This is a genomic window from Thiobacillus sp. (genome assembly GCF_030696885.1).
In the GTDB taxonomy this organism is placed as follows: Bacteria; Pseudomonadota; Gammaproteobacteria; order Burkholderiales; family Thiobacillaceae; genus Thiobacillus.
Genome location: NZ_JAUYRI010000020.1, coordinates 54,927 through 111,496, shown reverse-complemented (window position 1 = coordinate 111,496; position 56,570 = coordinate 54,927). Strand labels below are relative to the sequence as shown.

The window sequence follows — 56,570 nt, the reverse complement described above, 5'->3', positions numbered from 1 at the left end:
CAGGTGCAGCCGGCGAATCTGGGCGTAGCCCGCGAAATGCTTGAGCTGATGCGCGACGTGCTTGGTCAGCGCCTTCACCACCTTGGGGTCGCGCAGCGTGGCCGGCTGCGCCGGGTCGAGGTGACGATGGGCGGCAAAACTCTTCCAGTGTTCCTCGTTGAGGACGATCAGTGCGGCCAGATAGGGCTTGCCTTCACCGACGATCATCGCCTGCTCGAACAGGGGGTCGAGCTGGATGGCGGCTTCCATTTCGGACGGCGGCACCTTCTCGCCGTTGTTCAGCACGATGATGTCCTTGATGCGACCGACGATCGAATAATGGCCGTCGGCGGCCACGCTGACTTTGTCGCCGCTGTGCAGCCAGCCCTCGGCATCGATCATGGCGCGGGTGGCGTCCTCGTTCTTCCAGTAGCCACGCATCACGCACCGGCTGCGGGTGAGCAGTTCGTCGTTGTCGCCGATCTTCACCTCAACCCCGGGCAGCGGCTGACCGATGCTCGATGGCACGTTGGAGTCGGGACGGTTTGATGTCACCACCGGGCTGCTCTCGGTCAGCCCGTAGCCCTGGTAGATCGGCACACCGAGGCCGATGAAGACATGCGCGATTTCGGGCGACAGCGCGGCGCCGCCGGAAATCGCCAGGCGCAGCCGGCCGCCCAGTTTCTCCGTGACGTTGCCCGCCACCAGTTTGTCGAGCAGCGGCCACAGCAGCAGTTCCGGATGCCAGCGTGCCCGCCCCTGCTCCACCTCGAAACGCCGCCATCCCACTTTGACCGCCAGCTTGAACAACAGGCGTGCGAGCACGCCTTTCTTCTCCAGATTGTCCTGGATGCGCCGGTACACCCGCTCGTAGATGCGCGGCACCGAAATCAGCACGGTCGGGCGAATGTCCTGCAGGTCCTGCGCCAGCTGGGCGATCGAGCGCGCATAGGCAACTTCGGCGCCGGTCAGCATCGGCAGGTAATAGCCGCCGGTGCGTTCCAGCGTATGCGACAGCGGCAGGAAGGACAGAAACACCTCGTGCGCGCCGAAATCCGCGCATTGCGACGCGTAATACGCATTCCACAACATGTTCTCGTGCGTCAGCATCACCCCCTTGGGGCGTCCGGTGGTGCCCGAAGTGTAGACGATGCTGGCCAGCAGGTCGGTGGTGAGGTGGCGTTCGGGAATCGGAGTATCGGTCGCGGCCGCCAGCCAGTCGGCTGCGACGGCTAAGCGCGTGCTCCAATCGGACAATCTGTTTTCCGGCGCCACCAGGCTGACGATACGCTGCAGGCTGTGCGCCGTGCCGGCGATTTCGGCCAGCTTCTTGTGCTGGAACTTGCCTTCGATCAGCAGCAGTTTGGTGTCCGAGTGGTCGAGGATGTAAGCCGCGCTGTCGGGGCGGTCGTCCAGATACAACGGCACCGTGACCAGCCCCAGTCCGAGCGCGGCCTGGTCGAAAATCACCCACTCGACACAGTTTTTCAGCATCACCGCGACGCGATCGCCAGGCAGCAGGTCCTCCTTGACCAGCGCGGCCTGCCAGCGGGTCACTTCGCTTGCCACCTGCGCCCAGGTGAAACTCACCCAGCTGCTGCTTTTTTCGTCGAACTGGCGATAGGCCACCTGGTCGGGCGTTGCGGCGACGCGCGCGCGAAACAGGCCGCACAGCGTGCCAAGCGTATCGGGATGGAGTGGCGTAGCCGTCATATCAGGTCAATCCAGCAGCCAACATAGACGCCGAAGTTTCATCTGCAATCCGGATCGGGTCAAGCGGCGGATTTGACCAGCACCGCGGCGAAGAAACCATCGGTGCCATGCACGGCGGGCGACAGCTTGAGCAGGGCGCCGGTATCGAGCGGAATCTTGTGCTGCGCCAGCAGTTCGTTTACCGGCAGCAGCGTAAAGCCGCCTTCGGCCAGCAGCGCGTCGACAATGGCTTCGTTCTCTTCCGGCAGCAGGCTGCAGGTGGCGTAGACCAGGCGCCCGCCGGGCTTCAGCAGTCTGGCCGCCGCGCGCAGGATCGCGGTCTGCTTCTGCGTCAGCTCGGCCACGCTCTCGGGCGACTGGCGGAATTTCAGGTCGGGGTTGCGGCGCAGCGTGCCCAGGCCCGAGCATGGCGCGTCGACCAGCACGCGGTCGAGCTTGCCGGCGAGCCGTTTGACGCGGGTGTCGTTTTCCGACGCGATCAGCTGCGGCATCACGTTCGACAGCCCGGAGCGCGCCAGCCGGGGCTTCAGGTTGGCGAGCCGCTTTTCCGCCACGTCGAACGCGTACAGCCGGCCGGTCGACGCCATCATCGCGCCGATCGCGAGCGTCTTGCCGCCGGCGCCGGCGCAGAAATCGCACACCATCTCGCCGCGCCGCGCGCCCAGCAGCAGCGCGAGCAGCTGGCTGCCCTCGTCCTGTACTTCCAGGCTGCCATCGAGAAACAATGGATGGCGGTTGATCGCGGGGTGTTCCTTGAAGCGAATGCCCCACGGCGAATACGGCGTCGCCTCGACCGCCAGGCCCTCCGCCTGCAACTGCGCCAACACGGCGTCGCGGCCGGCCTTGTGCGCGTTCACCCGCACGTCGAGCGGTGCCTGCTGCTGCAGCGCGCGGCCGAGCGCCAGGATGTCGGCATCGCTCATCGACTGCTGCAGCTTTTCGATCACCCAGTCGGGCAGCTCGGCCGCCACCGGCAGCGGCAGGTCATCGGTTTTGGCGTTGCGGATGTGGTCGATCAGCTCCGGCCGGGCGAACTGCTCCAGCGTCGCGCCGCTCATGCCGCGCGACTTGATCAGCCACGCAATGATCAGGGTGCGCGGATTGGCCGCCGGCACCACCACCGACAGATAGCGGTAGCGCCGCAGCACGCCGAACACGGCCTCGGCCACGAAGGCACGGTCGCGCGCGCCGAGCTTCTTGTGTTCGCGAAAAAAGGCCGACAGCACGGCATCGGCCGGGCGTTTGAAATCCAGCACCAGGTCGAGCGCCTGGGTGGCGAGTTGCAGCAGGGCGGGGGTCAAGTCCATAAGGGGTCGCGACGGAGACGGCGAAATCCGCCCATTATCCCCCAGTCGGCCGCGCTTACTGACGCGCGGCGTGCAGCATCTCGGCGAACTTGAGTCCGGTGAGGCTGTGCACCGTCCGTGCCAGGAAGACCAGCACCGCCATCATCATCAGCATCGACGGCAAGGCGATCATCGGATAGCTCAGCAGCGTCAGCCGCCCGAGCTCCTCGTTGAACGCCGCACTGCCGGCAGGACTGGTGACGATCCAGGTCGCCAGCGCGTAATTCATCGCAGACGAAAAGAAAAACGTGCTCGCCAGCAGCGTGTTGGCCAGCAGCAGGCGCTGCTCGAACACGTCGGCGGTGCCGCGTTCGTCCAGCTGCTGCTGCACCCGCGTGACGTCGACCACCGCCGGGTTGTAGAGCAGCGTGCGCACCAGCGGGTAGCGGGTCCGCGCCGAGATCAGCACGGCCAGCCCGATCACGCCCGGCACGGCCGCCTCCTTGATCGCCAGCCACTGCGGGTCAAGCGCCAAAATTCCGATGCCACCGGTGAGCAGAACGCTGACCAGTCCCAGCACCGCAAGCCAGCCCGGCTTGCCGCGGCGCACCATTTCGAACGCACCCCAGCCCAGCGGGAACGCCAGCGCCAGCAGCAGCGCGTTCATCGCGCCAAGCGCGTCCTCGCTGCTGAATTTCATCAGCACCAGTGCGGGGACGAGGATCGTGAACGCGAGTTCGAGCAGCGAGTGGGCAGGACGTTGTGCCATCGTGACGCCCTTACGCCGACTGCAGCACGCTGCGCAGCGCGGCAATACGCTCTTCCAGCGGCGGGTGCGTCATGAACAGGCGCTTGAGCCCGTGGGCGCCGCCGCCGGCGATGCCGAACGCGGCCATTTTTTCCGGCAGCGGGGCCGGATGCAGGCTGTTCAGGCGCTCCAGCGCGGCGATCATCGCCGTGCCGCCGGCCAGGCTGGCGCCGCCGCGGTCGGCGCGGAATTCGCGCTGGCGCGAGAACCACATGACGATGATCGACGCCAGGATGCCGAGCACCATCTGGGCGACGATGGTGGTAATCCAGAATGCCGGGCCATGGCCGCGTTCGTTCTTGAACACGACGCGGTCGACGGTGTGGCCGATGACGCGCGACAGGAAGATCACGAAGGTGTTCACCACGCCCTGGATCAGCGTCAGCGTGACCATGTCGCCGTTGGCGATGTGGGCGATTTCGTGGCCCACCACCGCCTCGGCCTCGGGCCGCGTCATCTTCTGCAACAGGCCGGAGGACACCGCAACCAGCGAACTGTTGCGGGTCATGCCGGTGGCGAAGGCGTTGACTTCGGGGGTGTCGAAAATGCCGACTTCGGGCATGCCGATGCCGGCGTCAGCCGCGTATTTCTTCACCGTGTCGACCAGCCAGAGCTCGGTCGAATTCGACGGCGACTCGATCACCCGCACCCCCATCGATTTTTTCGCCATCCATTTGGAAATGGCGAGCGAAATGAATGAACCGCCAAAGCCCATCACCGCAGCCATGACCAGCAGCGAAGTCAGATTCAGCCCGGTCTCGGTGAGATAGGGCTCAAGGCCCAGCACGCGCATGGCGATCGACAGCACCAGCAAAATGGCAATGTTGGTGGCAAGGAAGAGGGCAATACGTTTCATCAAGTACTCCAGTGGAAAATCCGGACAGCGAACGTGTTTAAGATGGTGTTGGCTTGCGCAAGTTCAAGGTGGGCGCGGACATTATCCCAAATCCGGGGGCTTTTCATGCTGCGGCGTCGACAGCCGGCAACAACGGGTGCACGGCCTCGGCCGGCGTCATCACCCGGAACAGCGGCGCGCAGCGGCGGCGCAGCCTGGGCACCGCGCGATCCTTGCTGATCAGCCCATGCGCGGACGGCAGCGACCAGTTGATGAACTTCTGGCTGTCGGGGTCGCTGGAGCTTTGGCATACGATCCCACACGGCTTGAGCCCGCAGTGGATCGAAGTCCCCTTGTGGGCAGGCCGGTGCACCCTTCAACTGTCTGGGCCGTATCCGACAGGGCACGATACGCGCGAACAACATCGCCTGCCGTGCCACATCCGGACCAAATTCCGGATACGCCAGCCTAGCGGTGTGCTCGGCGATGAACTCGCGCACCCAGTGCTCCAGCCTGGCTTCATCCGATTCCCTTGCGCATCAGGAATTGCATGGCCGCACCACCCCGGGGCGGCAAGAACCACGCGGACCTGGCCGGCACGTTGCCCATGCCATGATTTTCCGCAGAAGGAATCTTTTTGCTCATATCGCCTTCCGCTGGCTGTATTGCAGCAATTTCAACATCAGCTTGCGGCCTTCATCCAGCAGCAGGATGGAGGAGGCCACCGCGAATGCCAGCCCCCAGTCCTGGGCGGACAATGCCGTGGTATCGAAAATGGCCTGGGCCGGTGTCCAGTGCACCACCAGCGCCTGCAGTCCAATCACCGTGCCCAGTGCCGCCCACAACTTGCCGTTGCTGAAAAACTGGCGGTTGAACGCGGAATGATGCTCGGCGCGTGCGTTGAACACGTTGAAAAACTGGAACAGCACGAAGGTGGTGAACGCCAGCGTCAGCGCGTAGGCTTCGCCGCGGTCCTGCGCGTAGTAAAACAGCCCCAGGGTGCCTACCGACATGGTGATGCCATACATCAGCAGGCGTTTGAAGCGCGCCAGGGACAGGATGCGTTCGTCGGCGCAGCGGGGAGGCTCATTCATGATGCCGGGGCGGCCCGGTTCCAGACCCAGGGTCATGGCGGGCGGGCCGTCCATGATGATGTTGATCCACAGGATCTGGATCGCCGTGAACGGCATCGGCATGCCCAGCAGCTGCGCGCCGAGCACGGTGAGGATGGCACCGACGTTGGTAGAGAGCTGGAAGCGCACGAATTTGACGATGTTGTCGTAGATGGTGCGGCCTTCCCTGACCGCGCCGACGATGGTGGCAAAATTGTCGTCAGTAAGCACCATGGTGGCGGCCTCGCGGGTCACTTCGGTGCCGGTGATGCCCATGGCCACGCCGATGTCGGCGTTTTTCAGCGCCGGGGCGTCGTTGACGCCGTCGCCGGTCATCGCGACGACGTGGCCGCGCGCCTTCAGCGCCTGAACAATCTTGACCTTGTGTTCCGGGGCGACGCGGGCGAACACCACGGTTTCCTCGATATGCCGGGAAAGTTCGGCGACGTCGATGCGGTCGAGTTCCGCACCGCTCAGCACAGCCCCTTCCAGTCCCAGTTCGCGGGCGATGGCGGCGGCGGTGATGGCGTGGTCGCCGGTAATCATCTTGACCTGGATGCCGGCCTTCCTGCACAGGCGAATGGCGTCGCGCGCCTCGGGACGGGGGGGGTCGATGATGCCAACCAGTCCGGTCAGCACCAGGCTGTTTGCCCAGGCCATCAGGTCGCCGGCGGGGTCGAATTCCCGCGCCGGGATGGCACGGCTGGCAACCGCCAGCACGCGCATGGCCTGGCCGGCAAACGCGGCGTTTTCGGCCTCGAACGCGGCGCGGGCCGGGTCGTCCAGCGGCGACTCGCCCGCCGCGCCGAGAAAACGGTCGGCGCGCGCCAGCAGCACGTCGGGCGCGCCCTTGACGAACATGCGCACCCGCTCGCCATCGTGGTGAAAGGTGGCCATGAACTTGTGCGCCGAATCGAAGGGAATTTCGGCGATGCGCGGGCTGTGCTCCGCCGCCGTTTCCTGATCCACGCCGCCCTTGGCGGCCAGCGCCAGCAGCGCGCCCTCGGTGGGGTCGCCGATGAGTTGGCCGTCGCGGAGGCGGGAATCGGAACACAGGGCCGCCGGGGTGAGCAGGGGCAGGAAATCTGGCAACGGATCGCCATTGTCGGCGCGAATGCTGCCCTCTCCGGAATAACCCTCGCCGCTCACGGCAAAGCGCCGCCCGTGGTAGAAAAGCTGGCGCGCGGTCATCTGGTTGAGCGTCAGGGTGCCGGTCTTGTCGGAGCAGATCACCGTGGTCGAGCCCAGGGTTTCCACCGCCGACAGCTTTTTGACGATGGCGCGATTCCTCGCCATGCGGTGCATGCCGATGGCCAGGGTCACCGTCACCACTGCCGGCAGCCCCTCGGGGATGGCGGCCACGGCCAGGGCGATGGACGTCATGATGGTCTGCACCAGCGGATCGCCGCGCAGGATGCCGAGCACGAAAATCAGGCTCACCACCACGCCGGCGATGAGGGCGAGACGCTTGCCCAGCGCATCGAGTTGAACCTGCAGCGGCGTGGCGCTTTCCTGCGCCGCGTCCAGCAGGCCGCTGATGCGGCCCATCTCGGTGCCCATGCCGGTGGCGGTCACCATCAGCTCGAGGCGGCCACGGGTGATGACGGTGTTCATGAACGCCATGTTCAAGCGTTCGGCCAGCGCATGCTCGCCGGGCGGCAGCGCCCCGGCGTGCTTGCCTACGGCGTGGGATTCGCCGGTCAGCGCCGCTTCGGCCACTTCAGCGTTGTGCGACACCAGTACGCGGCCGTCGGCGGGAATTCGATCGCCCGCCTCGAGCAGCACGAGGTCGCCCGGCACCAGTTGCTCGGCGGGAATTTCCAGCACCCTCCCGCCGCGCCGCACCCGGGCGTGCTGCGCCAGCATTTTCTTCAGCGCAGCCAGCGTCGCCTCAGCGCGGTGCTCCTGGTAGAAGCCCAGCGCGGCGTTGAACACCACCACGATCAGGATCACCACCGCGTCCTTGAGGTCGCCGATCGCCGCCGCCAGCACGACGGCGCCGAGCAGCACCATCACCAGCACATTCTTGAACTGGTCGAAAAACTTGAGCCACGCCGGGCGCGGCTTTTTCTCGGCGAGCCTGTTGGGGCCGTGATAGGCCAGCCGCTGAGCCGCCTCGTCAAGAGTCAGCCCCCGTGCCGGGTCGGTCTCGAGGTCGGCGCAGACCTCGCCGGCACTTTGCTCATGCCAGTGCTTGGTCGCGGTGGGTTGTGTCGTTGTCATGTCTCGGTTTTCCTTAAATGGGCAGGACCGGCCTCGCCGTCGGCATGGCCGCGATCAGCGCGCCGATCATCAGCGCATAGTGACCGTGCTTCGGATTGAGTCCAGCCAGAATAGCCGAGGCGATGCCGTCGGGAATCGCGACCAGCGCTGTGGTCAGTCCGGCCGACTGGTCGGCCTTGAGTGGTTTTGGGTGACAGACGCCGCAGGCGGTTCAGCATCGTTCGCTCAGGCATGGTCAGGGGTTGCAATAATCGCAGCGGCCCGGATCGGCATGTTCCACACCGGCACGCGCGCGGGTCTCACGGTGCGCGCACTTGAGACAGCCGTGAATGTCGGCGCGAATCTCCCGCGTGGGCGCGCCGCAGTCGGCACAGGGCAAGCCGCTTAATCGCTCCATCACCTGGAAGCCCGGCGTGCCGCACGCGGGGCAAAGCGAATTCAGTTTGGCCGCGAGGTCCACGGCGGCCAGACGGATGACGTCCATGCGGGTGGGATGGGCATGGGCGCGGAGGTCGTTTTCCAGAAATACCCGGCCGTTTTCCGCCTGCCCGCGCGCCTGGTTGAAAGCCGCTTCGAGCGCCGTCCAGCCGGCGAGGCCTTTTTCAATGCGGGGGTCGTCCTGGCCTTGCGGGCGCACCACCAGGTGATGCTCGGGGAATCCGGCCTGGCAGGCGAATTGCACGGCCTGCGCCCAGTCGTCCGTGAGCAGGTGGGCGAACCGCGTCGCTTGCTGCGCCATGCCCGTCACTTCGATGCCACGCTCGTCGTCGATGAATACCAGCAGCTCGACGTTCCAGGGGAACAGTCCCGCCATCGGATCCGGCCCGAACGCGCCCTCGCTCGCCAGGCCCAGCGGCAGGCCCGATAATTCCATGCCGATGCGCGCCTTCCTGCGCGCCGCTTCGAGCTGCGTGCCGGCGCGCGGGATATCGCGGGCGAAGGTGCCCAGAGTATCGGTATCGAAGCCGCCCACCCACTCGACCCGGCAGCCGAGCGCGGCATCCAGCACCGGCGCGATCACCCGTTCCTTGCCATGCTGCGTGAGCAGAGTGACGCGCCGACCGGAATACGGCCCGGCAACGGGCTTCGCCGGCGCCGGGCCAGTCATGACATGCCCGCCCAGTGGTAGACGATCGCGCCGACCACGACCAACGCGACGGTCGCCCAGCCCAGGCGGTCGATGGTGCGATGCAACGCCGCTTCCATGCGTGCGCCGCCCCAGGCCATCAGCCCGGCAACCAAGAAGAAACGCGCGCCGCGCCCGATCAGCGAGGCCAGGGTGAAGGGCAGCAGCGCCATGGAGAGGGCGCCGGCGGCAATGGTGAACACCTTGTAGGGGATCGGCGAAAAACCGGCGATGAACACCGCCCAGAAGCCCCAGCGCTCGAACCAGCTCACCGCGGCCAGATAGCTGTCCCAATATTTGGAAGCGCGCAGCCAGGGCTCGAATGAATCGAAGGCGAAATAGCCGATGGCATAACCGAACAGGCCACCGGCCACCGAGGCCAGCGTGGTAATTAAAGCGAAGCGCCAGGCCTTGGACGGATTGGCGAGGCTCATCGGCGCGAGCATCACGTCGGGCGGAATCGGAAAGAACGACGATTCAGCGAAGCTCACCCCGCCCAGATACCACGGCGCATGGCAGTGCCGCGACCAGCGCATGGTCCGGGCGTAGAGGGCCGAAAATATCCGCAAGACGTTTAAACCCCGCGCACCATGGCCATGACGCGGCCCATGTCGAGGTTGCCCGCCTGCTGCTGGATCTGCGGCAGGTATTGCGTTTGCATCTGCTTGGCGGGGCCGAGCAGGTTCTGGAACGTTTCTTTAAGCACCACCGTATTCATCACCCGGCCGCCGGCGTAATAGCGCTTGGCGAGCTGCCCCAGCGCGTAGGTGGTGGCAAAGGAGAAGGCCATGCCGGTGGCAGCACTGCCCACCTTGCCGAAGGTCTTGCCGGCGGCCTTGCCGAGCAGGCCGCCCAGCAACTTGCGGCCAAACTGTTCGAGATATTGCGAGGTGAGCCCCACCCCGGCGGCGGCGATGAATTCCTTGATGTGGCCCTGGTCGAGCTGAACCCCGTGAGCCTTGCCGATGCCGTACACCATCTTGATCTGCAGCGGAATGATGGCCATGGACGCCCACGACTGCGGCAGCAGTTCCAAGGCGCCGTTCATCAGCGCGTAGTTGAGGATGGACTTGTCCAGCTCTGCCTCGGTCACGTTCGGCTGCGCCGCCACCACTGCACCCGCAAGGGGCACGCCGGATTCGTAAGGCGGCCTAGCCGCCAACGACTTCGCTGGGCCGGGTGCAGCGGCAACAGCGGTGCCTGCCACGACGGCGGGCGCCGCGGCCTCGGACAGTTCGACGATGACGTCGGCCTCGCGCTCGAAGGCGGCGGCCTGTCCGGCATCGAGCTTCAACAGGGCTTTCAGGTCGTTCAGGAAGCGTTGCTCTGACTCGCTCTGGCGACCGTCGGCGTCGCACACGCACACCGCCATTTCATACGCCAACTGGCGCTCGCCGGGGTCCTGCAACGCGGCGGTAGCGGCATCCAGGCTAACGCGCTTGAGCAGCACGTCCTGGTAGAGGCGCGCGAGATCGGCCCCACCCGCTTCGCCGCCGAGGGACTCGGCGATGCGGCGGATTTCCTCGCGCTCACGGTCGTGCTTGGCGCCGTCGGCGAAGGCGGCGTAGAGGGCAATGGCGAGGATGGATTTCTGCTGTTCGGGGTTCATTGCGGGTTCTCCCATTTGATCTGGAATTCGATTTCCTCCGACGCGCCTTCGCGTTCGTGCTCGATATTGCATATCGCCCGCGCCGGCACCGAAATTCTTTCGCCTGCGATCTGAATTTCAAAGCGTTCGCCCTGTTCGAGCGCATCGGCAAGGCGCCGCAACTTCGCAATGAATTCCGGCAGGGGGTAGTTTTTTTCTACATCGCGTTCGGGTTTGCTGTTCATGCGGGTCCTTTCAGTGCTTCGGCGAGTTCGTGGATCGAGCGTGCCAGGTAGTTACAAGACGGCCATCATGATCATGAGGGAACAATCAGGGGGCCGCGAGTTCGATCAGCCGGCTAGGCTTGGTGGTGCCCTGCATCCACGAAAATCAGCGTGTGGCGACCCTCCACCACACCGGTCGATCACCATTCTGCCTGCCGGCGCATGTCGTAGATCGGCACGTCTTGCGCCAGCAAGGCCTTCAACTGCTCGTTGTCCGCGTTACTGTAGGCGGCTCGGCGCATCCGCCGAGGGCGCCCGCGAGCAGCACGACACCGAGCAAACGCGGAAGCATCACGCCGCTTTCTTGCGCGTGGCGATCAGGCTGGCAATCACGCTCGATCCGATCAAGATGGCCACGATGGCGAGCGAGGCCTGCACCGGTATGTGGTACCAGGGCATGATGAGCATCTTGGTGCCAATGAAGGTGAGCACCATGGCCAGGCCGTATTTCAGCAGATGGAAGCGATCCGCCACGTCGGCCAGCAGGAAATACAGTGCGCGCAGGCCCATGATGGCGAAGATGTTGGAAGTGAAAACGATGAAGGGATCGGTGGTGATGGCGAAGATGGCCGGAATGGAATCCACCGCGAACACCAGGTCGGTGACCTCGATCAGAATCAGCACTAGGAACAGCGGCGTGAAATAGCGCACACCGTTCTTCATCACGGTGAATTTCTCGCCGTGATAGTCCTCGGTGATGCGCAGATGTTTACGCGCGAATTTCAGCACCGGGTTTTTCTCCAGGTCCGGCGTCTTTTCTGCCATCACCAGCATGCGTATGCCGGTGACGACGAGGAAAGCGCCGAAGATGTACAGCACCCAGGAATACTCCCGCACCACCCAGGCCCCTGCCAGGATCATGATGGCGCGCATGACGATAGCGCCCAGCACGCCGTAGAGGAGCACCCGGCGCTGATATTCGGCGGGGACATGGAAGGCGGTGAAAATCAGCAGAAAAACGAAGACGTTATCCACCGACAGCGACTTCTCGATCAGATAGCCAGTGAGGAATTCCAGCGCCTTGCGGTCGGCGACCTCAGGCCCGACGGTGCCCGTCAGGTGCCACCAAAGACCCACGTTGAAAAGCAGCGCCAGACTCAACCATCCCAGCGACCAGCCGGCGGCTTCTTTGACGCTTACCTTGTGCGCCTTGTTGCCGCCGAACACGAACAGGTCCAGCACCAGCATGACCAGCACGAAGGCGATGAAGGCACCCCACATCCAGGGTTCGCCGATGGAGATTGCATTACTCGTGTTCATATCGAATTTCGGTTGTCATTCATTGCAGGGGCGTTTCGATGCGCGCGCTGACGGCGCCCCTGGGCAGTTGCGCAATCTTCAAGGTAATGCGCTCGCCGCCTTTCGTATATTCGTGCGTCTCGGTGGAAGGCGTGGCGGATTGCACGCTCTGAGCGTAGCCCTGCGTGGCGAACCCCTTGGCATAGTGGTCAAGCACCGCGGCATAGTCGGCCTCGCCTTCGTATTCGATCGTGACCTGCTTGCCTTCGCGGTGCCAGTAGGTACGCGCGAGTCCGGGGTAGCGCGCCACCGGGCCCAGATCGGTGCCGGAGACGTCGCGTCGCGGCGGCGAGGGCTTGAGGGCCGGCACGAACTCGCCCAGTTTCTCGCGCGCGCCGGGCACGACCTGCTCCGCCTGCTCCATGGCCCCGCGCACTGCCTCGGGCGCGGCACCCATCCAACCCTGCGCCTGCCCGAAGAACCAGCCGGTCAGCGCCAGAGCGGCCCAGATCAACAGGCCGAACAGCACCAGCAGCCCCACGCCAACGGCGATCCAGGTGCCACGGCGCACCTGGAAGAGCCCGGGTGCGAACTGAGTGGCGAAGGCGAAAAGACCGGGTTTGTTCATGGCGACGCCTCAGCGGTCAGTAGATTTCGTGAGCCGATCCACCACCGCCAGCCGCGCGCTCATTCCTGCACCGCCTTGAGTGCCGCGATCCGCTCTTCCAGCGGCGGGTGCGTCATAAACAGGCGCTTGAGGCCCGACGCGCCGCCACCGGCGATGCCGAAGGCCGCCATTTTTTCCGGCAGCGGGGCCGGATGCAGGCTGTTCAGACGCTCCAGCGCCGCGATCATGTTCTGCCCGCCGGCCAGGCTGGCACCGCCGCGGTCGGCGCGGAATTCACGCTGACGTGAGAACCACATGACGATGATCGACGCCAGAATGCCCAGCACCAGTTCGGCGATGATCATGGTCACCCAAAATGCCGGGCCGTGGCCATTCTCGTTCTTGAACACCACACGGTCGACCGTGTGGCCGATCACGCGCGACAGGAACATGACGAAGGTGTTCACCACCCCCTGGATCAGCGCCAGCGTCACCATGTCGCCGTTGGCGATGTGCGCGATTTCATGGCCGATCACCGCTTCGGCTTCTTCCTTTGTCATCGCATTCAGCAGGCCCGACGACACTGCAACCAGCGCGTTGTTCTTGTTCATGCCAGTGGCAAAGGCGTTGACCTCGGGCGAATCGAATATGCCGACTTCAGGCATGCCGATACCGGCATCCGCCGCGTATTTCTTCACGGTTTCGACCAGCCAGAATTCCTTGGAACTGGACGGCGTATCGATCACCCGCACGCCCATCGATTTCTTCGCCATCCACTTCGAGATCGCGAGTGAAATCAGCGAACCGCCAAAGCCCATTACCGCGGCGAAGATCAGCAGCGAGGTGAGGTTCAATCCCTGCGCGGTGAGGTAGGGCTCGACGCCCAGGATGCGCATGGTGACGGACAACACCAGCACGATGGCCATGTTGGTGGCGAGGAACAGAACAATACGTTTCATGGTGTTCTACTTAAAAGTTCAAATCGTGGGCCAACTTATGGCCTTTTCATGCCCACACAAGAGAATACAGATCGAGTACACACAATAAAATTCGATTTTTATACTGCTATTGTTCGGTTTTACCGAACTGACTCCGCATCATGCTCAACTTCAAGCACCTGCATTACTTCCGCACCGTGGCCAAAACCGGTGCCATCAACCGGGCTGCCGAGAAACTGCACCTGACACCGCAGACGCTGTCCGGACAAATCAGCATACTGGAAGACCGCCTGGGGGTAGCGCTGTTCCGCCGCAGCGGACGCCGGCTCGAACTGACCGATGCCGGGCGCACCGCGCTGACCTACGCTGACGAAATTTTCGACGTTGGCGCCGAACTCGAGGAAGCCTTGCAAAACAACCCGGCCGCCCGCGTCCACCCGTTTCGGGTCGGCATCGCTGACGTGGTGCCCAAGGCCATCGCCTATCAACTGCTGGCCCCCGCCCTCACCCTGGCTGAACCGGTCAAGCTGATATGCCGGGAGGACCGGCTGGAGCAATTGGCAGCCGAGCTCTCCATTCACCGGCTCGACATGGTGCTGGCCGATCGTCCGCTGCCGACCACCATGGACATCAAAGGCTACAGCCACCCGCTGGGCGAATGCGGGATCGCCTTTTTGGCCGCCCGCGCCCTGGCACACACTCTGACGCCCGGCTTTCCCGCCTGTCTGCACGGTGCGCCGCTGCTGATCCCGGGCGCGGACAGTGCGCTCCGCGTGCCCCTGCTGCGCTGGCTCGAGCGCAAGGGACTGCAGCCCACCATCGTCGGCGAATTCGACGACAGCGCCTTGATGAGCGCGTTTGGCCAGGCGGGCGCCGGCGTATTCCCGGTGCCGCTGACCACCGCGCCGGACGTGATGCGGCAGCACGACGTGATTGAGCTGGGGCAGACGCTGGAGATCCGCGAACGCTTTTTCGCCATTTCTGTGGAGCGGCGATTGAGCCATCCGGCGGTGGTGGCGGTCAGCGAAGCAGCGCGGCGCCGGTTTCAGCCACGGAATGCGGACTGATTCCCAGGCGTCTACTCAAGCTGCCGAATCGTCCAGCCAGCACACCGCCTCGGCCGGCGTCAGGATCCGGAATTGTGGCGCACAGCGGCGGCGCAGCTTGATCAGCGCCCGATCCTTGCTCACTAAGCCCTGCGCGCGGACTGCCGCAGCCAGTTCGATGAACTGCTGGTCATCGGGGTCGCTGCAACGCGGCAGGCCAACATCCACCCCCACGGCATCCGTCTTAATCGCCAACGCCTGATAACGCGCAAACAATTTCGCCTGTTGCGCCAAATCCAGGCCGAATTCCGGATAGGCCAGCACCCGCCGCCACTCTGCCAGCATGCTGTCCGATACCATGCAGCGCACACGCCCGTCTTCCAGCGCAAGCCGCAGGGGGCGTGCAGCCACATCGTCGAAATGCAACATGTCGAGCACCACGTTGGTGTCGATCACCCATAATGGCTTATTCAATATCGGTGTGCTCGGCGATGAATTCGCGCACCCAGCCTTCCGGGCGGGCGCTGGAAAAACGTCCGACGATCTCGCCGCCGACGAATAGCAGCACGGTGGGGAAACCGCGCAATTCATAGCGGCCGGCGAGCTTCATGTTGTCGCCCTCGTCGACCTCGACCTTGGCCATGCGGATTTTCCCGGCGTGGTGCGCGACAACGCGTTCCAGCACCGGCGTCAGCGCGCGGCAGGGCGGACACCAGTCGGCCCAGAAATCGACCAGCATCGGCACACCGCGCGAGGCTTCGATGACGTCGCGGTCGAAATGCTCAAGGTGGGTGTCGAAGACGTAGTCGGAGGCGGTATGAAGCGGCGAAGTCATACGAGAAATCCGTAGCGAAAGGCCGCCATTATCAGTCATTCACGCCGTATTTTTTGAGCTTTCGCCACAGCGACACGCGGTCGATGCCGAGCATGCGCGCCGCCTCGCTGCGGTTTCCCCCGGCCAGCTTGAGGGCCTGCAGAATGTGGGCCTTTTCCTGTGCTTCCAGCGTGGCGGGGGCCGCCGCCAATTCCGGGGCGAACACGCGCACGGTCAGCCGGCCCAGGTGCTGCGGCAGATGTTCGACGTCGAGTACCTCTCCCTGCGCCAGCGCGACGCCGCGTTCGATGAAATTGGACAGCTCGCGCACGTTGCCCGGGTAGTCGTATTCGACCAGGCGCTGCATCGCTTCCGGCGTGATTTCCTCGACCGGGCGGTCCATCGTCACCGCGAACTTGCGCAACAGAAAATAGGCGAGCAGCGGGATGTCGTCACGCCGTTCGCGAAGCGGCGGCAGGGATAAGGTAACCACGTTGAGTCGGAAATAGAGGTCGTTGCGCAGGTGGCCGGCCTCGACCGCTTCCCGCAGGTCGCGGTTGCTCGCCGCCAGCACGCGCACGTCGATCTTCACCGGCTCGACCGCGCCGACGCGCAGCACCTCGCGCTCCTGCAGCACGCGCAGCAGCTTGACCTGCACTGACGGCGGCAATTCGGCTACTTCGTCGAGGAAGAGCGTGCCGCCATTGGCCGCCTCGAACAGGCCGACTTTGCGCGCCTGGGCGCCGGTGAAGGCACCCTTTTCGTGACCGAACAATTCGCTCGCCGCCAGATCCTCGGACAGCGCGCCGCAGTTGAACGCGACGAAAGGGCCCTGCGCGCGGCGGCTGCTCCGGTGGATATAGCGTGCGAGCAGTTCCTTGCCGGTTCCCGACTCGCCATGAATGACGACGCTGCTGTCGCTGGTGGCGATCTGGCGCGCGGTTTCCAGCAACCGCTGCATCCCGAGATCCTGAGTGATGAGCGTGTGCGGATTCTGCAGCTGCTCAATTCGCAGTTTCAGATCCTGGTTCTCGCGCTTTACCCGACGCAGTTCGAGCGCGGCGCGTACCACCTCGCGCGCCTCGGCAAGGCGGAAGGGTTTGGCGAGGTAATGGTAGGCACCCGCCTTCATCGCCTCAACCGCCGAGTCGAGCGAGGCGTGGCCGGTGATCATGATGACCGGGACGCCGGGATAGCGGGTGTGCACTTCGCGCAGCACTTCCATTCCGTCGATGCCGGGCATCTTGAGGTCGGTGAGCACCAGGTCGAAGTCGGTCGTGCGCAGCGCGGCCAGGCCAGATTCGCCGTCCTTGCACGCGGTGACCGCATAGCCCTCGCGCTGCAGCACGTGCGTGAGGTTGGTCAGCGCGATCGTCTCGTCGTCGATTAGCAGGATGCGGGTTTCGTTCATGGTGTCTTGTCCTTGGGGCCGGGCAGCCAGATCGAGAAGCGGGTGCCGCCGGCCACGGCGGCGTCGAGCACGATGCAGCCCTGATGCTCGCCGACGATTTCCTCGACGAGATAAAGACCAAGGCCGGTGCCCTCGCCACTGGTACGGGTGGTGATGAAAGGGTCGAAAATGTGTTCGCGCAGCTCGAGAGGAATGCCCGGGCCGTCGTCTTCGACGCTGATCCGCACGGCCGGGGGCGACTCGACGACCATCGCCGGGTCACCCACCAGCAGGGCCCCCTCGGCAAGTTCGGCCTCCCAGGCCTGAAGCGCTGCGCTCACCGTGACGTGCCGGGCGCCAGCGTCGGCAGCGTTCTTGATGAGGTTGATGAAGACCTGATGCAGGCGCTCGCGATCGACCTCGATCTCGATCTCGGCCATCGTCCCCACGCAGACCTGCACGCCTGCCGGCAACTGGCGGTTCACCAGCGCCAGCGAGGATTGCACGAGGTCGGCCAGCGCCAGGCGCTGCCGGTGCAGTTTGGGCTGACGCACGCTGTCGAGCAGGCGACGCACGATGCGCCGGGCACGCTCGGTTTCACTGTCGATCTGCGTCAGCCACAGGCGTTTCATTTCTGCGTCGCCCGCCGCGTCTTCCTCGAGCAGCAATTGCGCCGAGGTCGAGATGTTTGACAGCGGGTTGTTGAGTTCGTGCGCCACCCCGGACACGAGCACACCGAGCGCCGCGGCCTTCTCGTTGCGCCGGGCCTGATCCTGTTGCTGGCGCATGTGCTTCAGCATCGCATTGAAGGCGGTCACGAAGGACTGAATCTCCTGGTCGCCCGCGGACTCCGGCAGGACGCGCGCGCGGCCTTCGTCGATGGCGTGGAGCCCCGCCTCGAGCTCGCGCAGCGGACGCACCACCCGCCGCACCAGGAAAAGTCCGCCGGCCAGGCCCAGCGCGACCACGCCGGCGAACGCCAGCACCAGCAGCAACGCCGCCCGCTGTGTGGCTTCGGCCAGCAGCTGGCGCTCGCCGCGCGACAGTTCGTCCGACGCCTCGCTGAGGTCGTGGCCGAGGTCGCGAATCACGCCGCGCGCCGCGGCCTGCTCCGACTGACTGAGTAAAGGATAACGCGCGAGTTCGGCACGGTAGCGCCGCACGAGGTCCTCGATGGTGCGTTGCATCGTCTCGCCGCTGATCGCCGCGAAGGTCTCCCGGTTGTCGATGAGCGTTTGGCGGGTGGCGTCGATCTGCATCAGCAACTGGTCGAGGCTCGCGTAATCGCGATAGAGAAACAGGTTCTTTTCGTCGCGGCGCATTTCCAGCGTGGCCTCGCGGAAATCGGTGATCACCTGTCCGGCCTCGATCTGGCGATTGAGGTAATGGAGGTCAACAAAGACAACGACGGCGAAGCCCAGCATGACGAGCTTGGAAAACCCGTAGGTGCGCAGGATTTTGTTGCGGAGGCTGGGCATGGCGCAAAGCCGGCTAACAGAATGTTGCATATTACAACACATGCAACAAGTACCGCTACAGTATGCAACAGTCCGGCGACCGGGCCATGATGCGAAAAATACCTATCATTTTGATTTTTATCAACTTAATTGCTGGCACGGCACGTGCAAGGGCAAGGGAGAGACCACAACCGATTAACCAGGAGCCCCAGATGAAACTGACCCAGGACATCCAACGCATGTTGAACGCCCTCGCCCACGCCAACGCCGGCGAAAATCTCACCCGGCAGCAAAAGGACCGGGCGCTCTCGGGCAGCGCGGTGCCTGTGTCCCAGCCTGCGCCGAGCACACCCGTCGCCGCTGGCCCCCAGATCGGCCTCTATCTTGGCAGCGAATTGCCTGCCGACGTCATGCAATATGTCATCCAGACCTGCGGCCGCCTGCGGCACGGTCTGCGCGTCCTGACTTTCCGGTCGGCGAACGAAGCCGAAGCGTTGCTGGCTCCCCACCGGGAAGCGCTCGCGGCGGCCGGCATCCGCATGGAACTGAGTCTGCTGGCCGGCGAGCCCCCCTCCGCGCTGGTCCATGCGCTGCGCAAACGCCCCGACGTGGCTTTCCTGATCTGCAACGAAGCGGGCTATCTGGGCCGCAGCCTGTTGACAGGCAGCATGCGGCGCGACGCCATTCCGGTACCGGTCGTGCTGGTCGCCACCGCCGATGCAGTCACCCGCACCAGCACCTCGTCTGTGGCGCCGGGCGCCGCAAGCCGCGCGGCCTGATCCTCCCCGCACACGATCGTCTCTCATGCCTGCGCGCAGGCATGAGAGGATTGCTTTTTTTGTTTTGAATGCATGCACCCATGTTGAATCGTCTTTTTCCCTTCCTGCGCTGGTTTCCGCTGCAGGGCGAGTCCGTACGCAGCGATCTCGTCGCCGGCATCACGGTTTCGCTAATCCTCATTCCGCAATCGATGGCCTACGCGACGCTGGCCGGTCTACCGGTGGTGTACGGCCTATATGCCGCCTTCCTGCCCGTCATGATCGCCTCCATGTGGGGCGCATCGCGCTTCCTCCACACCGGACCCGTCGCGCTGCTGTCGCTGATGTCGGCGGCGGCGATCGAACCGCTGGCAAGCCGCGGTACCGACGAATTCATCGCACTGTCATTGACGCTCGCGCTGATGGTGGGCGTATTGCGCCTCGCCCTCGGCGCCTTCCGCATGGGCGTGCTGATCAACCTCGCTTCGCACCCGGTAATCAACGGCTTCACCAATGCCGCCGCGCTGATCATCGGCCTGTCGCTGCTCAACACCTTTATCAACGTGCCGATGCCGCGTTCTGACATGTTCCTGCGCGACCTCTGGCATGTGGTGATGCAATTTCCGCTGGCGCATTGGCCGACCATCGTCTTCGGCGTCGGCACGCTGGTGGCGATGTCGTTGCTGAAGAAATGGCTGCCCCGGCTGCCTGGCGTACTCGCGGTCGTCGTTCTCGGCACCGTACTCAGCGCGGCAATCGGCTTCGAGAAAACGGCCGTGGTCGCACCCGAGCAGATCGTCGATGCGGAGGCGCGCACGGCCTACACCCAATACGCCCAACTGGAAGCGGCACTCGCCCGCAACAAGACCGCGCAAGGTGAGGTGCGCAAACAGATCGCCACGCTCGCCAAGACCCTTGCTCACGACTACACGCTGGAATCCGAAGAACTGCGCCTCCTCGGTGAGGAGCAGAGCCTGAAAAAACAACTCTACGGTCAGCGGGTCGCGGTGTTCCGCTATGCGCTCGAGCCCGTCACGGGCGCGGACGGCACGCTGCGGTATCGCGCGGCGGCCGAGCACGACTGGACCACGACGCCCTGGCGCTTCGCCGGAATCACGGACGGCAAGTTCCGCCTTTCGGGCGGGGGCCAGGTGGTCGGCAATATCCCCGCCGGCCTGCCCAGCTTCGCGATCCCCGCGATGGATCTGGGCGTGATGAGCGGTCTTTTGGGCACCGCCTTCATCATGGCGCTGATCGGCTTCATGGAAGCGACCTCGATCTCGCGCGCGCTCGCGGCCAAGAGCCGCGAAAAGCTCGACCCCAACCAGGAGCTCATCGGGCAGGGGCTGGCCAACATCGTCGGCAGCTTCTTCCAGTCTTATACGGTATCGGGCTCGTTCTCACGCTCAGCGGTGGCGGCGAAGTCCGGCGCGCGCACGGGACTCTACGCGATCATCAGCGCGCTCGGCGTCGTCATCGTGATGTTGTTCCTGACCAAGTATTTCTATCACCTGCCGCAACCGGTGCTGGCGGCGATCGTGATGAGCGCGGTGTTCGGCCTGATCGACTTCAAGTCGCTGCGTCATTCGTGGAACGTGCGCCCGAGTGACGGCGTGGTCGGTCTGCTCACCTTCCTCGCCACGCTCGTCATGGCGCCGCAGCTTGCAAACGGTGTGCTGGTCGGGGTGGTGCTCACCATCCTGCTATTCCTGCACGGCGTGATGCAGCCGCGCAGCGAGGTGCTGGGGCGCACCCGGGACGGCACGCTCGCCGGCGCGGCGAGCCACGACCTGCCGCCGATCAGCGAGCACTACGTGGCACTGCGCTTCGACGCCTCCCTGGTGTTCATCAATTCGGCCTTCTTCGAGCAGGCCGTGATGAAGGCGCTCAGCCAGTTTCCGCAGGCGAAGGCTGTGCTGGTGATCGGCAACGGCATCAATCAGATCGACGCCACCGGCGAGGAAAAACTGCGTGCGCTCGCGACCGATCTCAAGCGAGCGGGCGTGACGCTGATGCTATCGGGTTTGAAGAAACCGGTAAGGGAAGCGCTGGCGCGCGCCGGACTCGACGAGGCGCTGGGCCGGGAGAATATTTTCCTGAGCAAGGCCATGGCCCTGGAGACGCTGGCGAACCATTACGATCGCGTCGCCGCCTGAGCCGCGAGGTCCCTACTCGTCGTCGCCGAGCTCGGGATTCCAGCCGAGCGATTTGGCGCGCTCGGTCGCCATTTCATAGAGCTCGGTATGGCGCTGACGCAGCTCCGGCGGAAGGAAGCTCGGCAGGCTGCCGTATTTGTCCCATTCCTGTTCGACCTCACCCATCACTTTCTGCATGCGCTGCAAATCCCATCCAGCGCAGTCTTCCGTTTCCGGCAGGATGCCGAAGAGCCACGCATCGAGGACGACCCGCGACAGCGTGGTCATACCGTGGGAATCCTTATGGAAACCCGGATAGGTCATCTTGTTTTGCATGGCGTTCTCAGTCAGTCAGGATTGGGGGGCGAGATCACTCTGCCCACTTGCCGAGATAGGCATTAATTACTTCAAGCACGGCTTCGGCCTTGATGACGAGGCCGAGGTCGATCATTTCCGAGCCCATCACCAGGCCGTGGTTGTTGGCCGGCACCGGTGCCGGCACCAGGTGGTTGGCTTCCTCGCGGAAAAACACCGCGGCCACCACGCCGGCAAACAGGAATTTCTTGCTGTTGCCCTGGCTCGGCCGCATCACGTCCGTTTGGTAGACGAACACCGGACTGCCGCTCGAACCGGGATACACCGCGGCATCGATGAGGAATTCCTTGCGCCCTTCGAAATCGAGTGCCATCGGCGTCGCAGTGGTGCCGCGGCGCAGGATGGGCATCAGGTTGGTCTGGTCCCATACGCCGCTGGGGTAACCAACGAACAGCACATCCTCCAGCGCGTCGAACCCGCGCTGGGTCGCGGCGTCGGGTGCGAGACGGCTGTCGATCGCGTGGTAATAGAGTTCGACGCCCTGGTCGTGTGCCGCCTGCTCCAGCGGCCGCATCGGAATGATCGCAAGGTCGACCTCTGGATCGGGATGCGTGAACCAAGCGTGCGGGAAATCTTCGATGTTGAGCTGAAAGCGCTGGCCAAACACCGGCTGGCCGTTGCGCTTCTGCGTGAACACCAAGCCGCCGCGGCGCACGCCGTCGACCAGATGGCGGTTGGTCACGATGAAGGTGTTGGTTCCACGCGGATGCGTATGGCTCACGACGAAGGCGGTACCGGACCCCTCGCTGCCGTCCTCCAGCACGGTATCGACCCGTACGGTGTTGAACAGCAGCTTCTTGGTGATGGAGTTGATTTCCATACTCGCCTTTCCTCGACGCGCTTAGGTAGCGGCCGGCTTCACTGCACAGAAGAGATCGTCGCGGGCCGCGTCGCCGAGGCGCTCATAGATCGAGGCAATCGCCTGGTCTACGGTGGCGAAGATGTTGTTCTCGCCGACCGCCTCGATCAGACGGGTCTGCCGCATGCAGTCCAGCACCTGTTTCTTGAGTCCGGAGAACACCAGGGTGATACCGTTTTCATGCAGGCGTTCGACCAGATGGTGAACCACCTCTTCGCCGGAGGCATCCATCTGGTTGATGCCGTCGCCGACGATCAGCACATACTTGACATTGGGCCGCTCGGCCAGCGCTTCGAGCACGGTGTCCTCGAAGTAGGACACATTGGCGAAATACAGCGAACCGTCGTAGCGCATCGCCATGATGTGCTCGCTGGTCGGCAAGTCGGGGTTGACCTTGATGTCACGCAGCGTGCCATCGCTGTAGCGGCCGAGCAGCGCGACGCGCGGCTTCATGGTGCGCAGTAGGAACAGCACGATGGCGAGACCCGCACCGACCAGGATGCCGCTGTCGAGGTGCGGCGCGAAAAAGATGGTCGCGAAGAAGGTGACGATGGCCGCGGCGCCGTCGTGCTTGTGCGCCTTCCATGCGTGCTTCACCGCCTCGATGTTGACCAGCCCGCCGACCGCCATGATGATGATCGCGGCCAGCACCGCCTGCGGCAGGTGATACAGCAGCGGCGTCAGGAACAGTAGCGCGACCAGCACGATCAGTGCCGTGAACACGGCCGACAGGCCCGAGGTCGCTCCCATGTTGATATTCACCGCCGAACGCGAGAACGAGCCCGAGGTCGGGTAGGACATTGAAACGCTGCCCGCGAGGTTGCCAAGACCCTGGCCGATAAGCTCCTGGTTGGGGTCGAGCCGCTGCTTGGTCTTGGCCGCCATCGCCTTGGCGATTGAGATCGCCTCCATGAAGCCCACCAGCGCGATCACCAGCGCCGCCGAGAAGAGCGCGCCGAGCTTGCTCATGTCCAGCGTGGGCAGGCTGAACTGCGGCAGGCCTTCGGGGATGCTGCCGACCACTTCGCCGCCACCGACAAGCGTAAACCCTTTGTCATTGACGCTGCGAATGCGATATTCGGTCTCGTCCAGCTTGGCCCCCGCAGGCGCCATGCCGGCCGGATACACCGCGAGCGTCGCGCCCGTTTCATCGATCTGCTGCACCACCGGGATCATGCGCAGGCTCTTGCGCTCGCTCGCCGACACTTCTTCAGCGTTGCGCAGCGCGATCCGGGCGAGCCCGACGTCGGCCTCGAGATTGACGGCGTTTATGCTGTCCCCGGCCTTGGTCGCCACGGCGAGCGCATCGTTCTTGTCGGCGATGACCGCATTCAGATGATTAACCTCGGCGACGGCCCGTAGCGTGCGCTCGATCTGCGCGCGCAGCTCGGGATTGGCCACTTGATCGTGCGTCGCGCTCGAATTGCGTTCGAAGCCGATCGCCCACGAAATCAGCGTTGTCAGCACCACGGCCACGAGTACCCCTGGCCACTTCGGCACATATTTCTTCATCGCCCACATCAGCAGCATCGCCCCAACACCCATGACCAGAGTCGGCCAGTGGGTGTCGCCGATCTGGCGGAACACGCCGATAATGTCGTGCATGAAGGATTCGCTGCGCGGCATCGACACGCCCAGAATCTTCGACACCTGCGACAGGCCGATGATGAGCGCGGCGGCGTTGGTGAAACCGACGATAACCGGATGCGACAGGAAATTGACGACCACGCCCAGCTTGAACACGCCCAGCACGAGCTGGATGACCGCGACAAGGAAGGTCAGCATGATCGCGAGCGCGATGAATTCGTCGCTGCCGGGCGCGGCCAGCGTCGCGATCGACGATGCCGTTAGCAGTGAGACCACCGCCACCGGACCCGTGGCCAGCTGGTTGGACGAACCCCACATCGACGCCACCAGCACTGGCAGGAACGCCGCGTACAGGCCGAAATAAGCAGGAAGTCCCGCGAGTTGCGCATAGGCCATCGACTGCGGAATCAGCACTAGCGCAACGGTCAGGCCGGCGAGAAAGTTGATCTTGACGTCGTCGCCCTTGAGCGGAAACCAGCGCAAGAACGGCAGGAAACGGTAAAGCTTGGGATTCATGGGTTACAGCGCCGGCCGCACCAGCGTCGTCCTGTCAGGCGGTTGATTTAAAAAGCTTGCTATTATAGCAACAAGTCCATTTTTACTAAGCTCAAAGCCCATGTTTTCCCATCGCGCAAGCATCGCCAGCGCCCTCCACAGCTTTCGCCTAGACGGTCGCATGCTGTGCTACACCAGCTTCGTTCCCAAACTTTATAACTGGTGCCTGTCCTTGGGCTTTACGCCCGGAAAGATCATGCCGTCGCGGGCGTTCTGCTCGGACGAGAGCCAGGGTTTCCCGATCATCCTCCTCGCCAAGCAATTCGGTGCGTTTCCATTCAATCACGGCCGCGTCGGCGGCATCGTCTCAGTCGACCGCCACGGCCCGCACGCCGACCACGGCAAGGACCTGCTGCTGCTGCAGGCGAGCCACGTCGGTTATGAGCCGGACAGCGGCGAATTCGGCGTCTACCGCCGCCTGCAGTCGGAAAACGAGCACCTGAGCTGCAGCTGCGGCAAGATCGGCCGCATCATCGAGTGGTACAAGACCGAGTACGACTACGCCTGCGAGAACATCCGCCTGCTGCGCCACGAAGGTCAGCTCGCCGTGCTCGTCGACTATCAGCTGATCGCGAGCCCGCGTCCGCAAGGCCTGTTCCTCATTTTCGAGAACTTGGTGCAAGGCGCGGTCGGCGAGGAACTGCCACCGCCGCTGTCGACGCGCAGCACCGGACACATCTTCGCCGCGTCAAGCCAGCTGATCGCCCGTCTCGGCGTCGACACCTGGCCGCAGACCGACAGCGTCGCCATCAGCCAACACCTCGCGGCGGAGGATTTCTACTTCCGTCACAAGGGCGGCTATCTGGACCCGCTGCAGGACCAGCTCGAAAACAACCTGCTGGCACCCATGCCGTGGATCCTCACCTCCCGGCACCCGCTGCTCACCGCGGCGTGCGCCAACACCATGGTCGAGTTCGACCGCACCTTCCGCAGTCTGGTGCAGTCCTCGGCGATGACCGGGCGCAATCTGGTGTTCCTTGCCGGGATTAACATCGACATTTCGCCCAATCCCGGTGAAAACTTCCCGCTCACCAAGTTCGTGCCCTGGGCCGCCTACCTGCAGCATGCCGACGGCCGGCGCGAGATTCTCGAGCAAGATGAACTCATCGAACGTCTGGGCAGCGTGCCCGGCACCAATTCAGCCCAAATCGACCTCGAACATTCGATCGAAGTCATGTCGAACAAGCCCGAAGTCGAAGTGCGTCTGTAATTCCCTCGCCGCCGCGCAGCGCGATGCGGCGAGACGTCCGTCCCACCTGACAGCCTGACTCCTACCCCTTCTAGCGCCCCTTGCGGTCCGCGGCCGGCTTGCGCGCGCCGCTCGGCTCCCATTCGACGCCATGGGATTCGAGGTATTCGCGGATCAACCGCCGCACCACCTGTGAAGGCGTGACGTCCTGTTGCGCGCACAGCTGCTCGAAGGCCTGCTTCTTGGCCGGATCGAGGAGGAGGGTCAGGCGGGCGGTCTTGAGTTCCATAAGCGATTGCTAAATTACAATGGAATGATAATAATATGCTCGTCCGATGTGCATTGCATGTCAACCCGTATTTGCCCGAAAGGAAAGCCCGCATGATCGCCCTCCTCGAAGCCCACCGCGCCGGGCTGTTCGCGCGTAGCCAGTGGCTGTCGAACATCGCTGCCGGGGTCGTCGTCGGCGTGGTGGCGCTGCCGCTCGCCATGGCTTTCGCCATCGCCTCCGGCGCGCGACCCGAGCAGGGCATCTACACGGCAATTTTCGCAGGCGGCCTGGTCTCGCTGCTCGGTGGCAGTCGGGTGCAGATTGCTGGTCCCACCGGCGCCTTCATTGCCATCCTCTCGGTGATCACCGCGAAATACGGCATCGCGGGGCTGCAGGTGGCCACCCTCATGGCCGGGGTCATACTCTTGCTGATGGGCTTGGCGCGCATGGGCAGCGTGATCAAGTTCATTCCCGCGCCGGTGATCGTCGGCTTCACCGCCGGCATCGCCGTCATCATCTTCGTTGGACAGTGGGGGGATTTCCTCGGCCTGCCCAAGGTCACCGGCGACCATTTCCACGACAAATTCTGGCATCAATTACAGGTGCTGCCCCAAGCGCACTGGCCCACCGCCGCGCTGGCGGTGCTGAGTCTGCTGCTGGTGATTTATTCGCCGCGCATCTGGGGCCTGTCGAAGATCCCCGGCCCGCTGGTCGCGATGGTTGCCGCCACCCTGATTCACGTCGCGTTTGACCCGCCCGGTGTGGCGACCATCGGCACCGCCTTCGGCGGCATCCCGGCCGGCCTGCCTCCGATCACCCTGCCCGACCTGTCGCTCACGCAAATGATCCTGCTCATCGGCCCGGCGTTCACCATCGCCATGCTCGGCGCGATCGAGTCGTTGCTCTCGGCGGTCGTCGCCGACGGCATGACCGGCACCCGCCACGACTCCAACCAGGAACTCATCGGCCAAGGCATCGCCAACATTGTTGCGCCACTGTTCGCCGGCTTCGCCGCCACCGGCGCGATCGCGCGCACGGCAACCAATATCCGCAACGGCGGCACCAGCCCGCTCGCCGGGCTGGTGCACGTCGCCACGCTGGTGGCCGTGGTGCTGTTCCTGGCGCCGCTGGCGGCGCACATTCCGCTCGCCGCGCTGGCAGCGATCCTGTTCGTCGTTGCGTGGCACATGAGCGAGGTACACCACTTCGCCGACATCCTGAAAAAGGCGCCGCGCGCCGACCGCGCGATCCTCGTCATCACCTTCCTGCTGACGGTGTTCGCCGACCTCGTCGTTGCGGTGAACGTCGGTGTGATTCTGGCGATCCTGCACTTCCTGCGGCGCATGGCCGAGGTGGTGGAAACGAAGGAAATGGACACCCAGGCGTTGCAGTCCGAGCTCGCGCAGCACGGCGTCGAACGTCTGCCGGCGGGCGTCATGGTCTACGAGATCGCGGGGCCGATGTTTTTTGGCGCAGTAGAGAATTTCGAACGCGCGCTGCTGCAGACGCACACCGACCCGAAAGCGCTCATCATCCGGCTGCGGCGCGTTCCCTTCATGGATATCACCGGCATCCAGACGCTAGAAGCGGTGATCGGGAAACTGCGCAAGCGGGGCATTCAGGTGGTGCTGAGTGAAGCCAACCCGCGGGTTCTGGGCAAGCTCCGCCGTGCAGGCGTGACCGGTAAAGCGGGTACGCCGGATTACGCCGACCAGTTCATCGATGCCATCAACCTGCTCGGCACCGCCACGTCGGCACCGTCGGCCTAAGGCCGCTTATTCCCGCGTTGCGCGCTGGTTGATCTGCTCGATGGCGTGAACGGCAGCGCGTTGGGCCTCTTCGGCCTCCGCCTCGCTGCCCATCATGGTCAGACGGCCGAAGTTGCCGAAAGGCTTCACGTCGACCAGCGTGACATGGGCTGCCTTCTCCGCTTCGTTGGCGGCATAAACGGCATAACCCGCCGGCTCGACTTCGAGGATGAACATGCTCTTGCCGGGCAGGATCATCGATCCCTTGCGCAACTGGCGGTTGATCAGCGTGGTGTGATCCGGCGTCATGCCGCGGATGATCTCATTCCAGGCGATCCGGCAGGCCATCCGCGTATCCATGGTGGTGTTGAGCTGGCGCAGGATGATGTTGCTCGCTTCCATCACCTCGCTCTGGTTGCGGTAGTGGATCTCCATGGAACCGAAGGAGCGTTCGACCACCTGCTCGCCGAGGTGAACGTTGGTCTCCTTGAGTGCGATGTCGGACAGACGGTGCACCGCCATGCCCGGCGCGACTTCGATCCACACGCAGGCGTCGCCCGGGACCGGCAAGAAGCCCTGCGAAGACGTGGCGAGATACGACGCCAGCTGCGGTTGCAGCGAGTCGATGAAAACGAAGGTGCGTAGCGTGATATCCATGCAATTATCGGGTCAGCCCCATGTAGAGCATCGGGAGCTTTTCAGGCAGACGCTCGACCTGGTCGAGTACGGTGAAATTCTTTGCGCCGAAGATGCGGGACACATACTGGTCGGCGTGCGGGTCGAGTGATAGCGCATAGGTGGTGATGCCGTCGCGTTGCAGTTCCTCGACCGCGCGCTTGGTATCGAAGCGTAGGTACTGCGGATCGCGCACGTCGTTGTCGGCCGGTTCGCCATCGGTGATGACGAACAGAACCTTCTTGCTTTTCGGCTGCAATTTGAGTTGCGCCCCGGCATGGCGCAGCGCCGCGCCCATGCGGGTGGAATACGAGCCCTTCAGCCCGGCGAGGCGTGCCTTCACCAAGTCATTGTAGGGCTTGTCGAAGTCCTTGAAACGGTAGTAGTGGACGTCGTGACGACCATCCGAGCAAAAGCCGTGCAATGCGAACGGATCGCCTATGCGATCGAGCGCATCGGCCAGCAAGACCGTCGCCGAACGCGTCAGGTCCATGATGCTGTAGTCCTGACCGCGCACCTTGTCGTTGGACGACTCCGACATGTCGAGCAGCACCATCACCGCAAGATCACGCACGTTGCGCTTGTAGCGCATCATGATGCGGGTATCGGGCTGGATGCCCATGCGGATGTCGATCATGGCGCTGACTGCGGCGTTGATGTCGAGTTCATCCCCGTCTTCCTGACGGCGAATGCGCTGCATGGCCTGCGGGATCATCGACTCGATCAGATACTTCAGACGCGAGATCACCGGCTTGTTGTCGGTGATGATCTTCTCGATCACCTCCAGTTCGCCCAGCGGCGGATGACGCTCCAGCACGGTGGCCCAGCTCGGCCGCTCAAGCTGGATCTGGTAATCCCACTCGTGATAATGGTAGGGCTCCGAAATCGGAGGGCGCCCTTCGAGTTCGTTGATTGTCACGCCTTCCTGGTCGAGATAGAACGGCGTTTCCAGGACCCAGATTTCTTCTGCGTCGTCGCCTGCGTATTCGTTGTTGACCTCGTTGACCATCTCCATCAGCGAGACTTTCTTGCGCACCTGATTGCCGCCCCAGGTCGCTTCCAGCGCCTCGGCTTCGTCGTATTCCTCCGACTCCCACACCGTGCGGTTGTCGTCGCGATAGATCGCGCGCAACCCATCGGTTCGGACGTTGAACTCCGGCAATGGGAACTGGGCCAGCGCATGGGCAAGTTCGACCCCGATATTCCAGCTCACCTGATTGGAAGACAGATCGGTCTCCGCACGGAACAGCCGCACCCCTTCCTGCACCCACGGATGCGGGTCGTTCGAATCCAGGTCAAGCAGCGCACGCGCCAGACGGTTCAACAGATCGCCCACGGACTGCGGCTCGCTGGTGTCCAGCGGCGGATGCAATGCCAGCCACGACGCGCGCATGTTGGGAAAGTCCCGGCAGGCGAGTTCTTCCACGCGAGCGTCTTCGATGGCCTCGATAATCGCCATCTGCGTGGTGTTGAGCATCTGCATCGACAGCGGCGCGCCGGTGTGCACAAGGTGCGCCGCACAATGGTTGGCCGCGGCTCGGTAAATTTCCAGGCCTGACACCCGGGCTTCGTCGGGCGTGTCGTCGCCAAACGGCTTGTAGTCATCGAAAGCGTCGGCGATATAAATGACGAAGCGCTCGATGTAGGGCTTCAGGCCTTCACGGACTTCGTAATCGCCTGAGGTCGGGCGCAGAAAGAAATCCCTTCCCCACATGGCGCGCATATAGATGTTCAGGCGACGCTGAACGTCAACGAATAGCGTGCCTTTGCGCTGCTGCTGAAGCACGCCCATCGAATCAGGCGTGGCGAGAGAGAAGTAGCCGACCTGTCCGTCAAAATCTGCCTTGTATGCCTGCGCACCCCACTGTACCCAGCGGCGCAGACCGCCTAGCGTCAATTGCGACAGCAGTCGTTCCAGGTTTTCCAGCATCGGGCGGAGCCCGCGCGGTGCTTGCGCCAGCACGATTTCGAGCACGTTGAGATAGGCGCGAAACAGGTGCTCGTCCCCGAGGCGCTGGGCGGCAAGCGGCGCGGTGGCCACGATCAGCGTCAGTACCTGGCCAGAGGTTTTCGACGCCATGGCCATCAGGAAATTGACGATATCGGGCAGCACATCCTCGCCAATGGCGCGACTGACTTCCGGCATTTCCTGGATGTAGGTGACGACAATTTCCTCGCCGCGACCCAGATTGTGTAGTGCGACCGCCCCTTTCAGGTAGTTATCCAGCCCGCGGGACGAGAACATCCGCGCCGCCTCGTTCCAGGAGGCGCGCAAAACGTCCTGCGCGTCCGTCGGCAGGTCATCGAGAACCTGTTGGTACTCTTCTAGATGGATGGCCATGAAAGTCGGTTCGGCAACGCGACGCTGGGCGAGCCAGCGTCGCGTAACGGATTAGAAGTACGTAGTGACGGCGGAATCGAGGGCGTCGCGCATGTCGGGGTCGTCCGTAATCGGGCGCACCAGTGCGACGCGACAGGCTGCCAGTGGAGCGACGCCCTTGGTGATCAGCGAGCCTGCATAAATCAGCATCCGCGTCGACAAACCTTCATCGAGGCCATGGCCCTTGAGGTTGCGCGCGCGTTCACCGATGTGGACCAGGTTTTTGGCCACGTCGATCGACACCCCCGACTCGTGGGCCACGATCTCGGCCTCGACTTCATGCTCGGGATAATTGAAATCCAGACCACCGAAACGCTGCTTGGTCGACTGCTTCAGGTCCTTCATCAGCGACTGATAGCCGGGGTTGTACGAGATCACAATCTGGAAGTCGGGATGCGCTTCGACGAGCTCACCCTTCTTTTCCAGCGGCAACTGGCGGCGCGCGTCGGTCAGGGGGTGGATCACCACGATGGTGTCCTGGCGCGCCTCGACCACTTCATCCAGATAGCAGATCGCGCCGTGACGCGCAGCCACCGCCAGCGGACCATCCTGCCAACGCGTGCCGTTGGCATCCAGCAGGTAGCGGCCGACGAGATCCGACGCGGTCATGTCCTCGTTACAGGCGACGGTAATCAGCGGCTTTTTCAGCTTCCACGCCATGTATTCGACGAAGCGGGTTTTGCCGCAGCCGGTCGGGCCTTTCAGCATCATCGGCATACGAACCGAATAAGCGGCCTCATACAGTTCGACTTCGTCGGCGACCGTACGATAGTAGGGCTCCTCGCGCACGATGTACTGATCCATGAGCTCGGACACGGTCCCGGTCGAAGCGGGGCGCGTCATGGCCTCCTGCTGGGATTGGGAAACGCGCGACATGGCTTCCTGGCGCGGCGAGTAGGTGCGAAAAAACGGGTCATTACGCATGACGGATTACCTGCAAAAATTGGACTCAGTCCGGCCAGACACGGTCCGGAAACAAAACATTGCCGCTGTTCGGAACGCCCGCTCCGGCCGCGTTTTGCTCGCGAGTGCGGCTGCCGCTTGAGGGGGTGGCCTTTGGCTTCGCCGGGGTCGGCTTCGTCGCGGCTTTGCTCGTGCTGGTTGCGGGCGCGGGCTTGCTGGCAGCGGGCTTGGCGGCGGCCTTCCGCGGCACACGCTTCTTCGGCGCAGCCTTCTTTGCGGGGGCCGACTTCGCAGCGGCGGGTTTGGCGGCAGCCGTCTTGACGGCGGGCGTTTGCGCGGCCTTGGCTTGACGTACGCTGGCGGACAGTTTGTCTTTCAAGTTTGTCATGATGCGATCACCTCATTAATGATGGCTTCGATCTCAGCTGCCGCCGGTGCACCCCGGCTCCCAAGCTGATACACCGACACGCCTTCGAGTGCAGCACTGCGATAAATGGCGCGGCGGCGTATACCGGTGTCGAGCACCGGAATGCCAAATTCTGCGATGGCATCATGCATCGCCGCGGATAAGGCGCTTTTCGGCTCAAGCTGGTTCAGCACCAGATAAGCTTTAAGTCGCTTGTTGGTTTTCTTCGCTTCCTCGATCTCCTGCGGCAAACGCAGGCTGGCCCACAGGTCGATCGGTGAAGGCAGCACCGGAATCAGCGCCACATCGCAGGCACGCAAGGCTTGCAGCGAGGCGTGGCTTTCCAGCGACGGTGGGCAATCGAGCACAAGATGCCGGTATGCCTTGTAGTTCTGGTGCAGACTCTTGGCGTCCCACTTGCCATTGATCTGCTTCACTGTAGCCGGGAACGGCGCACTCCCGAGGCTGGCCCACTGACGCGAAGACGCCTGCGGATCAAGGTCCAGCACCAGCGTCTCATCGCGCTGGGCCAGTCCGGCCGCCAGGTTCATCGAGAGCGTGGTCTTACCCGCGCCGCCCTTCTGGTTGATGACAGCAATGATATGGGTTGCCATGCTCAGCCTTCCGGTTGCAGATACAGTGCATTGATCTTTTCGGCAAGGTCGAGTTCGGCCGCGCCCAACTCACCTTTTTCACCCGACTCCAATGTGATGTTCACATAGGTGCTGGCGAAATTGATGTTCTGCGGATGCTGCCCGGTCTTCTCGGATAGTGCCGCGAGCGCGTCGAGAAACGCGCGCGTCGCCCCATAGCCGTCGAAAACAAACCGCCGAGTCAGAATTGGCGGCTTGCCGCGCGCTTCCCAGCCCTGCGGCACCTCAGCCATGATGTTGGCCCTGGCGCATGCCGTCGAGTTCCCGCACATGCGCGATCTCCTCCGCAAGGATGCCTTTGAGCAAAGCGGCACAGTCTGCATCGCGCATCCGCTCGGCATGCGACACCGCCTGCTCGTAGAGCCGGACAGCGTCGACCTCGAGCACCCGATCGGCCGCCAGCATCTCGTCGACGGTACGGCCCAGCCGCGCCGGGGGCAAATTGCCCGCCGACGGTGCAATGCCGAGGACGATCAGTCGCTCCATCAAACGTTCGGCGTGCTGCAACTCCTCAACGGCTTCGCGCCGCAACTGCGACGACAACGCATAGTCGCCCCACAGGCGCGCCAACACGCTTTGCGCAAGATACTGCTGGACCGCGGCCATCTCATGCGTCAGCGCACGCGACAGCCAGCCCAGGGTGCGAGGATCCACGCTCATCCGTCGGAGGGATTAGCTGCGGGTCGAGGTGATTTCGCCGTCGCGACCGCCACCGGCTGCGTCGGGCGCAGACGGCAGAATGCCTTCGACTTCGCTGTGCACACGAGCAATGATGTGCGCAGCCACCAGGCCATCACCCACGCGCTCGCAGGCATCGGCTCCAGCGCGAACGGCAGCGTTTACCGCACCGGTCTCGCCGCGCACCAGCACGGTCACATAACCCCCACCCACGAACTGACGACCCACCAGACGGACTTCAGCCGCCTTGGTCATTGCGTCGGCCGCTTCAATCGCGGGGACCAGACCACGGGTTTCAATCATGCCAAGGGCAACACCGCTCACGATAGCCATGAGAATTCTCCAATACTTTTATTGCTGAACAAGACGTCCGGCCTGACAAAAACTCAGGCGTCGGGCGCGGTCGGCAGGATGCCTTCCACTTCGCTGTGCACACGCGCGATGATGTGAGCAGCCACCAGGCCATCACCCACACGCTCGCATGCGTCGGCACCCGCGCGAACGGCAGCGTTGACCGCGCCGGTCTCGCCGCGCACCAGCACGGTCACATAACCACCACCGACGAACTGACGGCCGATCAGGCGCACTTCTGCGGCCTTGGTCATGGCGTCAGCCGCTTCAATCGCGGGAACCAGACCACGAGTTTCAATCATGCCAAGAGCAATACCAGTCACGCTAGCCATTCCATATCTCCTAAATTTAATGCTTGCTACGAATTAACTACGATCAGGCGCTCAGCGCGGTCGGCAGAATGCCTTCCACTTCGCTGTGCACGCGCGCGATGATGTGAGCAGCCACCAGGCCATCGCCCACACGCTCGCATGCATCGGCACCCGCGCGAACGGCAGCGTTGACCGCGCCGGTCTCGCCGCGCACCAGCACGGTCACATAACCACCACCCACGAACTGACGACCGATCAGGCGCACTTCGGCAGCCTTGGTCATGGCGTCAGCCGCTTCGATTGCGGGAACCAGACCACGGGTCTCGATCATGCCCAGTGCAACACCCATATATTCAGCCATTTTGTTACTCCTTTATCACCAAGTTGAAAATGAAATTCTTACTGCAAAATTCCAAGGGCAATCGCGTCGTCGCGTCTTCCCTTGCCCCTACTCCAAAACCTTAAACATCCCAGTTGTCAATGATTCCGCAGATCGTCAGATCCGTGGCCACGTCCGGGTCGGGCATTGCCCACCGCGCTGCGCTGCCGCTTGCGGTAAATACCCACTTGCCGATCGGCACGCCGACCGGGTCGGACGCCACCATCAAGCCGCCGGACTGGCTTTCCAGTACGCGCAGCGAGGCGGTCTTCAGACCCGGCACCCGGCGAGTACATACCAGTTCATCCTTGACGCGCATGATCTCCATCAATCCGCTCCGTCAGACGTTGTCCGCGGTCCAGTGATCGATGATGCCGACGATCGTCAGGTCGGACGGGAACTCCTTGCTGCCCGCGGCTTCGCGCGCTGCCGATGAACCCACACAGATCACCCAGTCGCCGGGAATACACCCCACGGCGTCCACCGCGACACTCCGCGTGCCGCCGTCTTTTTCCTGCACCACCAGCAGCGGACGGTGACCGAATCCATTGATTCGGTTCGTCGATACCAGCGTTTTTTCGACTTTCATAATCCTCATGCGACCACCTTCATAATCCTGCTTAGATGATTCAACATCCTAGTGCCCTGCTTGCCCGGCAAGGTCCTCGATAAACGTGCAGCGTTCGCTTCCCTGGCGGTCGCTGACCGCCATCTGGCAATACAGCAAACCCTGTTCATGCAGATTCCGGTAGCGTCCCTGGATTGCGGCCTTGACGCGCCGACACCGTGACACCGTACGTTCACGCGAACCCGGCACGCGCGACGAATAATGGAAATGCACCAGCACCGGTACTGCCAAGCCGCGATGCACATTCAGGCCGCTAAAAATCTTGATGCCGACATCCATGTCGGGCGCACCTTCCTCGACCGTATCGAGATGGGCGTAGTAGTACTTGTTGCGTAGCTGCACATAGTTCGTGGCTTCGCCGGCGCAGATGAATGCCTCGTCATGGCCGATGACCGAATAGCGCCCTTCGTGATGGTGGATCACATACTCGATCTGCGACAGATTGGATTCCAGCAGACGCACGATCAGCTTGCGCATTCCCGGCTGCAGCCCGCAGCTGTTCTCGGCGCGCACAACCGCCGCTTCAATCGCACTGCGCGCGCTTTGCGCGTCCATCCCCAGCGTGTCGCGGAAGAGCTGCGCGCTCTCGACAAAACGCATCGGGCAGTTACCGCTCTCGCTGTCGGGCAGGTGCACACGGATCGCATCGGTATCGGTATCCATCCCGATCAACAGCGTGTCCGGTGCCGCGCCGCGTCCGTAGGTGTTCTCGATGGCCGCGCGCAGTTCGGCGAGGCGATCGGCGGCTTCCTGCGTCGCTAGCGCATCATTGCTGCCGTGCGCCGCACAGCCCTGCTGGCAGGGATTGGATGTGCTGTAGTGATACACCGCGATCTTCAGGTAATTTCCGGATTCGCCACCCGGCATGAAACCGGCAAGGCGCTCCAGTTCACGATGCGTCCAGTCGGCCACATCGCCCTCGACATCAAACAGCGCGCCGGCATACGCCTTGACATACACCGCATCGTTTGGTGCCATGCGGAACACGAAGGGCAGCAGACCCTGCAGGCGGCCGTCGGCACAGGGGCTGACATCAATCGTGTGATAGCCGCACGAGCGGATAAATTCGGCGTCGATCAGCATCCGCTCACGCCACGGCTGCTGATCGGATTCGGCCATATCGATGCACTCTTTGAAACTGCGAAAAATGCAGTAGGAATGCAGGGCCCGCAGATCGAGTCCGTTCACCCAGGCGTTCTCCAGCAGTTCCTGAGGCAAGCCGTAACCGAGCTTGTCCTGCGCCACGCGCTGCGCGCGCGACTCAAAATCCATCTCGTGCTGGAAGGCCGACAACGCCTTCAGCGTATCGACGATAGGCGCAAAGCGCCCGCGCACCTGCTTTTCATACGTGTACAGTCGACGGTTCAGCTCCGGGTCGACCAGTGCATGCTCGCAGCGCTGGCCCGATGCGATGACGCACGCCTGATTCGCGGACGACTCCTCGCCCTGCCGGAGATATCCGGCAGAGTGCATGGCAGCGAGGCGTTTACGCGTATTCACTGTTCAATCCTTAGCCGCGCGCACCGCCCGAGAGCGTCACCAGCGAACCCTTGCCCGTGTTGCCCGCCGAACCCGTAATGCGGCTGTCCGGCACTGCGGGGACGGGAGCCTCGGCCACTTCATCGCGGAAGCGCAGGGCGTTCATCCCCATGCCGCGCGGCTCGCCGCGTGCCGAAGGATTACGCGACAGGCTCGAGGAGCCTTCGGTGCCGGTCACCTTGCTCAACGCACTCCAGGCGTCGCCCGTAACCGAGCGGCCGGCCTGACTGCCTTCGCCGGTGAGGCGCTGCGCCGCCGACAGGGCGACTTCGGTCGCCGCCTGCTGCAGGGCGATCACCGCCTGCGAGTCCGTGGCATCACGATGACGGAACTCCGGCGTGCCGGTAATCAAGCCGCCCGCCTTGTTGACGGGGCCGGTGATGCGCTCGCTGCTGTAAGCCGAACCGGTGACGTCATTGAACTGCTTCTGCTGCGCGACGCGTGCCGGCGTGCTGATGCTGAAATTCTGCGGCGCAGGCGGACGCGACATTTCGACCTGCGTGCGACCCCGTGCAACAAAACGTCCGCTGGTCGCACACTGTGAAGTTGCGTTGTCGACGCCGATGTAAGGCGTACCGCTGATGACTTCGCAGGCACCCCGAGCGTCACCAGTCATCACCGAGCCGCCCGAACCGGGACGGTCACCGGTCACGGCTGTTGCCGGGATCAGTGCGCTGGTCCGGATGAGCGCTTCCTGCGCCTGCAGCGCGGGTGCCTCGCAAAAACCGTTGAACTGGCCACGACCGATATAAGGCGTGCCGCTGATCGGCGAACAGCCACCCGACTCATCGCCGGTGACACGGCCCGAGCGACCGACGTAGGAGCCGGTAACGGACTGGCCACGCCAGGTCTGGTCGACCGCGACCTTGGCCACGGGCGCAACTGGGGTGCTCACGGCGCAGACCGCTTGTTGCTGGTCTGCTCCGATATATTCCGTACCGGTGACGGGCTTGCACCCCCCCATCTCGTCACCGGACACTTTTGGGCTGCGGCCGACCTCCGTGCCGGTCAAAGACCGGCCCGACAGCGTACGCATGGTTGCAACCTTTTGCGGCGAAGCGGTATCGCAGAGCGCGCCGAAACTTTCCGACGTGTAGTACTGCGAGCCCGAAATGTTGCGGCAGGAACCGGGCTCGTCGCCCGTGACCTTGCTCGAGCGGCCGACTTCGGTGCCGGATACCGGCTGGTTGCCGCGCGACGACATCACGCTGACCTTGCGGGGCGATTCCGGTGCAGTCGTGTTGCAGACTGCCGAGAACTGCTCCTGGGCCATGTATTCGGTACCGGTCACGGCGCGGCAACTGCCGCTCTCGTCACCCGTCAGCTTGCTGGTGTGACCGAGGGCGGTGCCGGTGACCGGCTTGCCCGCGGCAGTGTGACTGACCACAACTTTTTCCGGCGCGGTATCGCGCAGGCGCGAGACAGCGTAATCCGTCCCCGTGATGGTGCGGTCCGAACCCGGCTCGTTGCCGGTGACGCCCTCAGCACGCAGCACCGAGGTACCGGTCACCACTTTGCCCTTGGGCGTCTCGGCAAAACCGATTTTCGTGGGCGCCGGTGCAGGGCGGGCGGGACACATTTCGTCGTAACGCTCGGCGGCCAGATACTCCGTACCGGTGATCCCGCGACAATTGCCAGGCTCATTGCCAGTCATATTGGCGGCGCGGCCGACTTCGGTGCCGGTGACCTTGCGCTCGCCCAGCGTATGGCTGACGCCAACCTTGGTCGGCGCCGGAGCGGGCCGCGTGTTGCACAGAATCTCGTACTGCTCCTTGCCGACGTACTCGGTCCCGGTCACGGCGCGGCACGAACCCGGCTCGTTGCCCGTCACTTTTTTGCTGCGCTCGACCATGGTTCCGGTCACTTCGTGGCCGGCCAGGGTATGGCCTTCCTCGACCTTGGGCGGAACCGTCCCTGCCGGCGTGGCAAGGAAAGCGCGCATGCGACCCGCCGGACGGCTGCTTTCCTTGGCGGGCTTGGTGCTGCCCGCGAGCGACTGGACCAGACGGCGCTGCATGGCCTTCTGTCGGCCTGTCGCGCCCTTGATGATAGCTGCCTGCCAGTCCTGGCCGGGCATCGAAGACGCAATCTTGGTAGCCTGGGCCACGCGCTTCAGGCCGGCTTTGCCGTCCTGCGACAACGCGGCGCGACGCGCCTGCGCCAGGGCACGGCCGGTCGGCAGGCTCGATTTTTTCGGTATGTCCGAGGCGGACGACACGACCGCAGCCGGCATCACCGATGCGGCAGCCTGGGTAGCGCCACAGCCGCCTTTTGTACCGTTGCAGCCACAGCCGCAACCTTTGGCAACCGACTCGGACGCCGCGCTGGCGGCATAGGACACGCCCGACCCCGTTTGCGCCTTGGGACGCACGCGGCCGCTGGGCTGCGATACCGTCGGCTTGAGCGCGGCCTTGCCGGCCGTGCTCAATGCTTCACGCCGCGCACGGCTGGCGCTGCGGCCGCTGTTGGCAGCGGCGACACGAGCCTGGGCCATGATGGCGGCATCGGACGCCGAACTCGGTTGGCTTGCGGCCGGGCTGCTCGCCGCTTGCGGCGCCTGGCGCGCTGCAGCGGGGCGACTGGACATCACAGACGCAGTCTTGGTCACGCCGGCCTTGCCATGCAAGGCCATGGCCTTGCGACGCTTCAATGCCAACTCGCGGCCGGAGAGGTTCGCTGTGGCGGTGCTGTCGGTGGTTAGTGTCATCACTTACCTCGAATCTAACGGGTTTGTTGAGGTCGCGGCTCCGCGCTCATCGGAGTCGCAACCGCGACCTCAGCAAACAAAACTTGAGATGCTGCGGCGCAGCAGGGGCGACGGTATCGAGACACCGCCGCCAATCCGCTTTTTAGCGATATACAACGAAATTCATGCCCTGGCTTTGCGCGTAGTTGTCATACGCGACAAAACGCACCAGATGGTCAGGGAACTCGCGATGGCAGGCATCCAGCTCGGCCAGCACGGCGTCGACCGACTGCTCGCCAAAGAAGGGCAGCTTCCACATGTACCAGTAGTTGCTGGTAGCAGCGGTGCCTTTTTCGGTGTGCTCAACCGACGGGTTCCAACCCTGGCTAATGCAGTAAGCGATCTGGCGACGGACCTGATCAGCCGTCATCACCGGCAGATAGGAGAAGGTCTCATACTTGGTCGCGGCTTTGTAAACTTGAACAGCCATGATTTATTTCCTTTCAAATGTTAGGGGCTAGGGGTCGGGGACCAGGGGTCAGGGAAGCGCGGCTTGGTCGCGCCAGTTTTCCCTAAATCCTGAATCCTGAATCCTGATCCCTGCTTACTTGTTCGCGATGTCCAGCTTGTCGACGGTATCGAATTCGAACTTGATCTCTTTCCACGTTTCCATGGCGATCTTGAGCTCGGGGCTGTTGGCCGCAGCGGCAATAAGGATTTCCTTGCCTTCGCGCTCAACATCACGGCCTTCGTTACGCGCCTGCACACAAGCCTCAAGTGCCACGCGGTTGGCGCAAGCACCTGCAGCGTTGCCCCAGGGGTGGCCCAGCGTACCGCCGCCAAACTGCAGCACGGAATCGTCGCCGAAGATGTTGACCAGTGCGGGCATGTGCCAGACGTGGATACCGCCGGACGCCACTGCGAACGCGCCGGGCATGGAACCCCAGTCCTGATCGAAGAAGATGCCGCGGCTGCGGTCTTCCGGGATGAAGGATTCACGCAGCAGGTCGATCCAGCCGAGGGTGGAAGCGCGGTCGCCTTCCAGCTTGCCGACGACGGTACCGGTGTGCAGGTGGTCACCACCGGACAGACGCAGAATCTTGGTCAACACGCGGAAGTGGATACCGTGGTGCGGGTTACGGTCGACCACGGCGTTCATGGCGCGGTGAATGTGCAGCAGCATGCCGTTGTCACGACACCAGTTGGCCAGGCCCGTGTTGGCACAGAAGCCGCCGGTGATGTAGTCGTGCATGATGATCGGCGCGCCGATTTCTTTTGCGTACTCGGCACGCTTGTACATCTCTTCCGGAGTCGGAGCGGTGACGTTCAGGTAGTGACCCTTGCGCTCGCCGGTTTCCTGCTCGGCCTTCAGCGTGGCTTCCTGCACGAAGTCGAAACGCTGACGCCAGCGCATGAAGGGCTGCGAGTTGATGTTCTCGTCGTCCTTGGTGAAGTCCAGACCACCGCGCAAACACTCGTACACGGCGCGGCCGTAGTTCTTGGCGGACAGACCCAGCTTCGGTTTGATGGTACAGCCCAGCAGCGGACGGCCGTACTTGTTCATCACGTCACGCTCGACCTGAATACCCAGCGGAGGACCGCCACAGGTCTTGACGTAGGCGATCGGGAAGCGGACGTCTTCCAGACGCAGTGCGCGCACGGCCTTGAAGCCGAACACGTTACCCACCAGCGAGGTGAACACGTTGACCACCGAACCCTCTTCGAACAGGTCGATCGGGTACGCGATGAAGGCGTAGAAACAGGTGTCGTCGCCGGGCACATCTTCGATGCGGTAGGCGCGACCCTTGTAGTAGTCCATGTCGGTCAACAGGTCAGTCCACACGGTGGTCCAGGTACCGGTCGACGATTCTGCAGCAACAGCAGCAGCAGCTTCCTCGCGGTCCACGCCCGCCTGCGGGGTGATCTTGAAACACGCCAGGATATCGGTATCCAGCGGGGTGTATTCCGGCATCCAGTAGGTCTGCCGGTATTCTTTTACCCCGGCCTGATAGGTCTTCACTGCCATTATTTGCTCCTTAGCTTGCTGATTCAGACAAAAATTCCAAACCCTTAATACCCGGCTGCCGCGCTGCGCATTGCCAGGCCCTCAGGAAACCCTGAACAAAACCCCCGTTATCAGAGGACTTGTTCAAAGCTTCCCTCTATCAGTCCATGGCCCAATGACCATGACGGACCGTAACCATATCCGCCCCATTGCATAATTAACAATTCATATTAATGATGCAATCCATAACCATAGGTTATGATTATCGAATGCACATTACCCTTAGGCAATTGCAGGTATTCGAGGCGGCGGCGCGGTTGGGAGGATACACCCGCGCTGCGGAATCGCTTCACCTCTCCCAGCCGGCCGTCTCGATGCAGATCCGCCAGCTCGAGGGGCAGGCCGGCATGCCGCTGTTTGACCAGATCGGCAAAAAGCTCCACCTGACCGATGCCGGCCGCACGCTCTACAGCCACGCCCAGAGCATCCTTGCCCAAGTGCAGGAGGCGCAACTGGAGCTCGAGGAAATGCGCGGGGTGCGGCGCGGCCAGCTCAACATCACCATCGCCAGCACCGCCAACTATTTCGCCCCGCGCCTGTTGGCGGCATTCTGCCAGCGCCACCCCGAGGTCAAGGTCAGTCTCGACGTCAGCAACCGCGAGCACATCCTCGAACTGCTCCACGAGACCGACAAGGACCTCGCCATCATGGGCCGTCCGCCCGAACCCTCGGATCTTGTGGCCCATCCCTTCATGGAGAACCCGCTGGTGGTGATCGCCGCGCCCAGTCACACGCTGGCGCAGGCGTCCAACATCCCACTGGCGCGTCTCAATCAAGAAGCCTTCATCAGCCGCGAGATCGGCTCGGGCACACGGATCGCTGTCGAGCGCTTCTTCGACGAAGCCGGCACACGGCTGACCATGGCAATGGAAATGAGCAGCAACGAAGCGATCAAGCAGGCGGTGCAGGCCGGGCTCGGCCTCGGCGTGGTATCGGTCCACACCCTCGAAATGGAGCTGGAGCTCAAGCGCCTGGTGATCCTCGACGTGCAAGGATTCCCGATCCTCCGCCACTGGTATGTGGTGCACCGCCAGGGCAAGCGCTTCTCGGCGGTGGCGCAGGCCTTCCTCAATTTCGTGATGGACGAGGCGGAACAGCTGTTCGCACCGCAGGCGTTCAAGCGCTGAATTTCTCCGGCCGCAGCACCTGGGTGTCGGTGATGAAGGCGGCAAGGTGGTGGCCGCGCTTCATCAGGCGTTCAACATCGGCCAGCACCTCGTCGAGCCTGGATTCCGGAACCGCCAGCATGAACAGGATGTTGCTCCCGCCTTCGAGCACCCCGGTCTGCAGACCGGCACTGCCCGCCCCACGCGCATCCAGTACCGTGTAGCCCGACGCCCCGTGTCTGTCGGCGATGCCCACCAATCGTTCCTCGAGCGTGGCGTTGGCCACGATATTGATGAGTTTCATCGGATAGCGCTGGGTCATGGCAATCAGGCGGCGAGTCGGGCAATGATGTAATGGTAAAGCGGAATGCCGACCAGCACGTTAAAGGGGAAGGTCACCCCCAGTGAAAGCGTCAGATAAAAAGACGGGTTGGCCTCGGGGATGGCGAGCCGCATCGCCGGCGGCACCGCAATGTACGAGGCCGACGCGCCCAGCACCGCCACCAGCAGCACGCCGCCCTCGCTGAAGCCGAGCCAGTAATGGCCGACCAGGATCCCGGCGGCCGCGCCGATCAGCGGCATCACCACGCCAAACGACACCAGGAACAGGCCAGCGCGACGGAAATCGGAAATTCGCTTGCCCGCTTCCATGCCCATCTCAAGCAGAAACAACGAGAGCACGCCCATGAACAGGGTGCTGAAGAACGGCGTGATGGTCGCCAGCGAGTCAGGCTTCACCACCAGGCCGATAACCATGGCGCCAAACAGCAGCATGACGCTGCCGTTGGTGAAGGCGTCGCGCAGCAGCTCGCCCATGTGGTTCTCGCGCGCATCGTCTTCGCCGGCCCCGGAACCGCGTGAAAATCGCGCCAGCATCAGGCCGACGATGATCGCCGGCGATTCCATGATCGCCAGCATGATGACCGGGTAGGACTCGTACGCGATCCCCTGCGCGTTCAGGTAGGCGATCGCGGTGAGGAAGGTACCGGCGCTCACCGAACCGTAGTGCGCGGCGATCGCCGAGGCGTTGAGCTTGTCGAGGCGGCCGGCGAGCAGGATGAGGTAGGCGAAAATCGGCAGGCTGAAGCCCAGCACCAGCGCCGCCGTCACCGCGTTGAGCGCGTCGCCCAAGTCGGCGTGCGACAGCTCGATGCCGCCCTTGAGGCCAATGCCGATGAGAAGATAGATCGATAACGCCTTGGCAAGCTCCGGCGGAAACTTGAGGTCCGATCTGACCATCTGGGCGACGAAGCCCAGGGCAAAGAACAGTACAGCCGGAATCAGCAGATTCGACAAGTCCACCTTGTACGCTCCTCACTTTTGCACGCGTGGTTTCTTTTAATGTTGCACCACAAGGCGGGCTTGTCGAAGGGGAAGAGAAATAATTTCTCATGGTGAAAAAGCGCGTCTGGACGCACGCGGCCGGGCCGCTCCACAACCGTGGGCGCCGCGTTCAGAGTTTGGGGATATGCAATGTCCGGCTGATCATCAGCGAGCCGGATACCGCAAACATCAGCACCAGCGGATGGAATTGTCCCGGACCAATCTGGATCATGCCAAACCAGAGCGCGTCGCCAATCGCGCCGTTCAGCGCGGCAATGGCAATGACGACGACCAGCAGCAGCGAACTGGGGATCGGCGTGCCCTCGAAGTAGCGGACCTTGTCGCCGCCCTGCGCCAGCGTCTCCGCGGTGATGTTGTAGCGGGCCAGGCGGCTCACGCCGCATGCAACGAAGTAGATCAGGATCACCCGATCCCACAGCCCGTCCATGCCAGCGCCGTAGGCGATGATCGCCGGCGCAACGCCAAAGGAAATGATGTCGGCGAGCGAATCCAGCTCGCGCCCGAGCAAGGAGGTTTGCTGGCGCCAGCGCGCCACGCGACCATCGAACACATCGAATACAAACGCCAGCAGGATCAGCGCGCAGGCAAACAACAGGTGCAGCACCGCCTGGCTTTGCACATAACTGATCACGGCAAACAGCGCGCCCACGCCGCAGGCGGCGTTCCCCAGCGTGAACCAGTCCGCGAGGTGAAAACCGCGGATCATTGATAGATGGTTGTCGTGTTTCATGGTGTGCAGTCCTCTGGCAGGTCGGCCGACCCAAGTACTCTAGGTGGGGCCAGGGGCGCGCAAGGTTCCACACGCTTTCACATGCTCGGCGACGTCTGCGCGCAGGCGCCTTGCCGGACAGCGAAGGCGCGACCGCCGGTGCAGCCAGGGAAGCGCCGAAACGGACGCCGATGCAGCGGGCTGCGACAAGGGTCCGGCGCCCACCGAACGCGGCAATCGGCTAGGCGCTCGTTTCGACGCGGTTGCGCCCTTTTTCCTTGGCCCGGTACAGCGCCGCATCGGCCTCCGCCAGCAGATCGTCGAACTCGCCTTCGTGCGCATTCATCGCGGCGACGCCGAGGCTGATGGTGATCTGGCTGCCCAGCAGAGAAGCGAGGTGGAACAGCGTGTGCGACTCCACCGCGTGGCGCAGGCGTTCCGCGATGTCCAGTGCGGCGACGAGGTCGCTTTCCGGCAACAGGACAATGAATTCCTCCCCGCCGTAGCGCACCAGCGTATCGGCAGGCCGGTGCAGAGCCTCCTTCAGGGTCCGCGTCACCTGCCGCAGGCATTCATCGCCCTGGGCGTGACCATAGTGGTCGTTGTAATCCTTGAAGTGATCGATATCGATCATGATCGCGGCAACCGGCAACTGTTTGCGCGCCTCGCGCAGCCATTCGATGCCGACGAAGCGCTCCAGGTAGCGACGGTTGGCGACGCCGGTCAGGGGATCCACCAGGGCCAGCTCTTCCAGCGCCGCGTGCGCCCGCTTCAACTCCTCGATGTCGCGCGACACCATCAGCACCCGCTGCACCGTGCCGTCGGCGCCGAACTCCGGCACCAGCCGGGTCTGGTAATAGCGATCCCCGGTGAGCGTGGAGTTCTTGTGCTCGAGGACCTGCTCCTCGCCGCTGTCGAACACCTTCCGCACGGCCTGCACGCGCAAGTCAATTTCTGCCTGCGGCAACTCGCATTCGGCCGGCGTCTTGCCGATGAAGGATTCGCGGGCCTGGCCGGTAATGCGTTCGATCGCCGGGTTGATGTAAAGCACGCGCAACGCAGCATCCACCCGCATGATGATGTCGGGCGAACGCTCAGCCAGCGCGGCAAACTCCTGCTCACGCCGATGCAGCGCCTCTTCCGCGTGCTTGCGCTCGGTGATGTCGACCACCCCGGCCAGCGCGCCCCGATACTGCCCGTGGGCATCGAAAAGCGGAGCGGTAGCTACGCGGGCCCAGATCGCCTCACCGTCCTTGCGCCGGAACTCGAGCTCATAGGCGGCGCGCGCGCCGGACTTGCTCCATTGCAGGTGGTCCCTGGCCGCATCGAGGTGCTGCGGGTCGACGAAAGTGGACAGCGTTCTGCCCAGCATCTCGTCGGACGGATAGCCCAGCAATTCCGCCATCCGTGCGTTGACGAAGGTCGTCTTCTCCGCGTCGTCGATGAGCCAGATGCCTTCGTACAAGTTGTCGACCAGTGTGCGGTATTTCTGCTCGCTTTCGTGCAGCGCGTCTTCGGCCTCTTTGCGCTGGGTGAGGTCGCGGGTAATGGTCAGCACCGTGCTGATCTCGCCGTCAAAGCCGAACTCCGGCACGAGTCGCGCATCGAGATAGCGGTCGCCACGCGGCGTCGGTACGACGATTTCCACTGTCCTCGGCTCCCCCGTCGCGAACACCTCTTTAAGTGGGCGATCAAGCGTCTCGGCGAGCGCTTCCGGCAGGCCGATCTCGCGGTGGGTCTTGCCGAGGAGTTCGGCCCGCGGTCGGCCAAGTATCGATTCGATCGCCGGGTTCACATAAATACGTCGCAGATCTTTGTCGAAGCGGGCGATGACGTCCATCGAGTTTTCCGCCAGGCTGCGAAACTCCTGCTCACGCCGGCGCGCCTCTTCCAGCCGGCGGCGATCGGTGATCTCCTGCGTTACCGTATTGATTCCGAATACCGTGCCGTCGCTGGACTTCAGCGGCCAGTACTGACTGACCCACTGACGCATCACGCCTGCGGTGTCTGGAGCGCTGGCCTCGAAGTCGATCACCGGCAGGCCGGTTTCCAGCACCCGGCGCAGCAGCGGCTCGACGTGGTCGGCCACCTGCGGCAGCAGCTCCCGCACCGTCTTGCCCAGGTGCGTCTCGGCCGGAATGCGGTTGAGCTCTGCCAGACGGGCGTTGATGTGGACGTAGCGCAACTCCGTGTCCAGCACGCACAGGCCGATGGGAAGGGTGCGGTAAATCAGTTCCAGTTCCGCTGCCTGCCGGCGGTAGCGCGTCTCGCTCTGGCGCAATGCATCGGCCGCCACCTCGCGTTCGGTCACGTCCAGCAGGGATAAAAAGAGATGTTCAACCTCGCCGTCGCGATCCAGGATCGGCACCAGCGTCCAGTCCCAGTAGGTCACGCCGCGCTCCGGCTGGTCCGGGAATATGAATGCCTGAGTGAAGGTCCGGGCGGGCTGTTTGGACCGCACCACCTCGTCGAAGATCAGCTTCGCGTCGGACGGGTACATCTCGAAGTGGTTGCGTCCCGCAAAGTCGCTGATGTCCAGCCGGCAGGTGCGGGCGTAGGCTTCGTTTACCCGCAGGAAATTGTAGTCGCGGTCCAGCACGACCAGGGGGGCGATGCTGTTGGTGAAGACGGCTTCCGCCAGCTTGAACTGCGCGGACGCGGCCTGCTCGGCCCGCTTGCGCTCGCTGACGTCGATGAACAGGTAGGCAAACTGGTCATGCCCGGTCCGGTGGACGAAGACTTCGAACCATTTGCCCATCCCTGCGACATAGTCCTCGATCCGCACGGGCTCGCCGCTCTCCACCACCTGGACAAAAGCCTCGAGCCAGTGCGGCTCCAGATCGGGGATCAGTTCCCGACCGCGTCTGCCGTTGGCCTGCTCGGGGTAGAAGCCGGTCAGGAAACCGCACGCCTCGTTGACCTCGATCACCCGAAAATCGTACGGCTGGCCCGCGTCGTCCCGGATGATCTCGGCCAGCACAAAGCCCTGGATCATCAGATCGAACAGGGGCGCGAAGCGCTGTTCGCGCACCCCGCTGGAGACGCGGTCATGGTAGGGCGTCTCGCCTTTCAGACCTGAGGGCGGCTCAAGCGGTGTCTTGTTCATCGTTCCCTTTGGCAAGCGTGCGCGATTTCCCATCTTAGACTGTGTTTAAGACCAAGAATGAAATTAATTCTCAAACCGGAAAGCGTCCCACCGCCCGGCCAAAGCCCCCTCGCCTGCCCGCTGTGCCGCTGTGCCGCTGTGCCGCTGTGCCGCTGTGCCGCTGTGCCGCTGTGCCGCTGTGCCGCTGTGCCGCTGTGCCGCTGTGCCGCTGTGCCGCTGTGCCGCTGTGCCGCTGTGCCGCTGGGATCCGCTATAAAGATGGCTGCACAATCGAACCCGGGCAGGCTTCTGGCGTCCGAGAATCAAGCCGTCCCGGCACGGCCTATTCGTTGCACCCCCCATACCAGAGGAGACCCTGATGAATGCTGAAACCGATGCCCTGACTGCAGAACTCAACAGCCTTGTTCCCCCTGCCCTGCCGATGAACCGGCGCGGCTTTCTGGTCACCGCGCTGGGCGCGGGCTTTGCGCTGGCGGTGCAGCCGGTGGCCGCCCAGACGGCCATCACCACCGACAGCACGGGCCTCACGGCCGGCGAAATCCAGGTGCCGACCGCCGACGGCAACATGCCGGCCTACCGCGCACAACCAGCGCAGGGGTCGAATTTCCCGGTGATTCTGGTGGTGCAGGAAATCTTCGGCGTCCACGAGTACATCAAGGACACCTGCCGCCGCCTCGCCAGGCTGGGCTACCAGGCCATCGCGCCCGAGCTGTATGCGCGCCAGGGCGACCCGCGGCAGTACAGCGAAATCCCGGAAATCCTTTCCAAAGTGGTGTCGAAAGTGCCGGACAGCCAGGTCATGACCGACCTCGACGCCACCGTGGCCTGGGCCCAGGCCAACGGCGGCGACACCCAGCGGCTGGGCATCACCGGCTTTTGCTGGGGGGGCCGCATCACCTGGCTGTATGCCGCGCACAACCCCAAGGTGAAGGCCGGCGTGGCGTGGTACGGCCGTCTGACCAACCCGGTAAACGACATGACGCCGCGGCATCCGCTCGACGTCGCAGACAAACTGAACGGACCGGTGCTGGGGCTGTACGGCGGGCAGGACGCCGGCATCCCGAACGACACGGTGGAGAAAATGCAGGCGGCACTGGCGCAATCCGACAACCCGTCCAGCAAGGCGTCGGCCATCCATCTCTATCCCGATGCCCCCCACGCTTTCCATGCCGACTATCGGCCCAGCTACCGCAAGGAGCCGGCCGAAGACGGCTGGAAGCGGATGCAGGACTGGTTCAGGAAACACGGGGTGGCCTGACGGCGGTTTGCAGGCGGCGGTCGGCGCAGTAAGCTGCGCCGACACCGCCTGCTTGCCTGAATGGACCGATGGGACGCCGTAACCACTACCACGTCTATGTGATCGAACTGTCGAAAGACGTTCTCTACGAAGCCCGCTTCAAAAAAGCCAACCCCAACTACATCGCGGGCAAACCTTGTCTTTATGTCGGCATGACGGGACTGGATCCCGACGTGCGCTTCGACAAGCACAAGGCCGGCATCCAATCCAACCGCTACGTCCAGGCCTTCGGCCTGCGCCTGCTGCCCGAGCTCTACGAACTCTACAACCCGACCTCGTATGACGACGCCTGCGCGCTGGAAGTGGAGCTGGCGATCGATTTCCGCGAAGCGGGATACGGCGTCTGGCAGGCCTGAGCCAGGGCGCGCTTGCCTCCGCGTTCAGCGCGCCCGCGCCCGGGCAAGCCGGGCCTTCAGCTCCGGCATGATGGCGGCGGCGGCTTTTTCGCCTTCGAGAATGGCCAAGTGGCGGCCTTCGAAATCGGTGCGGCTGACCGCGGCCGTCTGCGGACGGACGACGACGTCGGCATCCTTCAGTTCGTGGCTGCTCAGGGTATGGCCCATGATGGCAAAGGTCTGCAGTAGCACGTCGAGCGTGCCGCTGAGCCGCTCACGACGGCTGACGTTGGAAATGTCCACCGCGATGACGAAATCCGCCCCCATGCTGCGCGCGGCCTGCGCCGGCACCGGCGACGTGAGTCCGCCGTCCACAAAATCGCGGCCATTGATCTCGACCGGCTGGAACACGCCCGGCACCGCACTCGACGCGCGCACCGCCATGCCGGCGTTGCCGCTGCGAAAGAGCACGCGCTCGCCGCTTTGCAGATCGGTGGCCACCACGCCCAGCGGCTTGGGGAATTTCTGGATCGGCTGGTTCTTCACGTGCAGGTTGACGAAGTCCTGCAGCGCCGCGCCCTTCAGCACGCCCCGATTGGGCAGGGTCCAGTCCGCCAGCAGATCTTCCTTCATCTGCAGCGCCAGATTCTGCAGTTCGAAGCCATTCATGCCCGAGGCATAGAGTGCGCCCACCACCGCGCCCGCGCTGGTGCCCACCACGATGTCGGGCACGATGCCCTGCGCCTCCAGCGACTTGATCACGCCGATATGCGCAAACCCGCGCGCGGCGCCGCCGCCCAGCACCAGCGCGATCTTGGGCGGCGGTTTTTGCACCGCGACGGGCGCCGCGACGGGTGGCTTGGGCGCGGGAGCGGGCGCCGCGCAGGCTGTCAGCAGCGCAGCAATCAGGAGCAGGGGCAGGTGACGCATGGGATAAACCGGCAGGAATTCGAATACCGGATTATGCCGGGAGGACACTCGAAGCGGTGCGTCCTCCGCCGTCTGCGGTCGCCTAGCAGCGCATGCTCAGCCAGCGTTTCGACTTCTCGTCCACGTAGCTGATCGTCGCCTTCTTGAAGTTGAGGTCGACAAACAGCTCGCAGCGCAGTTCGCCGTGGCGCCAGCACATGGCAACGCTGCTTTCGTTCGAATACATCAGGTGGAACACGCCGTCGAACGCGGGGTAGCTGCTGCGGAATTCCATCAGCTTGAGCAGCCGCTTCACCACAGGGGTTTTCACGGCCGCGGCGACATCGTCTGCGCTGTAGGCGTGGCGGTTGATGTCGCGCAGTTCACCGGTTTTTTCCATCAGTTCGAGATCGTTGCTGCCGGCGAGCAGGCCGACGTAATAGACCTGCGGGATGCCGGGTGCGAAGAACTGGATGGCGCGGGCGGCGATGTAGGCGTCGTCGTTGCGCTTCAGCGCATCGTAATAGGTGCAGGTGAGCTGGTAGATCGCGCCGACGCTGTGCACGTTGGCGGCGGAGCGGCGCAGGATGGGGTCGGCCGAGCGCTGGCTGACGTTGTCGATCACCGCCTGGATCTTGTCCTTGGGTAGCACGCCTTCGACGTCGGGGATACAGATGCCGTCGTGGGTGTCGAGCACGGTGAGCTGGTTGCGCGGACACATGCGCAGCCACTGCTTGAGGTAGGTGCTGTTGGCGTCGAGCAGCGAAAACAGCAGCAGCGGCGCCAGCGCGAAGCCGTAGGGGTGCATGCCGTGCAGCGCGATGGCGTACTGGAAGCTGGCGTGGTCGTGCACCTCGGGCAAGGTGTCGGCGCCGTTCTCGCGCGCGACGCCGTCGATCCACTTGAGGATGTCGTAGACGTCGGGCTCGACCAGGAAGCAGCTGGTGCCGATTTTCTTGGTGGTGTAGCCGAACGCATCGAGGCGGAACAGCTTGACCCCGCGCGCGGTGAGGAACTTGATGTAATCCTCCATCAGCGCATAGGTTTTGGGCGAGCTGAAGTTGAGGTCGATCTGGTGTTCGGTGAAGGTGCACCAGACGCGGCCGCGGCTGCCGTCGGCGAAGACCACTTCGCGGAAAGGTTCCTTTTCCTTGCGGATGTGGATGCGCGCCAGGTCGTCCGCCGAAATCGGGCCGAGCTGGTCGACGTGCACGAAGAGGTCGGCGTATTCGGAATCGTAGCCACGGGCGACGAAGTCCTTGAATTCCTCGGACTCGTCGGAGATGTGGTTGAGCGTCAGGTCGAGGCAGAGGTCGAAACGCGCCGAGATTTTCTCGACGTCGGCCCAGCTGCCGTATTTAGGGTCGATTTCCTTGTGCGTCAGCGGCGAGAAGCCACCGTCGGCGTTCGACGGGTACGGCGGCAGGATGTGGATACCGCCGATCGCCTTGGAAAAATGCCGGTCGACGATGTCGTACAGCTCGGCCAGGTTGGTGCCCATCCGGTCGGGATAAGCGATCAGCTGGACCTGGTTGCGCAGAGTCATAAGGGGAACCTCGGGGTCATGCCGGTGCCGGCCCGCCGGTCATCCGGCGGGCGTGAGCAGGGCGTTGGATCAAAAAGAGAAAGGGGCGCGCGGCGGAGACGTCAGGCCGCCTGCCGGTTTTCGACCGGCTGCGCACGCAGCTGGGCGAAGATCTCCAGCACGTGGCGGGTCCAGTGGCCAATGTCGTAGCGGTCGATCAGCGCATCCATGCGCTGCATGCGCGCACGCTGTTCCTCGCGCGGCATGTCGAGCGCGCGGTCGATCGCGGCGTCCATCTGCACCAGGCTGTAGGGATTGACCAGCACCGCATCCTGCAGCTCGACCGCGGCGCCGGCGAACTCCGACAACACCAGCACGCCGCTTTCGTTGACATGGGCGGCGATGAATTCCTTGGCGACGAGATTCAGGCCGTCGCGCAGCGGCGTGATCCAGCAGATGTCTGCGGCGCGGAAGTAGCACAGTGTGTCGGCAAACGGCATCGGCGTGGTCGACAGCAGAATGGGCTGCCACGACAGCGTGCCGATATGGCCGTTGATGCGGCCCACCAGCTGCTCAATGTACTGCTGCGCCTTCTTGTAGGCGCGCATGCCGTCGGCCGCCGCCACCGCGGTGACCAGCAGCTTGACCTTGCCGTGCAGTTCGGGACGACGCTGCAGCAGGCGCTCGTAGGCCAGCAGCATTTCGCGCGTACCCTTGGCGTAGTCGACGCGACCGACCGAGACGATGATTTTTTCGTGCGGGATGTCGCGCCGGATCTGTGCGACCTGCGCCACCTTGTCGGCCTGCTGCACGGTGCTGCGGATCATCCCGGCGTGGGTGCCGATGGGGAAGGCATCGATCCGGATCGTGCGCCCTTTGCATGTCATCGACACCGGCGTCAGCGGTTCGGACAGCGCGGTACCGGTGGCACGCAGTTCGTCGGGCACCTCGCGCTCGACGACGTCGTCGACCGGCCGCAGCGACTGCACGGTGGCGACGAAGTTGCGCGCATAGCGCGGGATGTGGAAGCCGACCACATCACAGGTCAGCAGACTGTCGATGATCTCGTCGCGCCACGGAAAGATGTTGAACACATCCGCCGGCGGGAACGGCGTGTGGTGGAAAAAGGCGATGCGCACGTCGGGCCGCATTTCGCGCACGAATTTCGGCACCAGCCACAGGTTGTAGTCGTGCACCCACACCACGGCACCGGGCGCCGCTTCTTCGCAGGCGGCTTCGGCAAACAGGCGATTGACTTCGCGAAAGGTGGCCCAGTCGCAGTTTTCGGTGGAATACAGCGACGGAAAGCTGTTGATGATCGGCCACAGCGCCTCTTTCGAAGTGACGTGGTAGAACTGGCCGATCTGCTCGCTGGTGAGCGGCAGGCGCACCACTTCGTAGCTGCCGTAACTGTCTTCGACGGTGATGCGGCGCTCGAATTTGAGCGGCTTGCCGGCGGCGGCCTTTTTCCAGGCAACCCAGCTGGCGCGCTCGGTCTGACCGATGAAACCCTTCAGCGCGGGGACGATACCGTTGGGGCTGGCGTTTTCCCTGAAGACGGTCTTGCCGTCCACGACATGTTCCTCATAGGGCTGCCGGTGATAGACGATGACCAGTGATGAAGCCATGGGAGTCCTCCGTTCGGTGAAAGCGTTGCAGCGCGTCGAGCACGCCGGCTGCACCCGGATGCGGGCTGCGGTACACGTTGTCGTGTTGCTGGATCGCCGCGTCGAGCGCGGCTTCGCGGTTGCCCACGGCGACGCCGGCGAGGCCGGTGTCGAACATCGACAGGTCGTTGAGGGTGTCGCCGGCGACTAGCGTGCGCTGCGCCGGCAGATTCAGCGCCTGCAGCGTGCGCAGCAGGGTGGGACCTTTCTGCACGCCGCGCGGCAGCACGTCGAAGTAGAGGTTGTCGGAGATCAGGGCGTCGAAGCCCAGCTGCTGCACCTCGCGCTGCGCCACATCGGCGTGCACGGGGTCCTCGTAGTAATACGAGCGGCGGCGTCCACTGACACCCGGTTGTTCGCGCAGCCCCGGATGCTGCTGCATCAGCTGGTCGATGCGTACGTGCGCATCGGCCGGCCAGCAGGTATCCAGCCACTGCTCCAGATGCGGCAGCGGGGCATACCACGGCCCGCAAGCGACGCTGGTGCCGACGTCACCGACCAGGTGATCGGGCTGCACCGGCAGCTCTTTGGCCAGGCCACGCATGAAATCAAGGCCGCGTCCGCTGACGAAGATCAGCACGATCTCGTCGCGGCGCTGTGCGATCCAGTCGTACAGTGTCGCGCGTTCTTCACTGCTGCCGCCGAGAAAGGTGCCATCGAGATCGGTGGCGAGGATGGTCTGCGGCGTGCTGTTGTCGGCCTTATGCATAACTCAAGCCCCGGGGCTGAAGGGCAGGACGCGTTTCGCTGTCACGTCCGATGCGCGGCCGCACCGTGGCGGGACGCGGCGGGCGCGCCACCGGCGACAGCACCGCCGGGGCGTTGTCGTGCAGCAGATGCTGTAGGGCCTGGCCGGCAGGCAGGCGCTGCGCCAGCACATCGCGCACGGCGGCGGCCACGTTCAGGCGCAGGCCATATTTGCGTTCCAGAATCTGCACCGAGATCACGCTGACGGCGCCTTCGCTCAGCGCGCCGTCATCGGGTGCGGCCGCGCCGCCCGGTTGTCCGAGCCGCATGCCGAGCCGCGTGTTGCGCGACTGCTCGGAGGCGGCGGTCAGGAACAGGTCGCCGATGCCGCTGCTGCCGAACAGCGTTTCGATGCGACCGCCCATGGCCAGCGTAAGACGGCGCATGTCGTCGAGGCCGCGGGTGATGATGCCGGCGCGCGCGTTTTCGCCCAGGCCTTGCGCGGTGGCCATGCCGCAGGCGATCGCGATCATGTTCTTCAAGGCGCCGCCCACCTGCGCGCCCACGACATCGCGCGTCAGTTCCAGCGAAACGCCGGCCAGCGCGAGTTGCTGCGTCAGGCTATCGGCAACCCTGCGCGCGTCCTTGTAGCGCGGGTGAAAGCGTTCGAGCGCCGGCAGCGCCAGTGTCAGCAGCGTGGATTTGCCGCCTGCCACTTCGTCGGCGAAGCTGGGGCCGCCGATCGATCCGGTCAGCACGGCCTGGCCCAGTTCCGCGTCCAGCACCTGGGTCATCAACGCGCCGCTGCCCTGCTCGATGCCCTTGCTGGCGGTGAGCACCACCGTGCCCGGCTTCAACAGCGGCGCGACCTGGCGGGCGATGTCCCGGGTGGCGGCCGAGGGCACGGCGAGGATGACCAGTTGCGCGCCGTGCACGGCGTGCGCCATGTCGGTGGTGGCGCCCAGCCCGGACGGCAGGGCGATCCCCGGCAGGCAGTGCGGATGGTGGTTGCAGCTGTGGATCGCTTCCGCCACCGCCTGGCGGCGGGCCCACAACCAGGTGGGCACGCCACCGCGCTGCAGGGCGCAGGCCAGGGCCGTGCCCCAGGCGCCGGCACCCAGCACCGCGGCGCAGGCCAGCGGCGTGTGCGCGTGCGGCCCAGGGGCGGGCGGGTTCAGATCGAAACCTTCGGTCAGGTCAAACATGTCATCTCCAATATCGGGGCATGCCATCGGCATGCTCGTTGGATGGACGCCCGGACGCTGCGGGCAGCATCTGGGCGGGGCGGGGCATCGGCGGGATGCCCGGGCGTAGGGGCGAGCCTTCTGCGGGAAGACATCAGCCCGGTGTTGCGGACGGAAAAATCACAGGCGCGTAGTTGGCCGGCAATGGCTTGTTTTTATGCGGGTTTGCCTGCGGGCACCCCGGTATAACCTGCGCAATACTATTTTGCGCAAAAGCATTCTAACTCAGATCGTCCCCCGAGTAAATTCGCAGACGCGTGAAGCGCGGGAGATCTGGCGTTCGCCCGGGTGCCCGGGCCGGCAAATAGCCGCTATTTGGTCAGCGCCATGAACAGCTGCGGCAGCCGCTCTGGTAACCGTTCGATGTGGTCGATGACGGTGAACTGACGGCCGAAGATGTCACCGACGTATTCATCGGCTTGGGGGTCGAGGCTGATGCAGTAGGTGAAGATGCCATGCTGGTCGAGTTCCTTGACGGCCTGGCGGGCGTCTTCGATCAGCAGGCGCTCGTCGTGGGTGTCGACGTCGGACGGGCGGCCGTCGGTGAGGATCAGCATCAGCTTCTTGTCGGCCGGCCGCGCGCCAAGGTAATGCGCGGCATGGCGCATGGCGGCACCCATGCGGGTCGAATAGCCCGCCTCCATCGCGGCCAGTCGCGCTTTGACGTCGTCGTTGAAGTGTTCGCCGTAGCCCTTGATGTGCAGGTAGCGCACGTCGTGGCGGGTATTGGAATGAAAGCCGGCGATCGCGAACGGGTCGCCCAGCTTTTCGATCGACCAGGCCAGCAGCGAAACGGCTTCCTGGCTGAGTTCAAGGATGGTCTGGTCGGAGCCGCCCGCTTTTTCGTTCAGCGATTCCGACAGGTCGAGCAGCAGCATGACCGCGATGTCGCGGCCGTCGGTGCGGTGGCTCATGTTGATCCGCGGGTCGGGCGTGGCGCCGCCCTTGAAATCGATCAGCGAGCGGATCGCGACGTCGAGGTCGAGTTCGCTGCCCTCCTCCTGGTAGCGGATGCGCACCTTGTCCTGCGGCTTCAAGAGGTCGAGCATTTTCTTAAGCCGCTTG

General features: G+C 63.8%; 54 protein-coding genes and 1 pseudogene (2 of these 55 cut by a window edge). 8 read left to right on the top strand and 47 right to left on the bottom strand.

Translation table 11 applies throughout. The annotated features are described in order from the left end of the window. The 13 genes and pseudogenes from Q8R61_RS10630 to htpX (Q8R61_RS10575) form a co-directional block, all read right to left on the bottom strand. Positions 1-1,692, bottom strand: partial view of a long-chain fatty acid--CoA ligase gene (locus Q8R61_RS10630; RefSeq protein WP_305536988.1) — the 5' portion only. The gene continues 123 nt to the left of window position 1, outside the view; 1,692 of the gene's 1,815 nt are visible here — the first part of the coding sequence; its start codon is at positions 1,690-1,692; the stop codon falls past the left edge of the window. Positions 1,693-1,751: 59 nt separating this feature from the next. Next, positions 1,752-2,999, bottom strand: a complete 1,248-nt coding sequence (locus tag Q8R61_RS10625; RefSeq protein ID WP_305536987.1) for an RsmB/NOP family class I SAM-dependent RNA methyltransferase — start codon at positions 2,997-2,999, stop codon at positions 1,752-1,754. A 55-nt stretch (positions 3,000-3,054) separates the two neighbouring features. Next, the gene (locus Q8R61_RS10620; RefSeq protein WP_305536985.1) at positions 3,055-3,747 is read right to left on the bottom strand and encodes a VC0807 family protein; all 693 of its coding nucleotides are present in this window, start codon (positions 3,745-3,747) and stop codon (positions 3,055-3,057) included. Positions 3,748-3,757: 10 nt separating this feature from the next. Further along, positions 3,758-4,642, bottom strand: a complete 885-nt coding sequence (gene htpX, locus Q8R61_RS10615; protein WP_305536983.1) for a protease HtpX — start codon at positions 4,640-4,642, stop codon at positions 3,758-3,760. A gap of 620 nt (positions 4,643-5,262) precedes the next feature. Beyond that, positions 5,263-7,956, bottom strand: a complete 2,694-nt coding sequence (locus Q8R61_RS10610) for an HAD-IC family P-type ATPase (protein WP_305536982.1) — start codon at positions 7,954-7,956, stop codon at positions 5,263-5,265. Between the two features lie 13 nt (positions 7,957-7,969). Further along, a pseudogene (locus Q8R61_RS14950) lies at positions 7,970-8,125 on the bottom strand (SulP family inorganic anion transporter); the annotation flags it as partial. A gap of 66 nt (positions 8,126-8,191) precedes the next feature. Next, complete coding sequence (locus Q8R61_RS10605) at positions 8,192-9,064, bottom strand: DUF6671 family protein (protein WP_305536981.1); 873 nt, start codon at positions 9,062-9,064, stop codon at positions 8,192-8,194. Then, positions 9,061-9,618: a YqaA family protein gene (locus tag Q8R61_RS10600; RefSeq protein WP_305536980.1), complete on the bottom strand. Its 558-nt coding sequence runs from the start codon at positions 9,616-9,618 to the stop codon at positions 9,061-9,063. The genes Q8R61_RS10605 and Q8R61_RS10600 overlap by 4 nt, the downstream gene beginning before the upstream one ends. Positions 9,619-9,656: 38 nt before the next feature. Beyond that, positions 9,657-10,691, bottom strand: coding sequence for a YcjF family protein (locus tag Q8R61_RS10595; RefSeq protein WP_305536979.1), 1,035 nt, complete (start codon positions 10,689-10,691; stop codon positions 9,657-9,659). Next, positions 10,688-10,915, bottom strand: a complete 228-nt coding sequence (locus Q8R61_RS10590) for an amphi-Trp domain-containing protein (protein WP_305536978.1) — start codon at positions 10,913-10,915, stop codon at positions 10,688-10,690. Before Q8R61_RS10590 ends, Q8R61_RS10595 begins: the two co-directional genes overlap by 4 nt. Before the next feature lie 330 nt (positions 10,916-11,245). After that, positions 11,246-12,214 carry a TerC family protein gene (locus tag Q8R61_RS10585; RefSeq protein ID WP_305536976.1) on the bottom strand — a complete coding sequence of 323 codons (969 nt, stop codon included), beginning with the start codon at positions 12,212-12,214 and terminating at the stop codon, positions 11,246-11,248. Between the two features lie 19 nt (positions 12,215-12,233). Continuing rightward, complete coding sequence (locus tag Q8R61_RS10580) at positions 12,234-12,821, bottom strand: hypothetical protein (protein WP_305536975.1); 588 nt, start codon at positions 12,819-12,821, stop codon at positions 12,234-12,236. A gap of 59 nt (positions 12,822-12,880) precedes the next feature. After that, the gene (htpX, locus tag Q8R61_RS10575; RefSeq protein WP_305536973.1) at positions 12,881-13,759 is read right to left on the bottom strand and encodes a protease HtpX; all 879 of its coding nucleotides are present in this window, start codon (positions 13,757-13,759) and stop codon (positions 12,881-12,883) included. A gap of 140 nt (positions 13,760-13,899) precedes the next feature. Between htpX (Q8R61_RS10575) and nhaR the strand changes: the two genes are divergently transcribed. Next, positions 13,900-14,805: a transcriptional activator NhaR gene (gene nhaR / locus Q8R61_RS10570; RefSeq protein ID WP_305536972.1), complete on the top strand. Its 906-nt coding sequence runs from the start codon at positions 13,900-13,902 to the stop codon at positions 14,803-14,805. 15 nt (positions 14,806-14,820) lie between these two features. Here nhaR and Q8R61_RS10565 read toward each other — a convergent pair whose 3' ends face one another. The 4 genes from Q8R61_RS10565 to Q8R61_RS10550 are packed head-to-tail and all read right to left on the bottom strand — an operon-like array spanning position 14,821 to position 18,466. Next, a complete protein-coding gene (locus Q8R61_RS10565; protein WP_305536971.1) occupies positions 14,821-15,240 on the bottom strand; it encodes a putative toxin-antitoxin system toxin component, PIN family in 420 nt (139 codons plus the stop codon). 10 nt (positions 15,241-15,250) lie between these two features. Further along, positions 15,251-15,619: a co-chaperone YbbN gene (locus tag Q8R61_RS10560; RefSeq protein WP_305536969.1), complete on the bottom strand. Its 369-nt coding sequence runs from the start codon at positions 15,617-15,619 to the stop codon at positions 15,251-15,253. A gap of 31 nt (positions 15,620-15,650) precedes the next feature. Beyond that, complete coding sequence (locus Q8R61_RS10555; protein ID WP_305536968.1) at positions 15,651-17,009, bottom strand: sigma-54 dependent transcriptional regulator; 1,359 nt, start codon at positions 17,007-17,009, stop codon at positions 15,651-15,653. Then, complete coding sequence (locus Q8R61_RS10550) at positions 17,006-18,466, bottom strand: sensor histidine kinase (RefSeq protein WP_305536967.1); 1,461 nt, start codon at positions 18,464-18,466, stop codon at positions 17,006-17,008. The genes Q8R61_RS10555 and Q8R61_RS10550 overlap by 4 nt, the downstream gene beginning before the upstream one ends. A gap of 191 nt (positions 18,467-18,657) precedes the next feature. On the opposite strand from Q8R61_RS10550, the gene Q8R61_RS10545 reads away from it, so the two are divergent. After that, entirely contained in the window at positions 18,658-19,224 is a 567-nt protein-coding gene (locus Q8R61_RS10545; protein WP_305536966.1) for a hypothetical protein, read from the top strand. Positions 19,225-19,304: 80 nt separating this feature from the next. Continuing rightward, the gene (locus Q8R61_RS10540; RefSeq protein WP_305536965.1) at positions 19,305-21,359 is read left to right on the top strand and encodes a SulP family inorganic anion transporter; all 2,055 of its coding nucleotides are present in this window, start codon (positions 19,305-19,307) and stop codon (positions 21,357-21,359) included. Between the two features lie 12 nt (positions 21,360-21,371). Here Q8R61_RS10540 and Q8R61_RS10535 read toward each other — a convergent pair whose 3' ends face one another. From Q8R61_RS10535 to Q8R61_RS10525, 3 genes are read right to left on the bottom strand one after another with little or no spacing between them, the layout of a single operon-like run. Then, positions 21,372-21,674, bottom strand: coding sequence for a hypothetical protein (locus tag Q8R61_RS10535; protein WP_305536964.1), 303 nt, complete (start codon positions 21,672-21,674; stop codon positions 21,372-21,374). A 34-nt stretch (positions 21,675-21,708) separates the two neighbouring features. Further along, positions 21,709-22,533, bottom strand: coding sequence for a serine protease (locus Q8R61_RS10530; RefSeq protein ID WP_305536962.1), 825 nt, complete (start codon positions 22,531-22,533; stop codon positions 21,709-21,711). A 21-nt stretch (positions 22,534-22,554) separates the two neighbouring features. After that, positions 22,555-24,675 carry a SulP family inorganic anion transporter gene (locus tag Q8R61_RS10525; protein WP_305536961.1) on the bottom strand — a complete coding sequence of 707 codons (2,121 nt, stop codon included), beginning with the start codon at positions 24,673-24,675 and terminating at the stop codon, positions 22,555-22,557. Positions 24,676-24,775: 100 nt separating this feature from the next. On the opposite strand from Q8R61_RS10525, the gene Q8R61_RS10520 reads away from it, so the two are divergent. After that, the gene (locus Q8R61_RS10520) at positions 24,776-25,924 is read left to right on the top strand and encodes a hypothetical protein (RefSeq protein ID WP_305536960.1); all 1,149 of its coding nucleotides are present in this window, start codon (positions 24,776-24,778) and stop codon (positions 25,922-25,924) included. A gap of 70 nt (positions 25,925-25,994) precedes the next feature. Here Q8R61_RS10520 and Q8R61_RS10515 read toward each other — a convergent pair whose 3' ends face one another. Continuing rightward, positions 25,995-26,192: a CopG family transcriptional regulator gene (locus Q8R61_RS10515; protein ID WP_305536959.1), complete on the bottom strand. Its 198-nt coding sequence runs from the start codon at positions 26,190-26,192 to the stop codon at positions 25,995-25,997. Positions 26,193-26,284: 92 nt separating this feature from the next. Here Q8R61_RS10515 and Q8R61_RS10510 point away from each other — a divergent pair, with 92 nt between their 5' ends. After that, positions 26,285-27,943 (top strand): SulP family inorganic anion transporter, encoded by a 1,659-nt coding sequence (locus Q8R61_RS10510; RefSeq protein ID WP_305536958.1) that lies wholly within the window; start codon positions 26,285-26,287, stop codon positions 27,941-27,943. 6 nt (positions 27,944-27,949) lie between these two features. Here Q8R61_RS10510 and Q8R61_RS10505 read toward each other — a convergent pair whose 3' ends face one another. The 16 genes from Q8R61_RS10505 to Q8R61_RS10430 form a co-directional block, all read right to left on the bottom strand. Continuing rightward, complete coding sequence (locus Q8R61_RS10505; RefSeq protein WP_305536956.1) at positions 27,950-28,579, bottom strand: hypothetical protein; 630 nt, start codon at positions 28,577-28,579, stop codon at positions 27,950-27,952. Positions 28,580-28,583: 4 nt separating this feature from the next. Then, a complete protein-coding gene (locus Q8R61_RS10500) occupies positions 28,584-30,938 on the bottom strand; it encodes a nitric oxide reductase activation protein NorD (protein WP_305536954.1) in 2,355 nt (784 codons plus the stop codon). 51 nt (positions 30,939-30,989) lie between these two features. Beyond that, positions 30,990-31,820, bottom strand: coding sequence for a CbbQ/NirQ/NorQ/GpvN family protein (locus Q8R61_RS10495; RefSeq protein WP_371133603.1), 831 nt, complete (start codon positions 31,818-31,820; stop codon positions 30,990-30,992). 106 nt (positions 31,821-31,926) lie between these two features. Next, positions 31,927-32,268: a hypothetical protein gene (locus Q8R61_RS10490; protein ID WP_305536953.1), complete on the bottom strand. Its 342-nt coding sequence runs from the start codon at positions 32,266-32,268 to the stop codon at positions 31,927-31,929. After that, positions 32,265-32,900: a ParA family partition ATPase gene (parA, locus tag Q8R61_RS10485; protein ID WP_305536951.1), complete on the bottom strand. Its 636-nt coding sequence runs from the start codon at positions 32,898-32,900 to the stop codon at positions 32,265-32,267. The genes Q8R61_RS10490 and parA overlap by 4 nt, the downstream gene beginning before the upstream one ends. 2 nt (positions 32,901-32,902) lie before the next feature. Further along, positions 32,903-33,172 (bottom strand): 4a-hydroxytetrahydrobiopterin dehydratase, encoded by a 270-nt coding sequence (locus tag Q8R61_RS10480; RefSeq protein ID WP_305536949.1) that lies wholly within the window; start codon positions 33,170-33,172, stop codon positions 32,903-32,905. Continuing rightward, positions 33,165-33,599 carry a bacterioferritin gene (locus Q8R61_RS10475; protein ID WP_305536947.1) on the bottom strand — a complete coding sequence of 145 codons (435 nt, stop codon included), beginning with the start codon at positions 33,597-33,599 and terminating at the stop codon, positions 33,165-33,167. The genes Q8R61_RS10480 and Q8R61_RS10475 overlap by 8 nt, the downstream gene beginning before the upstream one ends. A 12-nt stretch (positions 33,600-33,611) precedes the next feature. Beyond that, positions 33,612-33,950 (bottom strand): BMC domain-containing protein, encoded by a 339-nt coding sequence (locus Q8R61_RS10470; RefSeq protein ID WP_305536945.1) that lies wholly within the window; start codon positions 33,948-33,950, stop codon positions 33,612-33,614. A 53-nt stretch (positions 33,951-34,003) separates the two neighbouring features. Then, positions 34,004-34,300, bottom strand: a complete 297-nt coding sequence (locus Q8R61_RS10465) for a BMC domain-containing protein (RefSeq protein ID WP_305536943.1) — start codon at positions 34,298-34,300, stop codon at positions 34,004-34,006. Between the two features lie 43 nt (positions 34,301-34,343). Next, positions 34,344-34,640 carry a BMC domain-containing protein gene (locus Q8R61_RS10460; protein WP_305536941.1) on the bottom strand — a complete coding sequence of 99 codons (297 nt, stop codon included), beginning with the start codon at positions 34,638-34,640 and terminating at the stop codon, positions 34,344-34,346. A 100-nt stretch (positions 34,641-34,740) separates the two neighbouring features. Next, positions 34,741-34,986, bottom strand: a complete 246-nt coding sequence (locus tag Q8R61_RS10455) for a carboxysome peptide B (RefSeq protein ID WP_305536939.1) — start codon at positions 34,984-34,986, stop codon at positions 34,741-34,743. 12 nt (positions 34,987-34,998) lie between these two features. Continuing rightward, entirely contained in the window at positions 34,999-35,256 is a 258-nt protein-coding gene (locus tag Q8R61_RS10450) for a carboxysome peptide A (RefSeq protein WP_305536937.1), read from the bottom strand. Between the two features lie 39 nt (positions 35,257-35,295). Next, positions 35,296-36,786, bottom strand: coding sequence for a carboxysome shell carbonic anhydrase (locus Q8R61_RS10445; RefSeq protein WP_305536934.1), 1,491 nt, complete (start codon positions 36,784-36,786; stop codon positions 35,296-35,298). Between the two features lie 10 nt (positions 36,787-36,796). Next, a complete protein-coding gene (locus Q8R61_RS10440) occupies positions 36,797-39,532 on the bottom strand; it encodes a CsoS2 family carboxysome shell protein (RefSeq protein ID WP_305536932.1) in 2,736 nt (911 codons plus the stop codon). A gap of 142 nt (positions 39,533-39,674) precedes the next feature. Beyond that, a complete protein-coding gene (locus Q8R61_RS10435; protein WP_305536930.1) occupies positions 39,675-40,001 on the bottom strand; it encodes a ribulose bisphosphate carboxylase small subunit in 327 nt (108 codons plus the stop codon). A 114-nt stretch (positions 40,002-40,115) separates the two neighbouring features. Continuing rightward, a complete protein-coding gene (locus Q8R61_RS10430) occupies positions 40,116-41,537 on the bottom strand; it encodes a form I ribulose bisphosphate carboxylase large subunit (protein WP_305536928.1) in 1,422 nt (473 codons plus the stop codon). A gap of 248 nt (positions 41,538-41,785) precedes the next feature. Between Q8R61_RS10430 and Q8R61_RS10425 the strand changes: the two genes are divergently transcribed. Next, the gene (locus tag Q8R61_RS10425) at positions 41,786-42,703 is read left to right on the top strand and encodes a LysR family transcriptional regulator (protein ID WP_305536926.1); all 918 of its coding nucleotides are present in this window, start codon (positions 41,786-41,788) and stop codon (positions 42,701-42,703) included. On the opposite strand, the gene Q8R61_RS10420 is transcribed toward Q8R61_RS10425, so the two are convergent. The 4 genes from Q8R61_RS10420 to Q8R61_RS10405 all read right to left on the bottom strand — a co-directional run bounded on the left by Q8R61_RS10420 (position 42,693) and on the right by Q8R61_RS10405 (position 47,841). Continuing rightward, complete coding sequence (locus Q8R61_RS10420; protein ID WP_305536924.1) at positions 42,693-42,986, bottom strand: P-II family nitrogen regulator; 294 nt, start codon at positions 42,984-42,986, stop codon at positions 42,693-42,695. The genes Q8R61_RS10425 and Q8R61_RS10420 overlap by 11 nt on opposite strands. A gap of 23 nt (positions 42,987-43,009) precedes the next feature. Beyond that, entirely contained in the window at positions 43,010-43,984 is a 975-nt protein-coding gene (locus tag Q8R61_RS10415; RefSeq protein WP_305536922.1) for a sodium-dependent bicarbonate transport family permease, read from the bottom strand. A gap of 151 nt (positions 43,985-44,135) precedes the next feature. Then, a complete protein-coding gene (pssA, locus tag Q8R61_RS10410) occupies positions 44,136-44,756 on the bottom strand; it encodes a CDP-diacylglycerol--serine O-phosphatidyltransferase (RefSeq protein WP_305536920.1) in 621 nt (206 codons plus the stop codon). 220 nt (positions 44,757-44,976) lie between these two features. Beyond that, on the bottom strand, positions 44,977-47,841 hold the full coding sequence (locus Q8R61_RS10405; RefSeq protein ID WP_305536918.1) for a PAS domain-containing protein: 2,865 nt from the start codon (positions 47,839-47,841) through the stop codon (positions 44,977-44,979). Between the two features lie 358 nt (positions 47,842-48,199). On the opposite strand from Q8R61_RS10405, the gene Q8R61_RS10400 reads away from it, so the two are divergent. Further along, on the top strand, positions 48,200-49,099 hold the full coding sequence (locus tag Q8R61_RS10400; protein ID WP_305536916.1) for a dienelactone hydrolase family protein: 900 nt from the start codon (positions 48,200-48,202) through the stop codon (positions 49,097-49,099). A gap of 68 nt (positions 49,100-49,167) precedes the next feature. Further along, on the top strand, positions 49,168-49,494 hold the full coding sequence (locus Q8R61_RS10395) for a hypothetical protein (RefSeq protein ID WP_305536914.1): 327 nt from the start codon (positions 49,168-49,170) through the stop codon (positions 49,492-49,494). Positions 49,495-49,518: 24 nt separating this feature from the next. Here Q8R61_RS10395 and Q8R61_RS10390 read toward each other — a convergent pair whose 3' ends face one another. From Q8R61_RS10390 to Q8R61_RS10365, 6 genes are all read right to left on the bottom strand, one after another. Beyond that, entirely contained in the window at positions 49,519-50,403 is an 885-nt protein-coding gene (locus Q8R61_RS10390) for a patatin-like phospholipase family protein (RefSeq protein WP_305536912.1), read from the bottom strand. 82 nt (positions 50,404-50,485) lie between these two features. Next, a complete protein-coding gene (gene gtfA / locus Q8R61_RS10385; RefSeq protein WP_305536910.1) occupies positions 50,486-51,928 on the bottom strand; it encodes a sucrose phosphorylase in 1,443 nt (480 codons plus the stop codon). 101 nt (positions 51,929-52,029) lie between these two features. Continuing rightward, positions 52,030-53,535, bottom strand: a complete 1,506-nt coding sequence (ggpS, locus tag Q8R61_RS10380) for a glucosylglycerol-phosphate synthase (protein WP_305536908.1) — start codon at positions 53,533-53,535, stop codon at positions 52,030-52,032. After that, positions 53,492-54,283 (bottom strand): HAD family hydrolase, encoded by a 792-nt coding sequence (locus Q8R61_RS10375; RefSeq protein ID WP_305536906.1) that lies wholly within the window; start codon positions 54,281-54,283, stop codon positions 53,492-53,494. Before Q8R61_RS10375 ends, ggpS begins: the two co-directional genes overlap by 44 nt. After that, complete coding sequence (locus Q8R61_RS10370) at positions 54,276-55,466, bottom strand: NAD(P)H-dependent glycerol-3-phosphate dehydrogenase (RefSeq protein WP_305536904.1); 1,191 nt, start codon at positions 55,464-55,466, stop codon at positions 54,276-54,278. Before Q8R61_RS10370 ends, Q8R61_RS10375 begins: the two co-directional genes overlap by 8 nt. A 350-nt stretch (positions 55,467-55,816) precedes the next feature. After that, positions 55,817-56,570, bottom strand: the final stretch of a protein-coding gene (locus Q8R61_RS10365; RefSeq protein ID WP_305536902.1) for a nitric oxide reductase activation protein NorD. 1,511 nt of this gene lie beyond the right edge of the window; the window shows 754 of its 2,265 coding nt (coding positions 1,512-2,265); the start codon falls outside the window, past its right edge; it ends in the stop codon at positions 55,817-55,819.

Bases quoted from the DNA above. Each gene is read 5' to 3' on its own strand.
- Q8R61_RS10440 (WP_305536932.1), bottom strand. From the start codon at position 39,532: ATGACACTAACCACCGACAGCACCGCCACAGCGAACCTCTCCGGCCGC.
- Q8R61_RS10625 (WP_305536987.1), bottom strand. From the start codon at position 2,999: ATGGACTTGACCCCCGCCCTGCTGCAACTCGCCACCCAGGCGCTCGAC.
- Q8R61_RS10480 (WP_305536949.1), bottom strand. From the start codon at position 33,172: ATGGCTGAGGTGCCGCAGGGCTGGGAAGCGCGCGGCAAGCCGCCAATT.
- nhaR (WP_305536972.1), top strand. From the start codon at position 13,900: ATGCTCAACTTCAAGCACCTGCATTACTTCCGCACCGTGGCCAAAACC.
- Q8R61_RS10585 (WP_305536976.1), bottom strand. From the start codon at position 12,214: ATGAACACGAGTAATGCAATCTCCATCGGCGAACCCTGGATGTGGGGT.
- Q8R61_RS10520 (WP_305536960.1), top strand. From the start codon at position 24,776: ATGTTTTCCCATCGCGCAAGCATCGCCAGCGCCCTCCACAGCTTTCGC.
- Q8R61_RS10535 (WP_305536964.1), bottom strand. From the start codon at position 21,674: ATGCAAAACAAGATGACCTATCCGGGTTTCCATAAGGATTCCCACGGT.
- Q8R61_RS10470 (WP_305536945.1), bottom strand. From the start codon at position 33,950: ATGGCTATCGTGAGCGGTGTTGCCCTTGGCATGATTGAAACCCGTGGT.
- gtfA (WP_305536910.1), bottom strand. From the start codon at position 51,928: ATGACTCTGCGCAACCAGGTCCAGCTGATCGCTTATCCCGACCGGATG.
- Q8R61_RS10530 (WP_305536962.1), bottom strand. From the start codon at position 22,533: ATGGAAATCAACTCCATCACCAAGAAGCTGCTGTTCAACACCGTACGG.
- Q8R61_RS10545 (WP_305536966.1), top strand. From the start codon at position 18,658: ATGAAACTGACCCAGGACATCCAACGCATGTTGAACGCCCTCGCCCAC.
- Q8R61_RS10605 (WP_305536981.1), bottom strand. From the start codon at position 9,064: ATGACTGGCCCGGCGCCGGCGAAGCCCGTTGCCGGGCCGTATTCCGGT.
- pssA (WP_305536920.1), bottom strand. From the start codon at position 44,756: ATGAAACACGACAACCATCTATCAATGATCCGCGGTTTTCACCTCGCG.
- Q8R61_RS10430 (WP_305536928.1), bottom strand. From the start codon at position 41,537: ATGGCAGTGAAGACCTATCAGGCCGGGGTAAAAGAATACCGGCAGACC.
- Q8R61_RS10370 (WP_305536904.1), bottom strand. From the start codon at position 55,466: ATGTTTGACCTGACCGAAGGTTTCGATCTGAACCCGCCCGCCCCTGGG.
- Q8R61_RS10495 (WP_371133603.1), bottom strand. From the start codon at position 31,820: ATGACGCGCCCCGCTTCGACCGGGACCGTGTCCGAGCTCATGGATCAG.
- Q8R61_RS10390 (WP_305536912.1), bottom strand. From the start codon at position 50,403: ATGCGTCACCTGCCCCTGCTCCTGATTGCTGCGCTGCTGACAGCCTGC.
- Q8R61_RS10500 (WP_305536954.1), bottom strand. From the start codon at position 30,938: ATGGCCATCCATCTAGAAGAGTACCAACAGGTTCTCGATGACCTGCCG.
- Q8R61_RS10405 (WP_305536918.1), bottom strand. From the start codon at position 47,841: ATGAACAAGACACCGCTTGAGCCGCCCTCAGGTCTGAAAGGCGAGACG.
- Q8R61_RS10465 (WP_305536943.1), bottom strand. From the start codon at position 34,300: ATGGCTAGCGTGACTGGTATTGCTCTTGGCATGATTGAAACTCGTGGT.
- htpX (WP_305536973.1), bottom strand. From the start codon at position 13,759: ATGAAACGTATTGTTCTGTTCCTCGCCACCAACATGGCCATCGTGCTG.
- htpX (WP_305536983.1), bottom strand. From the start codon at position 4,642: ATGAAACGTATTGCCCTCTTCCTTGCCACCAACATTGCCATTTTGCTG.
- Q8R61_RS10510 (WP_305536958.1), top strand. From the start codon at position 26,285: ATGATCGCCCTCCTCGAAGCCCACCGCGCCGGGCTGTTCGCGCGTAGC.
- Q8R61_RS10505 (WP_305536956.1), bottom strand. From the start codon at position 28,579: ATGGATATCACGCTACGCACCTTCGTTTTCATCGACTCGCTGCAACCG.
- Q8R61_RS10395 (WP_305536914.1), top strand. From the start codon at position 49,168: ATGGGACGCCGTAACCACTACCACGTCTATGTGATCGAACTGTCGAAA.
- ggpS (WP_305536908.1), bottom strand. From the start codon at position 53,535: ATGGCTTCATCACTGGTCATCGTCTATCACCGGCAGCCCTATGAGGAA.
- Q8R61_RS10620 (WP_305536985.1), bottom strand. From the start codon at position 3,747: ATGGCACAACGTCCTGCCCACTCGCTGCTCGAACTCGCGTTCACGATC.
- Q8R61_RS10420 (WP_305536924.1), bottom strand. From the start codon at position 42,986: ATGAAACTCATCAATATCGTGGCCAACGCCACGCTCGAGGAACGATTG.
- Q8R61_RS10590 (WP_305536978.1), bottom strand. From the start codon at position 10,915: ATGAACAGCAAACCCGAACGCGATGTAGAAAAAAACTACCCCCTGCCG.
- parA (WP_305536951.1), bottom strand. From the start codon at position 32,900: ATGGCAACCCATATCATTGCTGTCATCAACCAGAAGGGCGGCGCGGGT.
- Q8R61_RS10475 (WP_305536947.1), bottom strand. From the start codon at position 33,599: ATGAGCGTGGATCCTCGCACCCTGGGCTGGCTGTCGCGTGCGCTGACG.
- Q8R61_RS10555 (WP_305536968.1), bottom strand. From the start codon at position 17,009: ATGAACGAAACCCGCATCCTGCTAATCGACGACGAGACGATCGCGCTG.
- Q8R61_RS10400 (WP_305536916.1), top strand. From the start codon at position 48,200: ATGAATGCTGAAACCGATGCCCTGACTGCAGAACTCAACAGCCTTGTT.
- Q8R61_RS10460 (WP_305536941.1), bottom strand. From the start codon at position 34,640: ATGGCTGAATATATGGGTGTTGCACTGGGCATGATCGAGACCCGTGGT.
- Q8R61_RS10580 (WP_305536975.1), bottom strand. From the start codon at position 12,821: ATGAACAAACCCGGTCTTTTCGCCTTCGCCACTCAGTTCGCACCCGGG.
- Q8R61_RS10375 (WP_305536906.1), bottom strand. From the start codon at position 54,283: ATGCATAAGGCCGACAACAGCACGCCGCAGACCATCCTCGCCACCGAT.
- Q8R61_RS10550 (WP_305536967.1), bottom strand. From the start codon at position 18,466: ATGCCCAGCCTCCGCAACAAAATCCTGCGCACCTACGGGTTTTCCAAG.
- Q8R61_RS10490 (WP_305536953.1), bottom strand. From the start codon at position 32,268: ATGACAAACTTGAAAGACAAACTGTCCGCCAGCGTACGTCAAGCCAAG.
- Q8R61_RS10540 (WP_305536965.1), top strand. From the start codon at position 19,305: ATGTTGAATCGTCTTTTTCCCTTCCTGCGCTGGTTTCCGCTGCAGGGC.
- Q8R61_RS10595 (WP_305536979.1), bottom strand. From the start codon at position 10,691: ATGAACCCCGAACAGCAGAAATCCATCCTCGCCATTGCCCTCTACGCC.
- Q8R61_RS10610 (WP_305536982.1), bottom strand. From the start codon at position 7,956: ATGACAACGACACAACCCACCGCGACCAAGCACTGGCATGAGCAAAGT.
- Q8R61_RS10450 (WP_305536937.1), bottom strand. From the start codon at position 35,256: ATGAGGATTATGAAAGTCGAAAAAACGCTGGTATCGACGAACCGAATC.
- Q8R61_RS10525 (WP_305536961.1), bottom strand. From the start codon at position 24,675: ATGAATCCCAAGCTTTACCGTTTCCTGCCGTTCTTGCGCTGGTTTCCG.
- Q8R61_RS10560 (WP_305536969.1), bottom strand. From the start codon at position 15,619: ATGACTTCGCCGCTTCATACCGCCTCCGACTACGTCTTCGACACCCAC.
- Q8R61_RS10425 (WP_305536926.1), top strand. From the start codon at position 41,786: ATGCACATTACCCTTAGGCAATTGCAGGTATTCGAGGCGGCGGCGCGG.
- Q8R61_RS10435 (WP_305536930.1), bottom strand. From the start codon at position 40,001: ATGGCTGTTCAAGTTTACAAAGCCGCGACCAAGTATGAGACCTTCTCC.
- Q8R61_RS10455 (WP_305536939.1), bottom strand. From the start codon at position 34,986: ATGGAGATCATGCGCGTCAAGGATGAACTGGTATGTACTCGCCGGGTG.
- Q8R61_RS10515 (WP_305536959.1), bottom strand. From the start codon at position 26,192: ATGGAACTCAAGACCGCCCGCCTGACCCTCCTCCTCGATCCGGCCAAG.
- Q8R61_RS10600 (WP_305536980.1), bottom strand. From the start codon at position 9,618: ATGCGCTGGTCGCGGCACTGCCATGCGCCGTGGTATCTGGGCGGGGTG.